At 44.7% G+C, this 41,623-nt stretch carries 43 protein-coding genes and 1 tRNA gene (1 of these 44 running past the window's edge); 15 read left to right on the top strand and 29 right to left on the bottom strand.

Annotation, left to right across the window (positions count from 1 at the left end):
• Positions 1-267: 267 nt before the first annotated feature.
• From B3O12_RS12200 to lpdA, 3 genes are read right to left on the bottom strand one after another with little or no spacing between them, the layout of a single operon-like run.
• Positions 268-1,092, bottom strand: coding sequence for an anti-sigma factor (locus B3O12_RS12200; RefSeq protein ID WP_286756475.1), 825 nt, complete (start codon positions 1,090-1,092; stop codon positions 268-270).
• Between the two features lie 2 nt (positions 1,093-1,094).
• On the bottom strand, positions 1,095-1,622 hold the full coding sequence (locus tag B3O12_RS12195; RefSeq protein ID WP_189628297.1) for an RNA polymerase sigma factor: 528 nt from the start codon (positions 1,620-1,622) through the stop codon (positions 1,095-1,097).
• Between the two features lie 33 nt (positions 1,623-1,655).
• Positions 1,656-3,050: a dihydrolipoyl dehydrogenase gene (gene lpdA / locus B3O12_RS12190; RefSeq protein WP_189628298.1), complete on the bottom strand. Its 1,395-nt coding sequence runs from the start codon at positions 3,048-3,050 to the stop codon at positions 1,656-1,658.
• 153 nt (positions 3,051-3,203) lie between these two features.
• On the opposite strand from lpdA, the gene fabG reads away from it, so the two are divergent.
• The 4 genes from fabG to B3O12_RS12170 all read left to right on the top strand — a co-directional run bounded on the left by fabG (position 3,204) and on the right by B3O12_RS12170 (position 7,487).
• Positions 3,204-3,950 carry a 3-oxoacyl-[acyl-carrier-protein] reductase gene (fabG, locus tag B3O12_RS12185; protein ID WP_286756474.1) on the top strand — a complete coding sequence of 249 codons (747 nt, stop codon included), beginning with the start codon at positions 3,204-3,206 and terminating at the stop codon, positions 3,948-3,950.
• 106 nt (positions 3,951-4,056) lie between these two features.
• Positions 4,057-6,144 (top strand): hypothetical protein, encoded by a 2,088-nt coding sequence (locus tag B3O12_RS12180; protein ID WP_286756473.1) that lies wholly within the window; start codon positions 4,057-4,059, stop codon positions 6,142-6,144.
• Positions 6,145-6,224: 80 nt separating this feature from the next.
• On the top strand, positions 6,225-7,037 hold the full coding sequence (locus B3O12_RS12175; protein WP_286747162.1) for a tetratricopeptide repeat protein: 813 nt from the start codon (positions 6,225-6,227) through the stop codon (positions 7,035-7,037).
• Positions 7,038-7,073: 36 nt separating this feature from the next.
• Positions 7,074-7,487: a DoxX family protein gene (locus B3O12_RS12170; RefSeq protein ID WP_286756471.1), complete on the top strand. Its 414-nt coding sequence runs from the start codon at positions 7,074-7,076 to the stop codon at positions 7,485-7,487.
• Here B3O12_RS12170 and B3O12_RS12165 read toward each other — a convergent pair.
• Entirely contained in the window at positions 7,438-8,175 is a 738-nt protein-coding gene (locus B3O12_RS12165) for a hypothetical protein (RefSeq protein ID WP_286756470.1), read from the bottom strand. The genes B3O12_RS12170 and B3O12_RS12165 overlap by 50 nt on opposite strands.
• 252 nt (positions 8,176-8,427) lie before the next feature.
• Between B3O12_RS12165 and B3O12_RS12160 the strand changes: the two genes are divergently transcribed.
• Positions 8,428-9,738: a hypothetical protein gene (locus B3O12_RS12160; RefSeq protein ID WP_286756469.1), complete on the top strand. Its 1,311-nt coding sequence runs from the start codon at positions 8,428-8,430 to the stop codon at positions 9,736-9,738.
• A 50-nt stretch (positions 9,739-9,788) separates the two neighbouring features.
• Here the strand turns inward: B3O12_RS12160 and B3O12_RS12155 are convergent, their stop codons facing one another.
• Positions 9,789-10,241, bottom strand: a complete 453-nt coding sequence (locus tag B3O12_RS12155) for an Lrp/AsnC family transcriptional regulator (protein WP_189628305.1) — start codon at positions 10,239-10,241, stop codon at positions 9,789-9,791.
• Between the two features lie 135 nt (positions 10,242-10,376).
• On the opposite strand from B3O12_RS12155, the gene B3O12_RS12150 reads away from it, so the two are divergent.
• The 5 genes from B3O12_RS12150 to B3O12_RS12130 all read left to right on the top strand — a co-directional run bounded on the left by B3O12_RS12150 (position 10,377) and on the right by B3O12_RS12130 (position 15,691).
• Positions 10,377-11,636, top strand: a complete 1,260-nt coding sequence (locus B3O12_RS12150; RefSeq protein WP_370299794.1) for a cystathionine gamma-synthase family protein — start codon at positions 10,377-10,379, stop codon at positions 11,634-11,636.
• Positions 11,637-11,917: 281 nt separating this feature from the next.
• Positions 11,918-12,253 (top strand): PadR family transcriptional regulator, encoded by a 336-nt coding sequence (locus B3O12_RS12145; RefSeq protein ID WP_189628307.1) that lies wholly within the window; start codon positions 11,918-11,920, stop codon positions 12,251-12,253.
• Positions 12,240-14,810 carry an ABC transporter permease gene (locus B3O12_RS12140; protein WP_286756468.1) on the top strand — a complete coding sequence of 857 codons (2,571 nt, stop codon included), beginning with the start codon at positions 12,240-12,242 and terminating at the stop codon, positions 14,808-14,810. Before B3O12_RS12145 ends, B3O12_RS12140 begins: the two co-directional genes overlap by 14 nt.
• Before the next feature lie 141 nt (positions 14,811-14,951).
• Positions 14,952-15,317, top strand: coding sequence for a hypothetical protein (locus B3O12_RS12135; protein ID WP_189628309.1), 366 nt, complete (start codon positions 14,952-14,954; stop codon positions 15,315-15,317).
• Positions 15,318-15,397: 80 nt separating this feature from the next.
• Positions 15,398-15,691: a hypothetical protein gene (locus B3O12_RS12130; protein ID WP_189628310.1), complete on the top strand. Its 294-nt coding sequence runs from the start codon at positions 15,398-15,400 to the stop codon at positions 15,689-15,691.
• Here B3O12_RS12130 and B3O12_RS12125 read toward each other — a convergent pair.
• Positions 15,670-16,524, bottom strand: a complete 855-nt coding sequence (locus B3O12_RS12125; protein WP_286756466.1) for an aminotransferase class IV — start codon at positions 16,522-16,524, stop codon at positions 15,670-15,672. The genes B3O12_RS12130 and B3O12_RS12125 overlap by 22 nt on opposite strands.
• A gap of 94 nt (positions 16,525-16,618) precedes the next feature.
• Between B3O12_RS12125 and B3O12_RS12120 the strand changes: the two genes are divergently transcribed.
• Complete coding sequence (locus B3O12_RS12120; protein WP_286756465.1) at positions 16,619-17,422, top strand: J domain-containing protein; 804 nt, start codon at positions 16,619-16,621, stop codon at positions 17,420-17,422.
• On the opposite strand, the gene thiL is transcribed toward B3O12_RS12120, so the two are convergent.
• A complete protein-coding gene (gene thiL / locus B3O12_RS12115) occupies positions 17,408-18,445 on the bottom strand; it encodes a thiamine-phosphate kinase (RefSeq protein ID WP_189628313.1) in 1,038 nt (345 codons plus the stop codon). The two genes, B3O12_RS12120 and thiL, sit on opposite strands and share 15 nt — an antisense overlap.
• A gap of 269 nt (positions 18,446-18,714) precedes the next feature.
• Complete coding sequence (gene mce / locus B3O12_RS12110) at positions 18,715-19,116, bottom strand: methylmalonyl-CoA epimerase (protein ID WP_189628314.1); 402 nt, start codon at positions 19,114-19,116, stop codon at positions 18,715-18,717.
• 128 nt (positions 19,117-19,244) lie between these two features.
• Here mce and B3O12_RS12105 point away from each other — a divergent pair, with 128 nt between their 5' ends.
• Together B3O12_RS12105 and B3O12_RS12100 are read left to right on the top strand one after the other, a co-directional pair.
• The gene (locus B3O12_RS12105; RefSeq protein WP_189628315.1) at positions 19,245-19,652 is read left to right on the top strand and encodes a hypothetical protein; all 408 of its coding nucleotides are present in this window, start codon (positions 19,245-19,247) and stop codon (positions 19,650-19,652) included.
• Between the two features lies 1 nt (position 19,653).
• Positions 19,654-19,980 carry a HesB/IscA family protein gene (locus tag B3O12_RS12100; protein ID WP_189628316.1) on the top strand — a complete coding sequence of 109 codons (327 nt, stop codon included), beginning with the start codon at positions 19,654-19,656 and terminating at the stop codon, positions 19,978-19,980.
• A gap of 387 nt (positions 19,981-20,367) precedes the next feature.
• Here the strand turns inward: B3O12_RS12100 and B3O12_RS12095 are convergent, their stop codons facing one another.
• The 10 genes from B3O12_RS12095 to B3O12_RS12050 all read right to left on the bottom strand — a co-directional run bounded on the left by B3O12_RS12095 (position 20,368) and on the right by B3O12_RS12050 (position 31,688).
• A complete protein-coding gene (locus tag B3O12_RS12095) occupies positions 20,368-22,254 on the bottom strand; it encodes an amidophosphoribosyltransferase (protein ID WP_286747139.1) in 1,887 nt (628 codons plus the stop codon).
• Between the two features lie 9 nt (positions 22,255-22,263).
• A complete protein-coding gene (locus B3O12_RS12090) occupies positions 22,264-23,784 on the bottom strand; it encodes an NADH-quinone oxidoreductase subunit N (protein WP_286756464.1) in 1,521 nt (506 codons plus the stop codon).
• Entirely contained in the window at positions 23,781-25,478 is a 1,698-nt protein-coding gene (locus B3O12_RS12085) for a complex I subunit 4 family protein (RefSeq protein ID WP_286756463.1), read from the bottom strand. Before B3O12_RS12085 ends, B3O12_RS12090 begins: the two co-directional genes overlap by 4 nt.
• 3 nt (positions 25,479-25,481) lie before the next feature.
• Positions 25,482-27,614, bottom strand: a complete 2,133-nt coding sequence (gene nuoL / locus B3O12_RS12080; RefSeq protein ID WP_286756462.1) for an NADH-quinone oxidoreductase subunit L — start codon at positions 27,612-27,614, stop codon at positions 25,482-25,484.
• The gene (gene nuoK / locus B3O12_RS12075; RefSeq protein WP_189628321.1) at positions 27,611-27,913 is read right to left on the bottom strand and encodes an NADH-quinone oxidoreductase subunit NuoK; all 303 of its coding nucleotides are present in this window, start codon (positions 27,911-27,913) and stop codon (positions 27,611-27,613) included. Before nuoK ends, nuoL begins: the two co-directional genes overlap by 4 nt.
• Positions 27,903-28,430: an NADH-quinone oxidoreductase subunit J gene (locus tag B3O12_RS12070; protein ID WP_286756461.1), complete on the bottom strand. Its 528-nt coding sequence runs from the start codon at positions 28,428-28,430 to the stop codon at positions 27,903-27,905. Before B3O12_RS12070 ends, nuoK begins: the two co-directional genes overlap by 11 nt.
• Before the next feature lies 1 nt (position 28,431).
• Complete coding sequence (locus B3O12_RS12065) at positions 28,432-29,331, bottom strand: 4Fe-4S dicluster domain-containing protein (RefSeq protein ID WP_286756460.1); 900 nt, start codon at positions 29,329-29,331, stop codon at positions 28,432-28,434.
• Positions 29,328-30,425 carry a complex I subunit 1/NuoH family protein gene (locus B3O12_RS12060; RefSeq protein ID WP_189628324.1) on the bottom strand — a complete coding sequence of 366 codons (1,098 nt, stop codon included), beginning with the start codon at positions 30,423-30,425 and terminating at the stop codon, positions 29,328-29,330. The genes B3O12_RS12065 and B3O12_RS12060 overlap by 4 nt, the downstream gene beginning before the upstream one ends.
• Before the next feature lie 193 nt (positions 30,426-30,618).
• Complete coding sequence (murI, locus tag B3O12_RS12055; protein ID WP_286747127.1) at positions 30,619-31,419, bottom strand: glutamate racemase; 801 nt, start codon at positions 31,417-31,419, stop codon at positions 30,619-30,621.
• A gap of 196 nt (positions 31,420-31,615) precedes the next feature.
• A tRNA-Lys gene (locus tag B3O12_RS12050) sits at positions 31,616-31,688 on the bottom strand.
• Between the two features lie 73 nt (positions 31,689-31,761).
• Between B3O12_RS12050 and B3O12_RS12045 the strand changes: the two genes are divergently transcribed.
• Positions 31,762-32,499 carry an SH3 domain-containing protein gene (locus B3O12_RS12045; protein WP_286756459.1) on the top strand — a complete coding sequence of 246 codons (738 nt, stop codon included), beginning with the start codon at positions 31,762-31,764 and terminating at the stop codon, positions 32,497-32,499.
• 6 nt (positions 32,500-32,505) lie between these two features.
• Here B3O12_RS12045 and B3O12_RS12040 read toward each other — a convergent pair whose 3' ends face one another.
• The 11 genes from B3O12_RS12040 to B3O12_RS11990 all read right to left on the bottom strand — a co-directional run bounded on the left by B3O12_RS12040 (position 32,506) and on the right by B3O12_RS11990 (position 41,213).
• Positions 32,506-33,723: an NADH-quinone oxidoreductase subunit D gene (locus tag B3O12_RS12040; RefSeq protein ID WP_286756458.1), complete on the bottom strand. Its 1,218-nt coding sequence runs from the start codon at positions 33,721-33,723 to the stop codon at positions 32,506-32,508.
• Positions 33,723-34,205: an NADH-quinone oxidoreductase subunit C gene (locus tag B3O12_RS12035; protein ID WP_286756457.1), complete on the bottom strand. Its 483-nt coding sequence runs from the start codon at positions 34,203-34,205 to the stop codon at positions 33,723-33,725. The genes B3O12_RS12040 and B3O12_RS12035 overlap by 1 nt, the downstream gene beginning before the upstream one ends.
• The gene (gene nuoB / locus B3O12_RS12030; protein ID WP_189628329.1) at positions 34,195-34,716 is read right to left on the bottom strand and encodes an NADH-quinone oxidoreductase subunit NuoB; all 522 of its coding nucleotides are present in this window, start codon (positions 34,714-34,716) and stop codon (positions 34,195-34,197) included. Before nuoB ends, B3O12_RS12035 begins: the two co-directional genes overlap by 11 nt.
• Before the next feature lies 1 nt (position 34,717).
• Positions 34,718-35,182, bottom strand: coding sequence for an NADH-quinone oxidoreductase subunit A (locus tag B3O12_RS12025; RefSeq protein WP_286756455.1), 465 nt, complete (start codon positions 35,180-35,182; stop codon positions 34,718-34,720).
• A 2-nt stretch (positions 35,183-35,184) separates the two neighbouring features.
• The gene (locus tag B3O12_RS12020) at positions 35,185-35,817 is read right to left on the bottom strand and encodes an LON peptidase substrate-binding domain-containing protein (RefSeq protein WP_286756453.1); all 633 of its coding nucleotides are present in this window, start codon (positions 35,815-35,817) and stop codon (positions 35,185-35,187) included.
• A gap of 45 nt (positions 35,818-35,862) precedes the next feature.
• Positions 35,863-37,089, bottom strand: coding sequence for an NADP-dependent isocitrate dehydrogenase (gene icd, locus B3O12_RS12015; RefSeq protein WP_286756452.1), 1,227 nt, complete (start codon positions 37,087-37,089; stop codon positions 35,863-35,865).
• A 72-nt stretch (positions 37,090-37,161) separates the two neighbouring features.
• Complete coding sequence (gene panB, locus B3O12_RS12010; RefSeq protein WP_189628333.1) at positions 37,162-37,980, bottom strand: 3-methyl-2-oxobutanoate hydroxymethyltransferase; 819 nt, start codon at positions 37,978-37,980, stop codon at positions 37,162-37,164.
• 66 nt (positions 37,981-38,046) lie between these two features.
• The gene (locus B3O12_RS12005) at positions 38,047-38,868 is read right to left on the bottom strand and encodes a mechanosensitive ion channel family protein (protein ID WP_286747115.1); all 822 of its coding nucleotides are present in this window, start codon (positions 38,866-38,868) and stop codon (positions 38,047-38,049) included.
• A 26-nt stretch (positions 38,869-38,894) separates the two neighbouring features.
• On the bottom strand, positions 38,895-39,398 hold the full coding sequence (locus B3O12_RS12000) for a phosphoribosyltransferase family protein (RefSeq protein ID WP_189628335.1): 504 nt from the start codon (positions 39,396-39,398) through the stop codon (positions 38,895-38,897).
• A 5-nt stretch (positions 39,399-39,403) separates the two neighbouring features.
• Positions 39,404-39,874: an Lrp/AsnC family transcriptional regulator gene (locus B3O12_RS11995; RefSeq protein ID WP_370298768.1), complete on the bottom strand. Its 471-nt coding sequence runs from the start codon at positions 39,872-39,874 to the stop codon at positions 39,404-39,406.
• A gap of 94 nt (positions 39,875-39,968) precedes the next feature.
• On the bottom strand, positions 39,969-41,213 hold the full coding sequence (locus B3O12_RS11990) for a tetratricopeptide repeat protein (RefSeq protein ID WP_286756451.1): 1,245 nt from the start codon (positions 41,211-41,213) through the stop codon (positions 39,969-39,971).
• Between the two features lie 65 nt (positions 41,214-41,278).
• Between B3O12_RS11990 and B3O12_RS11985 the strand changes: the two genes are divergently transcribed.
• Positions 41,279-41,623: the 5' portion of a hypothetical protein gene (locus B3O12_RS11985; protein WP_286747110.1), read on the top strand. It continues 300 nt past the right edge of the window; 345 of the gene's 645 nt are visible here — the first part of the coding sequence; it begins with the start codon at positions 41,279-41,281; the stop codon falls past the right edge of the window.

The raw sequence follows: 41,623 nt of genomic DNA, 5'->3' as shown, positions 1-41,623 counted from the left end.
CGGCATGACGTTCTTTTCGTACATCGAACTCAGGTTTTTTTAATAACATCTCTACCTATTTAGCCTGCATGCTCAATCCGCTACAAACTGCAGTTGAAGTAAGCCATTTGGTGAAGACTCCAATGTATGTGGTAAGGTACTGCATGAGGAAACTCTGTCTCGTTCCTCTTTAGCTCTAAACGACTCCCACGGGTTGACGAATCACTTTTTCTGGAAGATGGATAAAACAGGAAAAGCTTTAAAATGGGTGGAGATGGCTAAAGCTACCTAAGACTTCTTTACATTGCCCAATACCTGCATGGTTTCCAACGAAGGACTTTCGCTCCCTCCCTTGGGCTCTACCGTTACGGCAAAAGCAGCCGATTGAGCAATGCGCTTCATTTTCACCAAGCCCTCAGCATTCCAATCGAACACCCCGGCATCTACCGGCTGACCGTCTACTATAGCCCAGAGTTGATACTGCTTGTCGGCAGCCAACTCTTGCAGGTTGACTATATTCAGATAGAGCTCTTCAGTGGTTTCGTTCCAGTATACATCGGCATAAGCCTCTTTGGCATTGTCAGTGCCTGCCATACCAATTCTTCTGAAGTTGGGATTGCTCAAAATTCCGAAATCTGTCTCCAGCTGATCGAGCTTTTGATTGACCTGATTGTACTGTTCGGCCATCTGCGAGTTACTGGCCAGTAATTGTGCATAGGCCTGGCTGCTCGACTTCCACTTGCTGCGGTAGTCGATGGCCAGATAACCGCTTACCAAAGCCAACACAAGCGAAGCTGCTACTGCATACTTCCAGCCCTGGGAGGCTGGTAAGGAAACTACTTTTGGAGTATCCTGCCGGGTTGTCGGTTGTTCTGCAGAAGGCGCAGTCTGCTCATCGATTTTATCGAGAATAGCCTTTTTCATTTCAGGTTTGGGAGCCACCTGAGTAGCCATAGCCATATCTTCAAAAGCCTTCTCAATAGCATTGAGCTCGGCTTTCACTTCCGGATACTTGGCCATAACAGCCTCCACTTCTCTCATTTCCTCTGCAGAGAGCTCGTTGAGCGCATAGGCCTCAAGTATTCCTGACGATATGTATTCTTCTATATTCACGGCTAAGCCAGCTTTTTTCTCATATGTTTTAGGGCAGAGCGCAGCCTGGATTTAACAGTACCTAAAGGTATGTCATATTCTTCAGCAATTTCTGTGTGAGTGAACCCTTCGAAATATACCTTCTCCAGAATGAACTTCTGTTCTTCTACCAAGTCGTTTAATAAGGCACGCACCCCTATTCCATCGGTGTGCATTTCGGTGCTGTTGCGGCTGTCGACTCTATATACGTAGTCATCCATTGAGTCGGTTTTAGACGACCTGGAAATTTCTTTCGACCGCAGTTTATCGATAGCGGCATTCCGGGTAAGGTTCATCATCCAGGTAAAGAACCTGCCTCTGGAAGCATCGTACTGATCGATTTTATTCCAAATTTTCATGAAGACATCCTGAAGAACTTCTTCAGAGATGTCATCATCTTTTATAATTCTTGAAGCCACCCCCAAAAGTGCTGCGCTGTACTTATCATAAAGATAAGCCATGGCATTTTTGTCCCGATCCTTCAGCCGAAGCACCAGTTCACTTTCTTCCATATGTTGGGGAGTGGCTTTGATTTACTTCATGAATTAAAGGTGAATTACTTCGTCATAAGCTGCTGCGGTGGCTTCCATAACAGCCTCAGACATGGTTGGGTGAGGGTGTACCGATTTAATGATCTCATGACCTGTAGTTTCCAGCTTTCTGGCAGCTACCACTTCGGCAATCATTTCGGTTACGTTGGCGCCAATCATGTGGGCACCCAGCCACTCACCGTATTTGGCATCGAAAATCACTTTTACAAAACCATCGGGCACTCCTCCTGCCTTGGCCTTACCTGAAGCAGAGAATGGGAATTTGCCCACTTTCACTTCATAACCGGCTTCCTTAGCTGCTTTTTCAGTATAGCCTACAGAGGCAATTTCGGGCTGGCAATATGTACAACCCGGAATGTTGTTGTAATCCAAAGGTTCTACGTGTTGACCGGCAATTTTTTCGACACAAATAATTCCTTCGGCCGAAGCTACGTGTGCCAGAGCTGGCCCATGCACTACATCGCCAATGGCATATACTCCGGGAATGTTGGTTTTGTAATAGTCGTCTACCAGAATTTTACCTTTATCGGTAGCCACACCTACATCTTCCAGACCAATGCCTTCAATATTTGTGCTTATACCTACGGCTGAAAGTACCACATCGCACTCAAGAGTCTCGTCACCTTTCTTGGTTTTCACCGAAACTTTGCAAGTTTTTCCTTTGGTATCTACGGCCGTTACTTCGGCATTGGTCATGATCTTCATGCCTGCCTTTTTATAGGTTCTTTCGAGTTGTTTCGATACTTCTTCATCTTCTACCGGAACAATTCGATCCATATACTCAACAATGGTTACTTCAGTGCCAATGGAGTTATAGAAGTAGGCAAACTCTACCCCAATAGCTCCTGAACCAACTACCACCATAGATTTTGGCTGTTTTTCTAAAGACATAGCCTGACGGTAGCCAATAATTTTCTTGCCATCGATTGGCATGTGGGGCAATTCTCTTGCACGGCCTCCGGTGGCTACAATTATATGCTCGGCAGAGTAGTCAGTCTTAGACCCGTCTTCGGCTGTTACTTCTACTTTCTTTCCGGCTTTGAGCTTTCCGAAACCTACTATATGATCAATTTTATTTTTCTTGAAAAGGAAGTTGATCCCTTTGCTCATACCATTGGCAACATCACGACTTCTTTGCACCATGGCTCCAAAATCGGCAGAGGCTTTATCTACCTTAATTCCGTAGTCGCTGGCATGCTGAATATATTCGAATACCTGAGCACTTTTGAGCAGTGCTTTTGTGGGAATACAGCCCCAGTTCAAACAAATTCCGCCCAGTTCTGCTTTTTCTACCACACCTACTTTCATGCCGAGTTGTGAGGCTCTGATTGCTGCCACATAACCGCCCGGTCCACTTCCAATAACTATTAAGTCGTACTTTGTTGCCATAATTTTACTTTACCTGTTTTTGGGAAGGGCAAAGTTAATCCAAATCCAGTCACATCAAAACCAGGAAATTGGAGGAGTAAAGGCTTTTGGCTTTATTTGAAACTCTAAACTGACAAGAACATTTTTTGAAAAAAAATTGATAACAAATACACTATGGGTTTATTAACTGGAAAAACGGCTCTGGTAACCGGAGCATCGAAAGGCATTGGGAAAGCCATTGCTACAAAATTTGCTCAGGAAGGCGCCAATGTGGCTTTTACCTACTTATCTAGCGTAGAAAAAGGACAGGCACTTGAACAAGAGCTTGCTGCTTTTGGCACCAAGATTAAGGGCTTCCGATCGAATGCCGCGGAGTTTGCTGCTGCAGAGCAACTGGTGAATGATATTGTAGCTGAATTTGGCAGCCTCGATGTAATTGTGAACAATGCGGGAATTACCAGAGATAACCTGTTGATGCGAATGACCGAAGAGATGTGGGACGAGGTAATGAACGTGAACCTAAAATCTTGCTTCAATACGGTTAAAGCAGCTACCCGAACACTAATGAAACAAAGGGGTGGTTCTATTATTAATATCACTTCTGTGGTGGGCATAAAGGGCAATGCCGGACAGGCTAACTATGCGGCTTCCAAAGCAGGAATTATAGGTTTTACCAAATCGGTTGCACTTGAGCTCGGTTCCAGAGGAGTACGCTCCAATGCTGTGGCCCCGGGTTTCATAGAAACAGAAATGACTGACGCACTTGACGAAAAAACTGTTCAGGGCTGGAGAGATGCCATTCCTCTTAAGCGAGGTGGTAGTCCGGAAGATGTGGCTAATGCTTGTCTATACCTGGCTTCTGATCTATCGGCATATGTAACCGGCCAGACATTGGTGGTTGACGGAGGTATGCTCACCTAAGCACCGCTTATCAAATCATTGCAATTTTCATCATCGGTTGATGACCAAATTTCGCTCGAATGCGTTATTATGGCATCAACCGATTTTCATTCCATACTAAAAGCCATTGCGTAGTCTTCTGCTATTTCTGAGTAAAGTCACCTTACAGACAGACGCTTCTCCATGGTTCATTCCGCTTTGTCTGATAGCGGGGTTTAGCTATGGCTTTATCCTTTATTCCAAAAAAAGCCCCTGGAGCAGGAGTATTAACTACGCACTCTTGATTCTTAGAGCGGCTGCCGTGGCTTTAATCTGCTTTTTTCTTCTGGGGCCCCTGCTCAATCAGGTAACCTATCTGGAAGAAATGCCAATTGTAGTTGTGGCCATCGATGATTCTGCCTCCATAAAAGACGCTTATGATTCGACCGATTTTACAAGCATAAGAAACCAGATAGAATCTTTGTTTAACACCCTAAACCAAAGTGACTATGATGTTCGGCTTAGGGGCTTAAACGGCTACTTAGGTGGCATAGAAGAGCTTTCCTTTTCGGCAGAATCCACCAACCTGCATGGAGTACTGCAAGGAATAAGACAAGACTTTGAACAACAGAACCTTACGGCCACAGTATTGGTAAGTGATGGTATACACAACTATGGCAGTTCTCCTCAGTTTCTTACCCTCAATTACCCTGTGTTTAGCCTGGCCCTTGGCGATACCATTCCTGAGCAGGATTTGAGCATCAAGCGACTCAACTATAACAAAATAGCCTACCAGGGCAACCGCTTCCCCTTAGAGGTGGATCTATACAACAATGGCTATGTGGGTGAGGAGGTTTTTGTTGATGTGTTGCGCAATGAGCAGGTGGTAGAAAGTAAATCGGTAACTATAAGAGGCGATCGGGAGATTAATACTGTTTCATTTTTACTAGATGCCGAAACATTGGGCATTGAAAGCTACAGGGTTTCTGTACGCCCCAAGGCAAATGAAAGCTCAGTGAGTAACAATTCTCGCACAGCATTTATTGAAGTGGTTGACAGTGAACAACGCATTTTAATTGCGGCTGCCGCACCGCACCCCGATATCAAAGCACTGCGAGCGGTTATAGAAAGCAAAGAGGGGGTTGAGGTTGATATTTTTATTGAGGGAATAGCACAAGAAACTCCCGAAGGGCCGTACGACCTGATTGTTTTACACCAACTGCCCCAAATAACTGATATGCCCAATTGGTTGAGTGCCTGGATAAGCCAAACCAATACCTTTTATATTACCGGAGTTGAAGACCTTAACACGGTGAATGCACTCAATCCGGTATTGGCCTATAACAACTTCGGTCAGTCAGACGCTGTATCGCCTAACTTTAACCCCAATTTTGAACTTTTTAACATAAACCAGGAACTGCTCTACCGTGCCGGTAACTATCCACCTGTGAGAGCTCCATATGGCAATTTTGAAATAAAAGCCAATGCAAGTGTTTATCTCTACCAGAAAGTTGGCAGTGCGCAAACCAGCCGCCCATTGCTTACTGTGCTCAATGGAGACGATACCAAGTCGGCCGTTTTTTCGGGGGCGGGCTTTTGGAAGTGGCGTCTTCAGGAAAACGGTCAGTTCGAAGAGAGTAAGTTGTTTGATGAATTGTTTGGAAAGTTGATTCAGTTTTTAGCCACTAAGGACGATAAACGCAACTTTCGCATTAACACCACCCAAGAGAGCTACTTCAACACGGAAGTGATTGAGTTCAATACAGAAGTATATAATCAGCTGTATGAAAAGGTGTATGACTACAGCATAGACCTGCAACTAACCAATGCGGCAGGCGAAACGGAAGAGTATAATTTTGTGAACTCCCCAACCGAAAATTTTAAAATAAGAGGGCTGGAGCCGGGCGTATATCGCTATACGGCCAACACCAGTCTGGCCGGCAAGCGAGAAACAGCCGAGGGCACTTTTTCCGTGCAGGCCCTGCAGTTGGAAGATATAGACCTAACGGCCAATCATCAGCTACTAAGGAATATTGCCAAAAATTCGGGAGGCCGGTTTTATCTGCTGGCGAACTACGAAGATGCCCTGCGGCAGATCGATGAACTCGATGCGCGGCCAATATCGAGGGCTAACGAAAAGCTCAACCCAATCATTAACAACCCGTGGTGGCTATACCTGCTGCTTGCCCTATTTTCGCTGGAATGGTTTACCCGTAAATATCACGGCAGCTATTAAGTCCCACCGCCCACACCTGCCAATGTCAATTTTTTCTTGATTTTTTTATTGAAAAAACTAATGTTTTAGTTTATTTGTATATGCGCACTAAATCATTAGTTACTTACCTAACTCTTTTGTTGATCACCCTCTCCTGCGATATGTCGGCTACGAGAGAAGAAGCAGATGAGTACCTTCAACAAGGAATGTACGAAGCAGCCGTTGCAACTTATGATCGGGTGATAAGGCTTGAGCCGGAAGATGCTTTTTCGATCTTTAACCGTGCCACTGCCAAAGAAAAATTAGGCCTGTACGATGAAGCCTATGACGATTACACACTTCTGGTGAATCGTCAGAAAAACACCCGCCTGAGTATGCTTGGCCGTTCCAGATGCCTGTTTGAAATGGAGAAATATGAGTATGTAGTATTCGATATGAACACCTTGCTTAAAGGAGATCCGAACAATATGGAGGCCCTGGAGTTGAGAGGGCGCTCGTATGTAAAGTTGGGTAAAAACCGTAGCGCCATTGCCGATTTAACCAGGGTAATTGATGAGGATCCACAAAACGTACAGGCCATTATTAGCCGGGGAGCTGCCTATGCCCGAGGTTCTGCAGGCAGTGCTGCCATTGTAGATTTTGACCGTGCCATTCGGCTGGACCCAACCTTGCCCATACCCTATTTTAATAAAGCCATGGTATTTTTTGTCTATGAAAATTACGAAGCTGCCATAGAAACTTTTAATAAAGCCATTGAACTTAACCCAAAATATGCCGAGGCCTACACACGAAGAGGTATGGCCAAATATCAGTCGAAAAAGTATGGTTTGACAGGAGCCTGTGAAGACTTTAAGATGGGCGATGAGCTAAAAGACCCGCTGGCTACCGAATATATAAATGAGTATTGCAAATAATGTCCGGATGGGCTATTCTCGAAAAAAAAGCGAGATATGCTCAAAAGACTACTCAGAACCGGCAAACACTCTGCCTCAATAAACATTGGTCTACTCCTCTTTAGAGTGGGTGCTTCGGCCATGATGATTACCCACGGATGGGGTAAGTTTGAACGTGTAATTAATGGAGATTTTCGCTTTGGAGACCCGCTAGGCATAGGCGTGGAGGCTTCTTTAATTTTGGCCGCCTTTGCCGAATTTGTATGCTCCGTTTTGGTGATACTCGGCCTAACTACACGGCTAGCGACAATTCCGCTAATCGTTACCATGCTGGTGGCCTGGCAAGTGGCTCATGCCGATGACCCGTTTAGCTCTCAGGAGAAAGCGGTCTTTTACCTACTTTCCTTTCTAACCATTCTCATTACAGGCCCCGGGAAGTACTCTCTGGATCAGAAGATTTTTGGGAAATAGCCAGTTCTTCGTCAATCAGGGCCAGGGTTTCACGAATATCTTCGAGCACCTGCTCAAAGCTGTATTTGGTACTGGCCTTGTAAGATGCCCCAAACTGTATCAGATGTTTGAACTTATCGGCCTGCACTGCCCGAAGAAACTCTCTTTGAGTGCTTGCTGCTGCACGCCCGTACTGAAAGCCTAAGACAAAGGGAAACTGTTCTTCTACATACGAAATCATCTTTAGCCTCACATGCTCAGAGTCTATGTCAGTCCAGGTATTTACCAACTCAAAACCATTTTCATATAAGCCGATAATCTTAGTGGTTAGGGAGTCGTTGCCGATGATTCGTGTAGAACCCACACTCTTCATTTCCTGATAGGTAATGTCGTTACTGCTGAACGGTACGTAGTTGAGCAAAGAAACCACCCATACCACCGTGGAGTCGGAATATTCTGCAGGGGTATTAACGAGCAGCTTTTGAGCATTTTTCAGCTGACCTTCCAACTGCTTAATGCCTTGGTGCAGAATGGTACTATCTACTACCAAATTGGCCTTAAAGCTCTTAAGCAAGTCTTTTTGTTGCCGTTGCTCCTGCTTGTTTACTCTAAATTCATTGAGTGCAAACGAGACCGTTATGCCAATTATTAGTATAAGTAGTTCGGCCAAAAAATAACGAAACTTCTTAAAGCTGCTTTCCTTTTTCATGGGTGGTTGTGGTTAACTAAAGCTAACAAACATATTGGAAACTTGCTTTTTTTGTGTTTCGGTCAATTAGAGGATTAGGTATTTTTATTTTCACCTTTTGGTAACTTAGTTAAGTCTTCTGTGGTAGACTTTCATGCCTGACCCACATTGGTGTCTTCGCCATTGGCTATTTGCGGCTAGCGGCAGGTACAATGGGGCTACGTTCAGATGATCTAAGTAGGCAAATCCATTACCTTTTTTAACGAATAGCTTATGTACCTTCCTCAGGCCTGGTCTCCCATCCAAAAAGTAAGCTTTAGGTTTACTTTTATCTTCTTTTTGCTCTTTATTCTGCCCTTTCCCTTTTCTGCTATACTGGGCTTTTTCAATGAGTTTACACTCGCACAGGCCTTTTCAGACTTCTGGACCTGGTGTGCCGAACAGGTGGCTACCTCCTTGCTAGGCATGGAAGGCCTACCCGATGGCAGCCCCGGCAGCGGAGACAGAACCGAAAACTGGATTCAATACGGCCTTTTTCTATTATTGGCTATTGTGGGCACCCTTGTATGGAGCCTTGCCGATAGGAACAGAAAGAACTACTACCGTCTTTGGAGGGTGTTTGTAATGGTGGTGGTCTATTATTTAGTCTATTTTATGGCCATTTACGGATTCATTAAGGTGTTTTATCTGCAAATGCCCGAATTGAGAATTGACAGATTGCTGCGCACCTATGGTCAGTCATCTCCCATGGGGCTTTTATGGACCTTCATGGGGGCCTCCAAAACCTACTCGGTATATGCAGGGCTGAGCGAGGTTATAGCCGGCACCTTACTAATCTTTAGACGCACCCGAACCTTGGGCGGACTGGTAACCTTTGGCGTAATGTTCAATGTGTTTATGCTCAACATGGCCTATGATGTGCCGGTAAAGCTTTTTTCTGCCCAGCTAATGCTCATGGGGCTTTATATCGCTCTTATAGATTATAAAGCCATTTTGGGCGTATTCATTTGGCAAAAGCCTCAAGCTGTTACACCCTGGCCTCCTTTCTTTAAGTCGGCTCAGAAACAATTGGGGCTACTCATTGTTCAGGTGCTCTTTATTGGCTACATCTATTATGAGCGAATTGAAGCGGGGATTTCCGGGAGGTCGCAATACGGAGAACTCAGGCCTAAATCGGCCCTATACGGACTTTACGATGTAATTACCTTTGTTAAGAATGGCGACACCATACCTCCACTTCTTACCGATGATGAGCGTTGGCAGCGAATGATCTTTGAAAGCCCGCAGAATACCATGGTAATGTATATGGACGACAGAACCCGCTTCTACAGCTCGGCCATAGACACTACCACCCAAACCATTACCATTTCTATTGGAGCCGACTCGCTGCGCAAAGACTATCCGCTGCGCTATGAAAAGCTCAACGATGGCTTGCAGATACGCGGTGTTCTGGAGCAAGACAGCTTGTTTTTACAGCTTAAAACCTACGATCTCTCACGGTTCTATTTAACCAACCGTGGGTTCAACTGGGTCAATGAGGTGCCCTGGCATCGCTATGACCCTACACCAAAAAGCAATTGGTAGCCAAGGGCCAATGCCTCACCATGCTCGCTTTGTCAGGGTTCTAATTAAGATTAGAGTGGAAGCTTATTCGATTTTTTCACCTCAGACATAACAAAAGAACTCTGAACATTGCCTATGTTATCGAGTTCGGCCAGTTTTTGTGAAACAAAACTTCTGTAGGCTTCCATGTTATGTACCGCCACTTTAAGCAGATAATCGAAACGCCCACCAATATGGTAACACTCTATAACCTCTTCCAGAGCCATCACATCCTTTTCAAACTGCTCAATGAATTCCTTTTGATGATCTTTGAGCGAAACACTACAGAAAACCTCAAGCCCTAGTCCCACTTTCCGACTGTTCAAAATGGCCGAGTAATGAGAAATAAAACCTTCTCTTTCCAATTTTTTGATTCGCTCATGAACAGGAGTAATGGTGAGCCCCAAGCGTGCAGCCAGCTCCTTGTTGGTAAGCTTGGCGTTAAGTTGCAACGCCTTTAATATTTCCCTATCGATAGCATCCATAAAGATTTTTTTTCTTTTGAGGCACCTATTCCAAGCCTCATCAAGTAAATATTTCTTAAATGGAAATATAAATAAGATATATTTTCTGATCAATTGACATCAAAAAGATTTTTGATCTATTTTCTATTTCAAACTATGGAAATGGAACAACCCGAACTACGCATGAGGCCCGAGAGCCTCATGATGTCTTATGGCTATAAGCCGGCCCTTTCTGAAGGAGCCATTAAATGCCCGATTTTTCAAACCAGTACTTTTGTTTTTAAGAATGCCGAAGAAGGCAAGTCGTTTTTCGAAGTAGCCTATGGCCTTCGAGAGAAAGGAGAGTCGGAGGAACTGGGACTTATTTATAGCCGACTGAACAATCCGGACCTGGAAATTTTAGAGAACCGGCTCACGCTGTGGGATAAAGCAGAAGATTGTGCCGTTTTTGAAAGTGGCATGTCGGCCATTACCACTGTACTGCTGGGCTTCCTGAGCCCTGGCGATGCCTTACTCTACAGCAAACCTGTTTATGGTGGAACCAGCCATTTTATAGAAGAAATATTAACCCGTTTTGGCATAGAAATCATCGGCTTCGATGCACACCAGCAAGAAGAAGAGATAATGAAAGCCATAAGCGACAGGGGACTGGCCTCCAAACTCAAGATGATCTTTGTGGAAACTCCGGCCAACCCCACCAATGCGCTGATCGACCTGGCCATGTGTAAACGAATTTCCAACGCTCTGGCCTCTGAAGATAACCAGCCTTTGATTGCTGTTGACAATACTTACATGGGGCCGCTTTGGCAACACCCGCTGCAACACGGAGCAGATTTTGTTCTCTACTCGGCCACCAAGTACATAGGCGGCCACAGCGATGTAATAGCAGGAGCTTGCCTGGGCTCTAAAGCTTTAATTGCTGAAGTAAAAGCCATGCGGACTTTTCTGGGTAATATGGCCGGACCATGGACAGGGTGGCTACTAATGCGAAGCCTTGAAACACTCAAAGCCCGAATGGACCTGCAACAACAAAATGCCATAGAGGTAGCCGAATTTCTGACGAAACACCCTAAGGTAGAGAGGGTTTATTACCTCGGTTCTATAGAAGACAAGAACCAAAAGCGAATTTTCGAGCAACAGTGCGAAGGAACTGGCGCTATGGTCTCTTTCGATATTAAAGGAGGAGAGAAAGAGGCATTCCGCTTTCTCAACAACCTTAAGCTTATGAAATTGGCCGTAAGTCTTGGCAGCACAGAATCACTGGCAGAGCATCCTGCCTCAATGACTCATGCCGGAGTACCCATTGAAGACAGAATAAAATCGAACATTACCGATGCGCTGGTAAGGCTTTCCATTGGAGTTGAAAATATCGAAGACCTCAAATGGGATATTGACCAGGCATTGGCGGCTGTCTAAAATACTAGTCTGATCCAGAGGGTGTCTTATGGGTTTCTAAGCTTATGCATCTGTGCCTACCAATTGGTTAAAGGCCCAGGCGGTTAATAAGCTGATCCTGGAGGCACCCTCCACTTTCTTCTTATGCCACTCTCGCTAAAAAAGAATCAAGAGTCGATAAGCTTTACCCTGCGTATCCATCGGTTCACTACATAAATTTCCCTCTTCATTCAAACTATTTTGATTTTTTAAACATCTGTTAATTATATTCGTCAGATATATTTTAAACAAATGTTAACAATATGAGCGATTACTCTTTGGGTACCCTGGAAGAAACCATTCTCATTATTCTGCTCATGCAGGAGGAGAGCCACGGTGTAGAGATTGCCAAAGTATATGAAGAACACATGAAACAAGCCATCTCTTTACCGGCCATTCACATGGTGCTTAAGCGCATGGAAAAAAAAGGACTGGTTAAATCAAGCTTTGGCGAACCCACCCCGGAACGGGGAGGAAAACGCAAAAAGCTCTACCGAGCCACGCCCACCGGCTACAAAGTAGCTCACGAAATTCAGGAAAGAAGAACACAAATGTGGTCTCAGGTTCCCAAAGCCTCTTTCAATTATGGCATTGCCTAAACCTCCACAGTGGGCCGTTAGGCTGTTGCAGCGCATTTGCCCAACCGAGGTGCTCGAAGAGGTAGAAGGCGACCTGCATGAGGCTTTTGTGTGGCGCCATGAAACGCGGGGGTCTGCCTACGCCAAAAGAAAATACATCTGGGAAGTCTTCAAAAGCTTCCACCAAGTAAAAATTAAGGTCAAAACTCAACATTCAGGAATCATGCTACTTCACAATTACTTCAAAACGGGGCTTCGTTTTTTATGGAAAACCAGAGGCTACTCTACACTCAACATTCTAGGGCTGGCCATAGGCATAGCCATCAGCTGGCTGGCTTTTGTCTTTGTAACAGACGAATACTCCTTTGATGGGTTTTATGAAAAAGCAGACCGGACATATCGCATTAAGGCTTCCATGGGTTTTGGCGACAAGCCCAGCGTTTTTGCAGGCTCTTCCTATCTTATGGGTGAAGAGTTGCCTCGACAGATAGCAGGAATTGAACTTTCGAGCAGGTACAAAAGCGGCTTCTTTCTGGGTAAAATCGACAGGGAGTTCATTAACCAGGTAACACACTATGCCGATGGTGACTTCTTTGACATATTTGATGTAAACTTCTTAATTGGCGGAGCAGGCACCTTCAATGACCCTTCGACAGTGGTTATATCCGAAAGCACCGCCCTGCGCTACGGCATTCCTGCCGACCTGAGTTCGGATGAAATTACCTTAGTGTTAGACAACGAGGAAGCACGCTTTAAGGTGATTGGTATATACCGCGACTTTCCTGGCAACACCTCTATACGGCCCGAAATACTGATGCCTTTCAGCCTGTGGGCACAGGCCAATCAAAGACGCACAACCATTTGGTTCGACATTAATATGAATTGTTTTTTCACTCTGGCTGAAGGGGTTTCGGTGAATGAAGTAGAACAACAAATGACCGATATTCTATTGCAGAACGATGAGTTCGAAGCTGACGTGGCTCTGGGGCTTCAGCCACTTACGGACATTCACTTGAACCCGGAACTTCGTACGGGCAATGGCATAAATGCGCGAGGAGATAATCAGATGATACTTATAACGGCCATTATAGGAGCATTTTGCCTGCTAATTGCTTGTGTAAACTACGCCAACTTTGCAGTGGGCAATTACCTTGTTCGGCTCAAAGAAGTAGCCTTGCGCAAAGTTTTTGGTGCTGAGAAAACCGGTATATTCAAACAGTTTGTAGTCGAAGCCTTTACTTCGTCATTCCTGGCCTTGTTTCTTTCGGTGGGCATTATCTATATAATTATGCCGGCCTTTGCCACATATGCCAACAAAAGCTACGAGTTGTCAGTCATTTTCTCCCAAAAATTTCTTCTTGGCGGAGTAGGCATAATGTTGCTCAGCACCGTGCTAGCCGGTTTATATCCAGCCTTACTCCTTTCTCGCTTCAAAACGGTGGCCGGGCTCAAGGGCAAAGCCAGGTTGGGCGGCAGAAATCTGCTTTCTAAAATGCTGGTTACCCTACAGTTTTGCATTGCTGTTTTCTTATTGGCCAGTATGCTCACACTAAACAAGCAGCTTAACTTTTTATTGAACTATGACATTGGCTACAACGGAGAAAACCTGGTACGCATTTTCAGGCCTATTGAGGAGGAGTCTCTGAAAAACACATTTAAGAATCGCTTACTTGGCCTCTCAGGTATACAAAATGTGTCCATAGCCTCCGGCTTCAATGGCACCGACTATCGAACCGATGAGGGTGAGCAGGTTATTGTACGCCATGCCAGGGTTGACACAGACTACCTGGAAACCATGGGCATGGAATTATTGCAAGGCAGAAATTTTGACCCCGGTATAGCCACAGACTTCACCAAGGCCTGCATTGTAAATGAGGCCTTTGTAAAAGCGCGTGGCATGGAAAATGCCGTAGGTACTACCATAAATTTCAGCTATGGCGATTTTAGTAAGCCCACGATTATCGGGGTAGTAAAGAACTTTAATTTCGAATCGCTGCACACTCCCGTTCAACCACTGATACTGTATATGGGCGGCTACCTCACTACTTACGATACGCACGTGAAAGTTGACGCTATGAACCAGGCACTAATGGAGCAGATAGAGGCCATACACAACGAAATGTTTGCTCCTTATCCACTCAACTACACCCTTGTGGAAGATGACATTGCCAATCAGTATGAGCTGGAAACTAACATTCAGAAAGTATCTAGAGGGGGCAGCATTATTGCCATAGTGCTTTCATGCATGGGGCTCATGGGCTTTGTTGGCACTCAGATCAGGCAGCGCCTCAAAGAGGTAAGTATCCGAAAAGTAGTAGGCGCCCGAGCTCGCCAAATATTCGGGCTTTATCTTGGGAAATACCTTCTTCTTTTAATTCTGGGAGTAGTTACGGGCATAAGCGTGGCCTATTGGATTATGCAGGGTTGGTTAAACAATTACCCCGAACATGTTAGTTTCGGAATGGGCATTATGGTTTTCTCCGTATCCAGTGTCTTAGTGGTTGCCATACTCACCATCTACTCACAACTGTTCAAGGCCATGCGGCTCAATCCGGTAAAATACCTGAAAGAAGAATAGGACGAGCGGTGGCACGCAGCGGAGTTTAAACGTATCTGGGCAGCCTTACTCATGACATGGAATATACGCCTTGTCCCCTCACATTTATACTTGTTGGGCTTAAGGTTTCTCTACTTCCTCACTTAGCCTTAACTTTGCGCTATGCAGAACGATCCGGAATTGAATGGCAAATACCTGGGCACCATTACCAAAGACTTTGTGGTGGTGGCCGATACCTTGAAAGAAGCTGCCTATCAGGTGAAAAAAAGAGGCTTTTCGGAGTATCCCATATTTCCGATTTCTAAAGTAGACATTGCCATTGGGCAAAAACTTATTGGCAAAGAAGACCTGGCCATTAACTGGAATTACTACATCACCTATATCGATGAGTTTGTGCAACGCAAGCTTATAGAAGATGCGGAGGCTTTCAAAAAAGCATATAAAAACCCCGATGAGTTTTGTTGTCTTTTTGTGGTGGAGCCCGACTTTACCAACTTTCTTTTTGTGCCTTACCCGGAAGATGACTGATTGAGCAGACACCAGTAAATTTTACCAAACTTAACCTTGCAAATAGCGTTGTCTTAGTATATTGTATCAACGTTATTGCAATGATTCAGCTATTTCACGAGAAAAAAGAAACTGTCCGTAGCCTGCTTAACAAGCTGGTAGAGATAGGGAATAATGTGACCTGGCGAATCAACAACACCTACAGCAATGGCATAGACCAGACTATTCTGGAGATTCAAATCTTTGAAAATAAAATTCAGACAGGGCGTATAGCCTTTCAGCTTGAAGATGGCCATGTGATTAACTATAGATACAAGGAGATGGAAAAACGCATTCCTGTGCAAATAGTAGACATGTTGCTGGATGTAATTGGCTATGAAATGCAGGCTGCCTGATTGCCGGCCAGGTGATCTTCTATATAGGCATTGAAGGCCTCTAACGCAGCTTTGCTCACAAGACCCGGTGAACCCGTACCAATCTGATGATCTCCAAGTTTCACAACCGGTAGAATTTTCTTTGTGGTGCTGGTAATGAATACCTCATCGGCACTTAACAATTCTTTTAGTTTTAAGGGGGCTATTTCTACGGGCCACCTATTTTTAAGAGCTTCGATGGCATGCATTCTGGTAATTCCGCTAAGCACTCCTTCCTGATTGGTTTTGATCACCCCGTCTTTTACCATAAACACATTGCAGCGTGACACTTCCGAAACATACTCTCCCTTGTAATACAACACATCAATATGCCCTTGCTTCTTCCACTCTGGTTGAAGCGCAACAGCGTTGGCATAGTACAAACTCTTAATATGCGGAAAGTCTCGCTCGTATTGGCAAAGCATAAGGCTTACTCCCTGTGCATAAACCGAGGCGTCTAAATCGGCAAAAGGCATATTTAAAATGAGTACCTCCGTAGGTCCCGGTGTAAACCCATCGGTGGAAGGCCCACCGCTCAAGACTATTTTAACCGAAGAATAGGCCATGCCATTTTTCACCAACAGTTGCTTAACGGTCTCGTGGAACTGTTCTTTACTCAAAGGCACCTCGAGGCCTAATCCTGCTGCCGATCGATACAGCCTTTCCAGGTGATCCTCTATAAATATGGGCGAAGAGCCTTTGGCCTTAAAAAATTCAAAAACCCCAAACCCTCTTAAGAAGCCCACATTATCGACCGAAATATGGATGTCTTCTTTATGTAAAAATTCACCGTTGAAATAATGTATTGGCTTCATAAACAAGATTTAATAATTTGAATCGGAATAGCTTCTTAAAGGCCTGAAAGTAAAAAGAAATAGCTCTCCCTAATAGCATTCCAATCAAAATGATATGAGTAAAGATTACTATGAGATATTGGGAATAGGACGGTCGGCCACACAAGAAGATATCAAAAGAGCTTATCGGCAAAAGGCCAAGCACTTCCACCCCGACCTTAATAATTCGGCCAATGCTCAGGCTCGTTTTCAGGAGCTCACTGAAGCACACTCCATTCTCAGTAATGAGGACACTCGCAGGCGATACGACAATGGAGATTTGAACGAGCCGGAAATAACCTTTACCTGGGCTGAGGTACAGGAAATGCTCAGGAGACAGGAAGAAGAGCGGGCCACCAGCTGGGTACAAGACTTGGGCTACTCCGGGCGAAATCGCTACAGCCCAACAGACTACAAGGCCAATGCCCGAACAGCTGCCATCATTAACAGGATTATGATGTTGTTTGCCTTCAGCTTCATCCTGGATTTTTTCATCTTTACCGATGCAGGCTCTGCCCAGGTCATCAATCTGTTTGAACTTGTGAATGTGGAGTACCAAAGCCCAGGTGGCTCACCCGATGCTCCTACCAAACGTATTACAATAAAGGTCTCTGACCCTTCTTTAGCCCCTGCTTTAGGGCAAACGGTTGATTTGCGGAAAAGCCTTTTTTATGGAGTACACAGCTTTAAAACCCCGCAGTCGTCAACATATATTAAATCCATTAACCCACCTCCTGCTATTTACCTGTTCGCACTTTTGGTATTTATTGCCGGGGCACTGGGTAGTTCTCGATGGTTTACCCCTGAGGCCAAGTTCAACGCAGCAATAGTCAGTACTTTCTTTGGCTTAATTGTACTAACCCTCCTACTTCTCAGCTAGATGGTTCCACCCCTGGGCCTTAATGGGTACACGGTTACCATTCTTAGTTACCAGCAAATTACCTTTATCTAAGGCTTGTGCATGGCCAATAAAATGTATGTCAGGATGTTTTTCCAGCTTCTTATGATCTTCTTGTTTTATGGTAAAGAGTAGTTCGTAATCTTCTCCCCCATTCAGCACTGCTGTAATGGGATCGAGGTTAAACTCTACTGCAGTATCATAGGTCTGCTTATCGATTGGCAACTGATCTTCATACAGCGCAAAAGCTACCTGAGAGTGTTTCGAAAGATGGAATACCTCTGACGCCAGCCCGTCAGAAATATCGATCATACTGGTAGGCACTACCCCGGCTTCTTTCAGCTCGTGCACAATGTCCATTCGGGCAACCGGCTTCAATTGACGCTGTACTATATACTGGTATTTATCCAACTGTGGCTGCATTTGCGGGTTGGCCAGGTAGGTTTGTTTTTCTCTTTCCAACACCTGAAGCCCGATATAGGCCGCCCCTAAATCGCCAGTAGCGCAAAGTATATCGTTTTGCCCAGCGCCTTTGCGATAAACCACCTCATTTTTGGCCACTCGCCCCAGTACAGAAATAGAGATAATAAGCCCACTGGTTGATGCGGTGGTGTCTCCTCCTACTATATCTACTTTAAAATCTTTGGCTGCAGCTTTAATACCAGCATACAAAGCCTCTATGGCTTCTAGTGAAAAGCGATTGCTCAAGGCCAGAGACACTGTTATTTGTTCGGGAGTTCCATTCATGGCCGCTATGTCTGAAACATTAACCGCCACCGCCTTATAGCCTAAATGCTGAATGGGTGCATAGGAAAGATCGAAGTGTATACCTTCTACCAGCATATCGGTAGAAAGCAGACTATACTCTTCGCCACGATCCATCACAGCCGCATCGTCTCCAATGCCAAGCACCGAACTTGAATGTTGTCTTTCAATCCCCTCAGCAATTCGGTCGATAAGACCAAACTCTCCCAAATCCGATAGTTCTGTACGCTTTTCTGCCATAGTTTTCTATTCTGGGGCAAAGATACAATTTCAGTTTAGGAGTTTTATGTTTCAGGTTCAAAGTTGGAAATCTGCTCATTTTAAGGGCACAATCCTAAGGCCAGTATTTGGATAGTTCTTATGGAACGGATGGGCCAATCCTTGGGCCAACGCTGCCTGAAAAGTCTTTATAGCTTATGGCAGCCAAGGCACAAAAGTTTTACCTCCCCCAATCTAAAAAAGATGTCCCATGAACTATGAATCATAAACAATGAACTTTGACCTATGAACTACCCAGCATCCTGGCACAGCTCAATCAACACTCCGTTGGTAGTTTTTGGGTGTAGAAAACACACCAGTTTATTGTCTGCTCCGCGCTTGGGTTCCTCATTAAGAAGCGTAAACCCCTCAGCCTCCAATCGCTTCATTTCGGCCCTTATATCTTCCACATCGAAAGCTATATGATGAATACCCTCTCCCTTCTTTTCAATAAAACGGGCTATGGGGCTGTCTGGGCGCGTAGCTTCCAGTAGTTCAATCTTATTTGGACCAACCTGGAAAAAGCTCGTATTGACCCCTTCAGAGGCTACTTCCTCAATCTTATAATGGGCTCGACCAAAGAGCTTCTCAAACAACACATTCGATTCTTCTATGCTCTTTACAGCAATGCCAATGTGTTCTATTTTTCTCATTTCGTAGTTTTTAATCAATTGATTTTCATTGGTTATCTTTGCGGCTGCATGTGAACTTAATCGACCCATGGTTGGTTAAGTTAATCGCTTGAATATAGCGATGAAGCAGCACAATAGACAATAAAAAAATGACTACAGGAACGGATATACACGTAGAAAGCGTAAAGCTTCAAAAAAAGATAGAAAGCCACCTGAGCATAACCGGCAGTGAGCTGAGTTTTGAATTTCAGACGGTTGAGGGTAAGGTAAAACTAGACCTTATTACCATTAACCCCAGGCACAATCAGTCCTTCCTGTTTCACTCTGAAGTTGGAATCGACAAGCTCGATGCACTGAAAAAGATGTATGACTATGTACAGTCTTACAAAGACAAGTATCAGTCGTACACCGTACAGTGGATCGCCAAAGGCGACAATGAGCTACACACTTCTTACTTTAGAGCCAGCAATATGTACGATGCCCTAGACAAACTGTATTATGGCAGAGACATCAATACCATAACCGTTTTTAGTGTAGTTTTAAATCCAGTAGCGTAAGATGATAAAAGTAACCGACATAGCGAGAGAGAAGATTATTGAGCTACGTAAGAAAGAGGGCAAAACCGACAATCATAACATTCGGGTAGCTGTACAAGGAGGAGGATGTTCCGGCCTAATGTATGACCTGGAGTTTGATGCCGAAATCCGTGAAAAGGACGAGGTCTTCGAAGATAAAGGAGTGAAAATTCTGGTAGACAGAAAAAGCTTGCTTTACTTGTTGGGGACAACGTTAGACTTCTCTGACGGATTGAACGGCAAAGGTTTTCAATTCATTAACCCGAACGCTTCCAGAACCTGTGGTTGTGGAGAGAGCTTCTCGGTTTAAGAAGTTAGCATCACCCTGAACCTGTCTGCCGACAGGCAGGCTTGATTCAGAGTCCTATCACTTATATATGCTGAAGTATGTTCAGCTTCACGAAAAAAAATGAATAATGAAGCCACTCATTGAGTGGCTTTTGCTTTTTATGGACATCCAAACCACTCGGAGCGGTCTGACGACTAGGAGTCTCTACCGGCCTTAAGTGCCAATTTGAGGGATTCCCGATCGGAGCCGGGAGTGACAACCAGCTTTTGAAACAGTCTCTAATTTTTTTATGCCAAGTAGGAGATTCTTCAGTCGTGCCGCCTTCAGAATGACGGCCCTAACAGTCAAAACACTAGTATTAGGGTTCAGTAGTCTCTGTGCTAGGTACTTTGTACCCAATACTCAGTACTAATAAGCTCTTACCTCCTTACCCTCCATAAAGTTAACGAAGGCCTTATTTACCACCCGCATACCTCCAGGAGTTGGATAGTTTCCGGTAAAATACCAATCACCCAAATTGTTTGGGCAAGCCTTGTGCAAGTTATCTACCGTTTGATACACTACCTCCAACTCAGCCTTTAAGCCCTCCGGCCTAATGATCTCTGTAATCTTGGCTGAAATCTGCTCATCTGTAAACTGATTGTACAAAGTTTGCACATAGTTTAACTGCTCTTTAGATTCCATATTGGCCAGAATCTGATGGTAGGCATCTTCTAGCAGGTCTTCTTTATAGTGTTCTTTTATGAGCTGAAGCATGGCTCGGAAAGCCACAAACTCCTTAATCTTGCTCATATCAATGCCGTAACAATCGGGATAACGGATTTGTGGTGCCGAAGAAACCACCACAATTTTCTTGGGTTCCAGCTTGTCGAGCATGCGAAGAATACTCTTCTCAAGAGTAGTACCCCTTACAATGGAGTCATCTATAACCACCACCGTATCAATGCCTTTTCTAATCACCTCATAGGTTGTATCATAGACATTGGCCACCATGTCGTCACGGCTTGCATCGTCTGCAATAAAGGTTCTTAGTTTTGCATCTTTGATCACAAGCTTTTCTACCCTGGGCCTAAAACTGAGCATTTGCTCAATATCGTCTAGCGTAGGTTTCTTATCTACAATTACCTCCTTTTGCTTTTGCATGAGGTAATCATCCAACCCTTGCATCATTCCCAAAAACGAGACTTCTGCTGAGTTAGGAATGTATGAAAACACAGTGTTTCTGAGGTCGAAGTTGATTGCCTTCAATATCTGAGGTACCAAAAGGCGCCCCAGTTGTTTTCTTTCCTGATAAATTTCGGGGTCGTTTCCTCTGGAAAAGTAAATCCTCTCGAACGAACAGGCCTTAAGCTCTTGCTGCTTCATAATAGGCACTTCATCCCACTCACCACTTTTGTGAATAATAAGAGCATGCCCGGGCTGTACATCGGTTATCTCATTGTATTTCACGTTGAAAGCGGCCTTGATGGCCTGCTTCTCTGAGGCCACCACTATTACCTCATCGTCTATATACTTATAGGCCGGGCGAATTCCGTTTGGATCGCGCACCACAAAAGAAGCGCCATGCCCCAGCAGCCCCACCATTGCATAACCACCGTCAAAATCTTTGAATGAACGTTTGAGCACACGCTGCAGGTCCATTTCATTTTCAATAATATCGGTAATCTCGTGGTTCTCCTTTTTCTTCTTATACTTATCGAAAATACGCTGGTTCTCTTCGTCAATAAAGTGACCGATCTTTTCCATTACCGTTACGGTATCGGTCTTTTCTTTGGGGTGCTGCCCTAGTCTAAGTAAAATATCGAAGAGTTCGTCAACATTGGTCATGTTGAAGTTTCCGGCCATTACCAGGTTTCGGCTACGCCAGTTGTTCTGCCGCAAAAACGGATGACAGCTCTCTATACTGTTAGTTCCGTGGGTACCATACCTAAGGTGTCCAAGCCACACCTCTCCGGTAAAACCCATGTTGTTTTTAAGCCATTGTGCACTTTTGGGGTTATACCCCTCCTTCTTCTTGGCTTTGGCAAACTTCTTGGCAATTTTGGTAAAGATCTCTTCAACCGGTTCTGAGTTAATGGTTCTGTAACGGCTGATGTATCGTTGGCCGGGTGCAACACCCATTTTAATATTGGCCACCCCTACACCATCCTGGCCACGGTTCGACTGCTTTTTCATCATAATGTAAAGCTTGTTTACCGCGTAGGTTGCCGAACCATACTTATCAATATAGTATTGAAGGGGTTTTCTCAGACGAATGTGGGCTATACCACACTCATGTTTAATGGGCTCTAGCATGTCAACTTCTCAAAGCACAAAATTAATACTATTCAATAGGTCAACAAACCAATCGGACCTAAAGAATAGTAACAACACCGACAACACCAGTAAAGTGCCGGGTATTAATGCTCTAATGGTGTAGGCTCCAGGAGCTACATTGCCCTCTCCTTCTTTAAAAAAGAGCAGGTAGGGAATCTTAATGTAATAGAAAAGTGAAACAACGGTATTGAGAAGCCCCACAAGGAGTACCCAAAGCAAAATAGTGCTCTCTGAGCGACCAAACTCATCATAAACAGCACTAAACAAATAGAGCTTGGCATTGAACCCTACTGTGGGCGGCAGTCCGGTGAGGGCAACCATTACAATAAGCAGCAAAACAGAAACGTATGGTATCTTCTTGCCCATCCCTTTAAGCTGCTCGTACGATGTACTCCCTACTTTATTTTCTACCATTTGAATAAGGTAAAACGCTGCCAAATTCATGAGTAAATAGGCCAGTGCATAAAACACGGTAGCTTCCAGACCGGTACGATTCATAATTGACACTCCGGCCAGTAAAAAAGCAGCATGAGCAATAGAAGAGTAGGCCAGCATTCGTTTAGCGTTGTCTTGCCAAAGTGCGGAAAAGTTACCCACAACCATTCCTCCTATAGAAAGTATTCCCAGCCAGGTTTGCCAGTCGAAGTGGGTTGCACTTGTAGCCGCCACCAGCCTAAGCAATACCAAAAGAGCAGCCAATTTGGGCACTACGGAAAACACAGCAACCGTTGGAAGCGGTGTGGCCCTATACACATCGGGAGCCCACACATGCAGGGGAAAGGCGCCAAGCTTAAAGAGCAAACCACACAGCACCATAAATACAGCAATATTGAGTGGTACCACCGCAGCATAATCAAGACCTATTTTGAAGGAGTCGGAGTTAAGATCGATTGATCCGGTTAGCCCATAAAGCCAACTCATTCCGTACAGCATTACCGCAGAAGCCGCAGCACCATAGAGCAGGTATTTAATGGCCGCTTCCGATTTCTTTTTACCCTTGCCCAAGCCTGTCAATAAATAACTACAGATAGACACCAACTCTACGGCCACATAAATCATCAGCAGGTTGGAGCTCATAACCAGAAGAAACGCCCCAAGAAGCACTCCCAGCAAACACACCAATACTTCGCTGGAATCGAAATAATGCAGACTATCTTTTCGGGAAGTAACAGCCATTAAAAGAGCTACTAAAAGACTGAGCAAGAAGCCGATCTTAAATAAATTAGCTCCGGCAGAATGAGTCACAAGACCTTCGAATAAAGGCAGGGCATTTGCCTCGGGCAAGAAGCTCAATACCTGAAAAACTAGCAAAAAACTAAGCGCAGAAAACAGTATGGCAGCTAGTCCAACAGACTTATTCTTCTGAAAAAGGAGATCATAAACCACCAGCAAAATAATGGTAATTACAATGCCTATTTCGGGCAACATAAAATGAAGCCCTTCTTTTAAGCGCTGAAGTTGCTCAGCAAGTCCTCCCGGGTTTTGCATGCTGGCCACCAGAACAATCATTTAGACCACTCGGTTAGGTGTCCGACAAAAGATTCCACTCCGGTATTGATTAAGTTTAGCAACAAGCCGGGGTATATACCAAAGGCAATGATGAGAACCACCAGCGGAACTAATACCATGTATTCGCGAATGGTCAGGTCTTTAAGCGCAGGCAGCCAATTCTTTTCCTTTACCCAAAACTTACCAAGAAACATCTTCTGGAAGGTCCATAGGTAGTATCCGGCAGCCAAAACCAGTCCCAAAGTAGAAACTATGGCCATCCATGCAGGGATTGCACCGATTACTGCAGAAGACTTAAACGCCCCTATAAACACAAACAACTCCGCTATAAACCCACTAAAGCCCGGCAAACCCAGCGAAGCGAAAAAGGCAATTCCTACAAACACGGTGTAATAAGGCATTTGATGAGCCAAACCTCCGTAATGTTCAATGGTACGGTTATGTGTTCTATCGTAGAGTACCCCGGCAATTAGAAAGAGCATAGAAGAAATGAGTCCATGCGAAAACATCTGATAAATGGCTCCGCTAATTCCCTCGCTGGTCATTGCCGCTAAACCTAAAAGCACAAAACCCATATGAGAAACGGAACTATAAGCTATAAGCTTCTTTAAATCTTTTTGGGCCAAAGCATTCATAGCTCCATAAATAATGGAGAACATACCCAGAAAACCAATGAGCCAGGCGTAATGATAGGCTGCATCAGGAAACATGGCAAAGGCCGTTCTGATCAGGCCATATCCACCCACCTTTAGGAGTACTCCGGCCAGCACCACCGAAATGGGCGTGGGAGCTTCCACGTGAGCATCGGGCAACCAGGTATGAAACGGGAAAGAAGGCAGCTTAATGGCGAACCCAATAAAGATTGCAAGAAAGGCCATCCAGCGGATAGGCTCACCAAACAAAGTACTTAACCCACTGCGCTCCAGCAATGAACCCGGAATGTAATTGGCCGGGTTGGCCATATAAAGCATATTGAAAGATTTGACCAATTGTCCCTCTTCAATTCGTCCCTCAGCCACCAGAGCCTGAACCTCTTCAATGCTTAGCTCTGTGCCGTTAAGGCTCGCCAGCTCGGCCGTTTTCACAGGGTCATACACTGAGTTGTACAGCCCAATCATTACAATGAGTATTAGGATAGATCCTACAAGGGTATAAATGAAAAACTTAATGGCCGCATATTCTCTTCTGGGACCACCCCACAGCCCCACCAAAAAATACATGGGCAAGAGCATAAACTCAAAAAAGAGATAGAACAAAAAGAAGTCTAAAGCCACAAAGCACCCCAACACAGAAGTACTTAGAAGCAAATAAAGCCCAAAATATGCCTTTTGTTTTTCCTTTATCTTCCAGCAGGCTATAGCTCCAATAAACAATACAATAGAGGCCAGCAAAAGCATGGAAATATTCAGGCCGTCTGCCGCCAGCAAATAGTCTACTGAAAAAGTACCGAGCGACCCCAGACTAAGCCTAAACCACTCCACCTTCTCGACCAATTGCAGATTGGCTTCTCCCGATATTTGAGGCACAAGCCCCCCATCGAACATATGCACGGCATATAAGGTAAGTAAGAGTGATAAGCCTGTGGAACCAATAGCCAGCACTTTATACAAATGCTGATAGGCCTTTGGTGTAAGAAGCACTACCAGAGCGCCAACCAGAGGAATAAATACGATATATGATAGTATGTGCTCCATGGGCTAAAGTACTAGCAGCAAAATTAAGGTTAACAAAAATATAAAGGTCACGAGTATTTGCGCCTGAATGTTACCCGATTGGATACTTCGGGTTAATTGCCCAACTTTTCCAATAGAATGAGCTGTAAGATTAACCAGACCATCGACAAACACACGATCGAACCAGCGGGTAAGGTAGGCTATTACCACTTGTAACCTGGCCAACAGATTAACCGCTTCGTCTACAATCCACCTATCGAACCAGGCCACCCCTCTGGCTTTGGCCAAAATACCTTTTAGAATAATCTTCTCGTAGAGGGCGTTGAGATACCAATGATAGAACGACACTTGCCCAAATACACCCACAGGCTCTCTTTTCTCAATAAATGACTTTTGTAGCTTTCCTCCCGGCCTATACACCCAATAAGCCAGCACTAAACCGGCCAAAGCAAGACCAATGGAAACCGCATTGACCAAACCATGTAAAACCTCAAAGGTTTCATGAGGAATATCCAGCAGGCTTTGTGCAGCATACGCGACCGGAACCACATACATTGGAGTAGGCAAAGCCTGCATAAGCCAGGAATTCTCAGGGTTTAAGGTAAACCCAAATGGAATGGAAAGCGATAGCAGGGCAAAAATAACAGCCGGCACAGTAAGCCACCCGTTGCCTTCATGCAGTTCATTTTCCAACTGATTTCTACCCAGTATGCCTGCCAGCCTGAACTCTCCGAAAAACACCAGAAGTATCATTCTAAAGGTATAGAAAGCGGTAAAAACCACTGTCATAAAGGCCAGTACTTCCGGAATGTAAAAGCCTCCGCCTTTCTCATCGGCCCACACTGCCAGGTCGAGCAATATGGCGTCTTTAGACAAAAAACCCGAAAAGCCGGGAAGCCCTACCAACGCCAAGGAGCAAAGCAGGAAGGCAAAAAATGTGACGGGCATTTTTCTACGTAAGCCTCCCATCACACGCATATCCTGGGGGTCAAACTTTTGTCCACCCTTTTCTAGATGGTGCAACTGATGAATAATAATACCGGCACTGAGAAATAGGCCGGCCTTAAAAAAAGCGTGAGTGATTAGGTGGAATATACCGGCACTAAAGGCTCCAACCCCCATGGCTAACACCATGTATCCCAATTGAGAAATAGTACTATAGGCCAACACCTTCTTTATATCGAACTGAGAAAGAGCGGCTATAGCCGCCATAAAAGTAGTTACCGCCCCCACAATAGCCACGACTTCCAGAGCTTGGGCATCCAGCAACACAAAAATTCTGGCCAGCATAAATACTCCGGCTGCTACCATGGTGGCCGCATGAATCAATGCCGAAACAGGGGTTGGTCCCTCCATGGCATCCGGCAACCACACTTGTAGGGGAAATTGAGCCGATTTACCCACTGCTCCACAAAAGAGGGCTATGCCTGCCGCACTCAACCAGCGCCCATCAAGGCTGGCCATTACTTCCTGACCCGCTTTTTTGAACGCTACCACCCAATTGCCGTCTTCAATTTCAGAAATGGCCATTAAACTCTTTACTGCGTCCAAATCCAGGGTCTGAAATTGGGTGTACAAAATCATAAGCCCCGTAATAAAGCCCAGATCGCCAATTCGGTTTAGGATAAAGGCCTTATTGGCCGCTAGGGATGCCGACTTTTTTTCGAACCAAAACCCAATGAGCAAAAAGGATGAAAGCCCCACCAGCTCCCAAAAAATGAACATAAAGAGCAGGTTGTGAAAAAGCACTATGCCCATCATGGAAAACGTGAACAACCCCAAATAGGCAAAATACCGCGGTTTAGAGGGGTCTTCCCTCATGTATTCTATAGAAAACAGGTGCACCAGCAAGGCCACAAAATTGACTATGACAGACATAGCCAAAGCCAACCGGTCTAAAAAGAAGGAATAGGTAAAATCATTGCCTGCTAAACTAAACCATGAACCCCGAATACTGACCGGCTCATCCCATAGTGACAGAGCAAGAAAACCTGCTACTACAAGGTTTAGCCCAATTAGAAAGCTCGAACCATAGGGTGCCTGTTGTTTTAAGAAGGCAGAAATCAGACCTGAAAGCAAAGGCAAAGTCAGCAGAGCCACAACCCATAGGGTGTATTCCGACTGTTCTGGTGCTATGAGGTGGTCTAACTCAATCATCCCTTCATTGATTTTACTCGATCCAGATCGGAGGTCTTGAAGTACTTATATACCTTAACCACAATGGCCAAAGCCACGGCAGCCTCTGCAGCGGCCACAGTAATCACAAACAGACTAAATACCTGCCCTTGAAGAGCCTGCGGGTCGAAGCGGCTAAATGTAACCAGATTCAGGTTGGCTGCATTAAGCATTAACTCAATACCAATGAGCACCATTATGGTGTTTTTCTTGGTGAGTACCACAAACAATCCTGAGCAGAACATAAGCGCTCCCAATACCAGCATTGTGTTAAGCAGCATCGGTTCCCTCCTTTCTGGCATTTCCTGCCACACGAACCGCCCCTATCAGAGCTAACAAAAGCAATATTCCAATCACCTCAAAAGCCAATACATAGTCTGTCATCAGGCTCAGCCCAAAAGAAGACAGTTCTACCTGTTGGGTGTGTTCCTGGTCTACCCACGGTAGCTGGCTAAAGGAACCCTTATGAATAGTTTGTATCAGCAGGCCCAACAGACCTGAGGCCGTTAAAAAACCAAGCAATAGCTGATACCTGCCCGTTTGTACCCGCTGGCCTTTGAGCCTTTGGGTAAACATTACACCAAACACCAATAGAATGAGAATACCTCCTACATAAACCAATATTTGCGTAATGGCTATAAATTCTGCTCCCAAAAAGACAAACAAACCAGCTACTCCTATAAAAGTGAGTATAAGGGCGAATGCCGCATATAATATATTTTTGGTAATGGCCACAAAAAGAACCGAGCAACCTGTGAGCGCAGCAAAGAAGTAAAAAAGTATAGTTTCCAACTCCATATTACTCCTCCTCGTTTTTGTCTCTTTTGGGTTGAACTCTTGGCTTCAATACCGGCCTTGCCGCTTTTTTAGGAGCCTCATCGTTGGCCTGCTGTTCGTCCTCTTCTCCTGAAGGACGCCTGGGCTGCACCTTTGGTCTAAATACAGGTTTTGGCTTAGCTTTTGACTCTTCAGAACTGCCAGTCTCTTTGGGTTCTTCCGTTTTCTTTTGAGGTATTTGCGGTTTTACTGCCACTTTGGGCTTAGCCCCCTGCACTCTTGGCTTAAAGGCAGGCTTTGCACCTCCTATTTTCGGCTTGGCCGGAGTTTCCACTTTGGGCACAGCCTCTTTACTCAAGGCTTTAGCCGCCTCCTTTTGTTTATTAAACTCTTCAAGCTCCTTCTTTTTCTGCAGTATCTCCATGGGAGTCATGGTGGCAAATGGCACGTTATGCTCAGCAAAATCGAAAGCGCTAAAATCATACTCATCGGTCATGGTAAGGCATTCGGTAGGGCACACGGTAGTACACAACCCACAGAAACAGCATTTGGCCATGTCTATATTAAACTTAGCCGCATAAATACGTTTTGGGGTTCCGTCCGATGTTTTGCCGATTTCCTCAACCGATCTGAGAGGTTCAATTTCAATGCAATTAACCGGGCATACTTTGGCACACTTATCACAGACTATGCAGTCATCGATCTCGTTGTGCAATTTGTATCTCCCATGATCCGGCACAGGGAGCTTCTCTTTAGGATACTGCGTGGTGAAAATGGCATTTTGCTTCTCAAAATAGTTCTCGGCCAGAGGAACTATGGCTGTACGCTGGTTACGGGCATCTTTCATATGCCGGGCAGTAACCTTAAGCCCTTCTTTGAGGGTTTTAGTAGCCGTTTTTATGTTTCTCCAATAACCTTTCATAGCATGAGCAGCCTCCAAACTGCACATAACAATACCAAAAGTATAGATGCGGGAGTTAAATACTTCCAACTCAGGCTCATGAGCTGATCCAAACGTAATCGTGGGTAAGTCCAGCGTATCCACATTTGAACCGCCACTAAAAACAAAGCTTTGGAAATCATCCAAAAAGCTCCCCAAAGATGCCCCGGCCAGGTGCCCGGAATCCCGCTCGTCCACTCGGCAAGTCGTACGCCCCCTATATTGGGGAAAGGACTATTCCAGCCCCCCAAAAACAGAATGCTCGCCAAAAATGCCACCAGAAGCATCATTCCATATTCGGCCAGCATAATCATAGACCAACGAAAGCCCGAATACTCTACATGAAAGCCCGCCACCAGTTCCGATTCGGCCTCAGGAATATCGAAAGGAGCCCTGTTACTTTCTGCCAAAGAGGCAATAAAGAATATTACAAAGCCAATGAGAAGAAGTGGAGAACGCATAATGTTCCAGGTTAAAACTCCTCCAATATGAGTAGTTTCTATACCCAAAGCTTTTATGCCAAACAGGTAGTTGGCCGCCTCGGCCTTTTGATGCCCCCACCAAATGCCCTGCTGGTAAGTAATTTCCTGTAAGTTGAGTGTTTGGGCAATAAGCACCACACAAACCACCATGAGTCCAAGGGGTATTTCGTATGAAATTATTTGTGCCACAGAACGCATTGCCCCCCAAAGCGCATACTTACTATTGCTCCCCCAGCCGGCCATGAGTATCCCCACAACATCAAGCGACACAATAGCCAACAAATAGAAAATACCAATTTGGGCCGAAGAGCCTGAAAAACCGGAGGTAAGTGGCAAAACCGCGAATCCGGCAAATACTGCAGTGAAAATAATGACTGGAGCCGGCTTAAACAGTTTTCTGTCGGCCTTTAGAGGAACAATATCTTCTTTTTGAATAAGCTTTAGTAAGTCGGCCACTGTTTGAAGCAGGCCATAGTAGCCTGTTTCCATTGGCCCATACCGATCTTGAATAAAAGCAGATATCTTGCGTTCAGCATAGACGGCAAATACGGTATAAACCAGTAAAAAATTAAGGAAGAATAGAAATGCGTACACGCTGAACGAAGTCCTTGGTTAATGCAAATTAAACACTTAATTCTTAGATCGGATAATCAATAGCCTACCATTTTAATAGACTACTAACACCTGCTTGTAAAATTAGTTCATGGAATCTGTAAAGAACACTTTATAATCGCTTTTTTGAGCTTATAAAAGTCCTCCTTACCCAAGCCTATTCAAGGGTTACAACTTACTCCCAAAGGATATGTTTTTCCAGAGGCACCTTTCTGCCAAAGAACAGTTCGGCCGCTTTTTCAAAAGAGGGGGTAATGTCTGACACCAGAAACTCATGCTCTCCCTGCCGCTGAGCAGAAGCCAGCCCATGCTCGGCCAGGTAGTGAGCCAGGGCTTTAGCCACAATCATAGAAGAATCAATTACCTCTATACGCCCTTCATAAAACTTATCGATCTGACTTTTAATAAGTGGGTAGTGTGTACACCCTAAAATCAGCGTATCAATATTTTCCAGAAGCGGGTCGGCCAAATACTGCTCAATGATGGCCTCAGAAATGTTATTGTTATGAAACCCTTCTTCAATCATAGGCACGAGCAGAGGAGTTGGCAAAGCGCAAAACTGTATGGAAGGATCTTTAACCTTTAGTTGATACTCATATACACCTGACCCCACTGTTTGCTTAGTGCCAATGAGCCCTACTTTTCGACCGGCATATTTGTGGGCCACATAGGCTACCACCGGATCAATCACATTGAGCACCTTGGCTTTGGAACCCACATACGCCTTCACCAGCTCATAAGCTGCTGCCGAAGCTGAATTGCAGGCTATAAGTATGAGCTTGCAGTGTTTTTGCAAAAGCACATCGCAAATTTTTACGGAATAGGCCTGAATGGTAGCGGCCGACTTATCGCCATAGGGCAAATGAGCGGAGTCTCCGAAATAAACCATGCGTTCGTTGGGGAGGTGCCTATACACGGCATTGGCCACGGTAAGGCCTCCTAGTCCGCTATCAAATATTCCGATGGGTCGATTCATTCTTGCTAAACTTGAAAAGTAGGTACTCAAAGAAAGCGTTAAATATTGTAAACGGTAAAACTAAAGCTAAAATGCTTTCTAACTTCGTGAACCATGAGACCCCGTTTCAAAAGGTGGGTGAAAATGAAAACCAAGGCAATAAAATCAACGCTTTTGAACATAAAAAAAGCCTCAGAAAATCTGAGGCTTTTGAGGGTGATCTGGCTGGGGCTCGAACCCAGGACCCTCTCCTTAAAAGGGAGATGCTCTACCAACTGAGCTACCAGATCAAGAAGTTTTTCATTGGGCAATTAAGGTCGTTTTCCTTAATTGCGGTTGCAAAGGTAAGACCTTAAAAACAAAATGCAAAAGAGAGGATTCAATTTTCTGAATTTAATATTTCTAGCTTTATTTTTAGCTCCACAACTATCTAATAGTCAAGACTTTAAAAAAGAGCTAGAGAAGGCAGATTCATTATTCAGCGTAAGAAAGTACACACAATCGCTAAGTATTTACGAGAAAATCTATCAAGAGCAAAATGAAGCATCGCCTGCCATGTTGCTCAAAATGGCCTATAGCAATGAAGCCATGGGCAACATTGCCAAAGCCCTGCTTTACCTGCACGACTATTTGCGGATTACCGGAGACGAAGAAGTGCTGGACAAGATGAAACAACTGGCCAGTGTTAACGGACTGGAAGGCTACAACATGAGCCAGTTTGAAAAAGCCAAAAAAGCAGTCGAGGATTATAAACTAGAGGTGCTGGGTGTACTCTTTGCCCTGGCGGTGTTGATCGTTGCCATGATCTATAGAAAAATCCAAAAGCACGGAGCGAAATCGCCCAGCCTGGCAGCCAGTTTGCTAATTGTTCTGGCCCTTATTTTTTATGTGGTGAACCTTAACCAAGCCAAAACCAGAGGGCTGGTAATGCAAAATAAAGCCTATCTCATGACCGGCCCTTCAGCTGCAGCCGAGTTAGTGGAAATCATCGATCAGGGGCACAGGGTAGAAATCATTGGCAAGAAAGACATCTGGTACGAAATTAAATGGAGAGGACAACGGGCCTACATTAGAGAAAACAACCTTAAAAAGTTGCTTTAACTCAAGCTATCGATCTACCTCTCCCAGCACAATATCTATTGAACCAATTACGGCAATGAGGTCGGCAATTTGCCCTCCTTTGGCCAACTCATTAATGATGGAAAGGTTCACAAAACTGGCCCCTCGTGCTTTGCAGCGCAAAGGGATATCAGACCTCCCATCGGCCCGGAAATAAAAGCCCGTCTCCCCTTTCGGGTTCTCTGCCCGAACGTACATATCTTGTGCCTTGGGGCGAATCTTTTTCGGCACCATAGCTCGTGGGTCAAAATCCCGATCTCTCTTGTGCTCCTTGGTAAGTTTTTCCAGAGCCTGTTCTATAATACCAATAGACTCATAGCACTCTTGCACCCTCACCCAGGTTCTGTCCCAGCAGTCTCCCAACTGCCCCATTTGGCCTTTACCCACAGGAACATCAAAATCAATTTCGGGATACACAGAGTAAGCATCTACTTTACGTAAGTCGAACCGAAGACCGGAACCCCTCAACATCGGTCCTGTAATGCCATAGTTGATGGCCAAATCTAAGGGTAGTACTCCAACATTGGCCGTACGATTTACAAAGATGGTATTGTCAATCACCACTTGCTCCAGCTCTTTTAGTTTGGGCTTGAGGTAGTTTACAAACTCGAGGCAACGCTCTTCAAAACCTACCGGCAAATCATAAAAAAGCCCTCCAATCCAAATGTAGTTGTACAGCATACGAGCACCCGAGGCCCATTCCAGCAACCTGAGAATATGCTCCCTGTCGCGCATCATCCAGAAGAAAGCGGTTACAGCTCCCAGATCCATGCCATAGCTGCCTAAAGCAACAAAGTGCGAAGCCAGTCTGTTAAGTTCGGCAACTACCACCCGAACATATTCTACTCTGGCCGGAATATCCTTTTCAATCCCCAACATTCGCTCAACTCCCATGGCAAAGGCATGCTCTGAATTCATCGCAGCCAGATAGTCCATGCGGTCTACAAATGGTATGGTTTGGTTGTAGGGCAGATTTTCCGCATGCTTTTCAAAACAGCGATGCAAATAACCAATATGCGGAACAACCTCTACAATCTCTTCTCCGGAGGTAATTACTTCAAGGCGAAGCACACCATGAGTAGAGGGGTGTTGCGGACCAATGTTCACAATCATTTCGTCTCGCTTCAGGTCTTCCGGCCTGAACTTCTGAGGCTCTGATTGCCTGAGATTCTTATTGTCGAATATGTATTGTACTTGATTAGCCACTAGTATTCTACTTTCATACCCCGGTAATAAGTTTGTTCCTTATAATCTTTGCGCAGTGGGTAACCTTCCCAATCGGCAGGCATTAGAATTCGCCTCAAATCCGGGTGATTGTTGAAATGAATTCCAAACATGTCGAAAACTTCCCGCTCTTGCCAGTCGGCCGTTTTCCACAAGTCTACCAGCGAATCAATAGTCGGTTTGTATCTATTCAATACCACCTTCACCATAAGATGAATATTGTTAGGGATTGAGTAGAGATTGTAAATCACCTCCATAGTTCCGGTTTCGGGGCCATTATCGAGGCCCGTAATACAGGAAAGCATATCAAAGTAAAGCTGGTTATGGGTATGCAAAAAATCCATCACCTCTACCAGATCTTCGGCAGACACCGCTAAACCTTGAGGTGTAGCGTTTTCAATCAGCTCGAATGCCTTTCCCGGAAAGCTTTTTTCAAGGAGTATTTTTATTTCTTCAGCCTTCATGCGTACCAAGTATTTTTTCTACGGCTTTCGGGGCAACAATAGTCTCACTTCTTATTTTGTCCTGAAGTTTAATAAGTCCTCCAATCAATGCTTCGGGCCTAGGCGGACATCCGGGCACATAAACGTCAACAGGGATAATGCGGTCGACCCCTTTTACCACGTGATAGCCATGCTCCCAATAAGGGCCTCCACAATTAGAGCAGGATCCCATGGAAATGACATAACGAGGCTCAGCCATTTGCTCGTAGAGCCTGCGTACTCTATCGGCCATTTTGAATGTAACTGTGCCGGCCACTATCATTACATCGGACTGCCTGGGGCTTGCTCTGGGTATTACACCAAAACGGTCCAGATCGTATGGAGTGCTCTGCGCGCTCATAAACTCTATGGCACAACAGGCGGTACCAAACCCCATTGGCCACATAGAAGATAACCTGGCCCAATTGATAAGGTCATCTAACTTGGAGATAATTACCCCTCCGTGCGTAATCTTTTGGTCGAGTAATCCCATATTACAAATACTTCTTATAGGCTTCTGCCGGAATTTTTGACTTAAAGGAGGCTGCCTTCTGTGGTGGGCGCACCCAATCGAGATAGCCCTTTCGCCAGGCATAGGCCAAACCCAGTGCCAAAACTCCAATAAAAATGAACATCTCTGTCATGGCAAACCAGGCCCATTGCCAGTCGGTTCCACGCACAAGGGCTTCATCGCCAAAAACCAGCGCCCAGGGAAACAGGTAAATAATTTCTACCTCAAACAGAATAAAGATGAGCGCAACAATATAGAATCTCAGGTTGAATTGCCCCCAGGCAGAACCTACGGTATCTTCGCCTGACTCATAGGTGGTGAGTTTCTCAAAATTCGGACGGTTGGGCCGAATGAGCCGAGAGGCCAGAAGTCCAACTACAGCAAAGAGAAGTGCTCCTAATATGAAGATGAGCAAAACACCAAATTCAGAAAGATTGCTTTCTATCATGTTTAAAAATTCAGTGGGTCATGATGCTGAAAATGCCCATTCATTCGAATTCGTTCCTTAGCCCGCTCCATTTCTTTGACCAACGGAAGCGCACGGGTTAAATGGTTAATCATATAAGTCTGTCTTTGTGACTCTCTCACCATTTGCAGCATATCATACTCCTGCTCTAAAGATAAACCTAATTTATGAGCCAATTCAAACGAATCGGTGACCAAATCTACATCTAGTTTATCTTCCATTTTCAATACCTGCACTAATTCTTTGGCCAATGTTTTTAGCTCGTTCCACTGCTCAGTGCTCGGGTCGTTAATGTTTTCTAAGCTTTCTACCTCTCCTCCGGCATAAAGCTTGTCGCCCAGTTTGTCATTAAAGGATAAAACCTGCACTGCGCTAATACAACGGGTAATAATATCCATTTCGCCTGTGGTGTAGCGCTTCACCAAACTCACTATCTCCATTTCGCTACCAAAGTCTAATACCCTATTCTGAAAAACCGGAATGACAAAGGTGCTGCCGTTGTCCAGACACTCCTGGATTAACTGTTTGTAGCGTGGTTCGAAAATATGAAGGTTGACCTGTTCGCCAGGAAAGGCCACCAACTGAAGCGGAAAGAAGGGAACAACGCGTTTTGCCATCGGAAAAAGCACTTTACTAAAAAAGCCCCTTTAAGGGGCTTTTGTTTACATGTTCTTTACAATTTCTTCTCCAAATTCGGAGCATTTGAGAAGGGTGGCTCCCTCCATTAATCGTTCGAAATCGTAAGTGACGCGTTTAGACGCTATGGCTTTTTCCAAACCGGAGTATATTAGGTCTGCAGCTTCCTGCCATCCAAAATACTCAAGCATCATGGCTCCTGAAAGAATTACAGAACCCGGATTTACCTTATCCTGACCGGCATATTTTGGAGCTGTACCATGAGTTGCCTCAAAAATGGCGTTGCCCGTAGCATAGTTAATGTTGGCTCCCGGAGCAATACCAATGCCTCCTACCATGGCGGCAAGAGCATCAGAAATATAGTCTCCGTTGAGGTTGAGTGTGGCAATCACCGAGTATTCGGCAGGTCTCAACAATATTTGCTGCAAGAAGGCATCGGCAATCACATCTTTAATAATCACCTGATGACCATCCTTCTCAATAATTTGCCATGGGCCACCTTCATAGTCTTGCGCACCATACTGATCTTTAGCGAGGGCATAACCCCAAGACTTAAAAGCTCCTTCAGTAAACTTCATAATGTTGCCTTTGTGCACCAAAGTCACTGAATCTCTCTTTTGAGCAAAAGCATAATCAATAGCCGCTTTCACCAGTCTGTGGGTTCCTTCTTCAGAAACCGGTTTAATGCCGTATCCGGCCGTATTGGGGAATCTTACTTTTTTGAATCGGGCCGGGAAATTTTCCTTCAGAAGGGCTGCAAACTTATGGGCATCGTCTGAGCCTTTTTCGAACTCAATACCGGCATAAATATCTTCTGTATTCTCTCTGAAAATCACCATGTCGCATAAGCCGGGCTCTTTTACCGGTGAGGGTGTACCTTCAAACCAGCGTACCGGACGAACACAGGCATACAAATCGAGCTCTTGTCTTAGAGCAACGTTTAAAGACCTGATCCCTCCACCAACGGGAGTAGTCAAAGGCCCTTTAATTCCTACCAAATATTCTCTAAATGCATCTAATGTAGCCTCAGGCATCCATTCACCTGTTTCATTAAAGGCTTTTTCTCCTGCCAAAACCTCTTTCCACTGAATGGCCTTTGCGCCATTGTAGGCTTTAGCCACTGCACTGTCGATCACGTTTTTGGCGGCAGGCCAAATGTCTACACCAGTTCCATCGCCTTCAATAAAAGGAACAACGGGTTGATCGGGAACATTTAGCACACCATTGCTAATGGTTATTTTTTGTTCACTCATGGTTAAGTTTTTGAATTTTCTTCACTAAAAAATATGGATGCGCAATGTAATAAAATCTACTTTTTTGATAGACTAATAGCTTTCCTTTTCATTGGGGAAGTCGCCCGACTTTACATCTTTGATGTAATGACCTACCGCATTGGTAATTACCGTCCCCAAATCGGCATATTGCCTTAAAAATCGAGGCTTAAACTCGGCATTAATGCCGAGCATATCGTGCATTACCAATACCTGACCATCGCAATCAGGCCCGGCTCCTATACCAATGGTTGGTATGTTAATTTCTTGCGAAACTTTTCTGGCCAGCTCGGCCGGTATTTTTTCCAGCACTATGGCATAGCAGCCACACTCTTCCAGCAGTTTGGCATCGGCAATGAGCTTTTCGGCTTCCTCTTCTTCCTTGGCCCTTACCGCATAGGTACCAAACTTGTATATGGACTGTGGAGTGAGTCCCAGATGACCCATTACGGGAACCCCGGCACTAAGTACGCGTACTATGGACTCTTTTATTTCGGCACCGCCCTCCATTTTTACAGAGTGGGCTCCGGACTCTTTCATTATACGAATAGCAGACCTCAGCGCTTCGGAGGAGTTTCCCTGGTATGAACCAAACGGAATATCTACTACCACAAATGCTCGGCTAACCGCTCTTATTACTGAACTGGCATGGTAAATCATTTGATCCAGAGTAATGGGGAGTGTGGTTTCGTGGCCGGCCATTACATTTGAGGCAGAGTCGCCCACCAGTATTATATCCACCCCGGCAGCATCTATAAGTTTAGCCATTGAAAAATCGTAAGCCGTGAGCATGGATATTTTCTCTCCGCGCTCTTTCATGGCCTGCAACTGATGTGTGGTTACCTTCTTTATTTCTGATTTATGGATGGACATGTCAGGTAAAATTAAAGGGGTAAATATAAGCATTTACCCCTTGGTGATACGTTTTGAATGGACTATCTACTTTTCGTTGTAGATGTGTACATCTCGCTGAGGATATGGAATAGAGATTCCTTGTTTGTCGAATTCTTTCTTCACTTTTTCGATCATATCCCAGTTAAGGTTCCAGTATTCTGAGCTATCTACCCAGGCCCGAACCGTAATATCTACACTGCTGTCGCCAAGATTGCCCACTCTCACAAAAGGAGCGGGGTCTTTATGCACTCGTTCATCGGCTTGCAAGAAGTCTAAAATGATTTGCTTGGCCTTATCGAAATCATCGTCATAACCAATACCAAAAACCTTATCCCATCTTCTTTTGGGCTCCAAAGTAAAATTGGTAATGTTGGCTCCGGCCACCGCTCCGTTGGGCAAGAAAATGGTTTTGTTATCGGGGGTTTTTAACACGGTATTAAAAATGGTTACTGAGTTTACTGTGCCCGACTGACCATTTACTTCTACAAAATCTCCCGCCTTGAAGGGTTTAATGGTAAGGATTAGAATTCCTCCTGCAAAATTCGAAAGTGACCCTTGAAGTGCCAAACCTATGGCCAAACCTGCAGCTCCAAATACTGCAATAAAACCGGAAGTTTCTATACCTACCTGTTTTACAAAAGCCAGAATAAGGGCCGCCCACAAGGCTACTTTTACTACGCCTTTTAGCGTAGGAATAAGTGTGGGATCTACCCCTTTTTTGGTGAGTGTTTTGCCAAAGGTTTTTACCAGTTTTTTAATAACCCACGACCCAATAATCAGGGTAATTAGTGCTCCTAATACCTTGAGGCCGTAGATTAAGACTGCTTCATTAATACTATTCCAAAGTTCCTGTAAAGAGGTTTCCATAATTCATTTTTAGTTAAGAAATGGGTTTAATACAAGTAAGCTGAATAGTCCTCGTCTGTCAATTGCACGTGGATATGCTCTTCGATGGTTGTGCCAAGTTCAAACCCTTTGTAGTCTACTGCAATAGGAAACCTTTTGTGGCTTCGGTTCACTAAAACGGCTGTCTGGATTTTTCTCACTTTCATTTTCAAAAAAGGATCCAGAGCATAAATCATGGTTCGGCCGGAGTTAAGCACATCATCTACCACAATAAGGGTAAAATTGGGCACATCGGGCTCTTTGGAGAAGCTCACCGTAGGCTGGCTTTGAGCCTCTTTGTCTATATCGATTCTAATAAGCTCGACAGGAATCTCTGAAATGGCTCTCACCTCACGGGCCAGCATTTCAGAAATTTTTACTCCGTTGTTATCAATACCGGCCAGGAAGATTTTCGAGGCATCGTAGTTTTGCTCGTAAATCTCGTAAGCCATTCTTCGTATGATCTGCTCTATTTGAGCTTTCTCCAGAATGCGTTTCTCAGTTGTTTGCATAAGGTCTATTCAGGGATTGGCATCACCTTACTATCCTTAAAGGTAGAGAGGATCACCATCGACTGCAAATTATCAACCACTGAGATATCGCTCACTTTTTCTAGCATAAGCTGCTGATAGGAGGCAATATCTTTGGCAATAATTTTCAAAACGAAATCGCCAGACCCGGTCACGTGGTGGCACTCTATTACCTCGTTAATCTTATTTATGGCCTCCAGAAATATCTCTATATTCTGCTTGTTGTGGCCTTTAAGGGTAACGTATACAAAAGTGCTCACTCCCATACCAATCTTATCTGTATCGAGCTTGGCATGGTAACTTTTAATAATTCCGGAGTTTTCCAGTTTTTTCACCCGCTCCAATGTAGGTGCAGGAGAAAGACCAATTTCTTTAGAGAGCTGCGCGTTAGTAATCTTCGCGTTCGACTGAAGAATATCAAGAATCTTCCGGTCGATTTTATCAAGTTTGAGGTTCACAATACTTAAGATTAACTACAAAATATAATTCGGCACAAATGTACAAAGATCAAAGAATATTTTACCAAAGAATCTAAAGAAAGCTTAAGCCGAATTATTTCCGTTTTCTTATTTCTTTTTTCAGTTCCCTGGCTTGTTCATTGACACCGTCTCTACGTTTGGAGTTGTCCCGAATGATATCTATTCTTTCGAGGGCCTCCTCAAAACGACCGGCCTGTGTAGCATACTGTGCCAGATACAGTTGAGCGTAGAGATAGTAGCCCGACTCTTCCTCATCGACCAACTGCTCTGTAAAGCGTATTGCTTGCCTCAGGTACTTCTCTGCCTCTTGGTGCCTTCCCCTTTTTCGGTGAATGTGCCCCAGAAAAAAGCTGGCGTATCTTCCGCTTACTTCTTCATAACCAACCTGCCCCTTGTCTATTCTGTTTAGAATTTCTTCAGATTCTTGCTGAGCCTGGGTGTCCTGCCCCAAAGTGTATAACATTCGGGCATAAAATCTGTGAAAGTAGGGGTTGTCAGGATACTTTTTATGAACCATTTCGGCCAGTCGAAGCGCATCAAACGTTTCGTTGGTTTCAAAAGCCTTGATGCGCATCAGGAAATAAGTAGCTTCTATTCGGGTATAAAAAGCGTTTCGGGAAACCTCATTGAGCTGCCGAAGCCCCAATTCTTTATCGCCTTTGGGAAAGAACACCAGCATGGGTCGGAGCATCGGATAAGTTTCGCGAATCCAAATGGAGTAGTAGTTAAAAAGGGCATCTCCGAACAGAATTTCCGGGCTAAAACTTTCATTGCCCTGGGTTATCTCCAGGTACTTGAGGGCGTTCTTTCCGGCCCCGGCTGCTCTGAACCAATTTTTCTTCTCTGAATGGTAGCGCCCTACAAAGCCATGAGCACCAGCTAAAAAGAAAGCAGCTTCTATGTTGTTTTCATCGGCCTTAAACATGGCCTCAGCTTTAACAATGGCCGTATCCATATAAGCCAAAAACTCATCTCCCAGTGGGCTTTCTTTGTCCAGATTGGGCATCATTTGCCACCAGGTGCTAATGCCAAACAGAAAGTATGGCAATGGGTGATCAGGGTAGTTGTACTTCATCCAGTTGAACTCAACTTCTGCTTCCCTGAATTTAAAATTGTACATGTTATCTACCGCATCTGTAATTTGCAGCTGCAGTGCCATGTTCAACAAAAGGTATTGAGTACTATCGGCCTTTGCCTGAGTGGCTTCTGCCCTGGGTAAGGCTACAAAACAAAACAGCAGGAGCCCTAAAATTTTGGTGTTCAGAAATTTCATAAGTGCAGTTGAAGCAAAATTACTGCCGCTTAGTCCAATAGCCATGCATTGATACAATTTAATTCTAAGCTTCGTCCTTAAATCGTAGTTTTACTCAAAATAGTTTCCCCATGCCCAGAGAATTCAGCAATCTTGAGCTTCAGGCCCGAAGTTGGTTTGGCTTTAACAAGCCATTGTTTTTTATACTTCTCTGTGTTGTATACCTACTGCTTTTTTATGTTCAGCAAAACTTTATTGTAGACGAAATTGCGGCTTTCAAGTTTCTGGAGGGACCTCAGGCCCTCATATTTAAAATAATCGCAAGCCTTAACATGCTGTCCATCCCTGTGGTTTATGCAATCAAGTTTACCATTGTGGGCTTTGTGCTATGGGTTGGATGCTTTATGTGGGGCTATAATGTAAACTTTTACAAATGCTGGAACATTGCCATGATTGCCGAGCTGGTCTTTTTTGTA

The organism is Roseivirga sp. UBA838, assembly GCF_002296035.1.
Lineage (GTDB): Bacteria > Bacteroidota > Bacteroidia > Cytophagales > Cyclobacteriaceae > Roseivirga > Roseivirga thermotolerans.
Note: the sequence above shows the minus strand (reverse complement) of the source record. Positions and strands in the feature narration are given on the sequence as shown.

Coding starts and splice junctions, on each gene's coding strand:
- B3O12_RS12195 (WP_189628297.1), bottom strand. CDS start 1,622: ATGGAAGAAAGTGAACTGGTGCTTCGGCTGAAGGATCGGGACAAAAAT.
- lpdA (WP_189628298.1), bottom strand. CDS start 3,050: ATGGCAACAAAGTACGACTTAATAGTTATTGGAAGTGGACCGGGCGGT.
- fabG (WP_286756474.1), top strand. CDS start 3,204: ATGGGTTTATTAACTGGAAAAACGGCTCTGGTAACCGGAGCATCGAAA.
- B3O12_RS12175 (WP_286747162.1), top strand. CDS start 6,225: ATGCGCACTAAATCATTAGTTACTTACCTAACTCTTTTGTTGATCACC.
- B3O12_RS12170 (WP_286756471.1), top strand. CDS start 7,074: ATGCTCAAAAGACTACTCAGAACCGGCAAACACTCTGCCTCAATAAAC.
- B3O12_RS12165 (WP_286756470.1), bottom strand. CDS start 8,175: ATGAAAAAGGAAAGCAGCTTTAAGAAGTTTCGTTATTTTTTGGCCGAA.
- B3O12_RS12160 (WP_286756469.1), top strand. CDS start 8,428: ATGTACCTTCCTCAGGCCTGGTCTCCCATCCAAAAAGTAAGCTTTAGG.
- B3O12_RS12155 (WP_189628305.1), bottom strand. CDS start 10,241: ATGGATGCTATCGATAGGGAAATATTAAAGGCGTTGCAACTTAACGCC.
- B3O12_RS12150 (WP_370299794.1), top strand. CDS start 10,377: ATGGAAATGGAACAACCCGAACTACGCATGAGGCCCGAGAGCCTCATG.
- B3O12_RS12145 (WP_189628307.1), top strand. CDS start 11,918: ATGAGCGATTACTCTTTGGGTACCCTGGAAGAAACCATTCTCATTATT.
- B3O12_RS12140 (WP_286756468.1), top strand. CDS start 12,240: ATGGCATTGCCTAAACCTCCACAGTGGGCCGTTAGGCTGTTGCAGCGC.
- B3O12_RS12135 (WP_189628309.1), top strand. CDS start 14,952: ATGCAGAACGATCCGGAATTGAATGGCAAATACCTGGGCACCATTACC.
- B3O12_RS12130 (WP_189628310.1), top strand. CDS start 15,398: ATGATTCAGCTATTTCACGAGAAAAAAGAAACTGTCCGTAGCCTGCTT.
- B3O12_RS12125 (WP_286756466.1), bottom strand. CDS start 16,524: ATGAAGCCAATACATTATTTCAACGGTGAATTTTTACATAAAGAAGAC.
- B3O12_RS12120 (WP_286756465.1), top strand. CDS start 16,619: ATGAGTAAAGATTACTATGAGATATTGGGAATAGGACGGTCGGCCACA.
- thiL (WP_189628313.1), bottom strand. CDS start 18,445: ATGGCAGAAAAGCGTACAGAACTATCGGATTTGGGAGAGTTTGGTCTT.
- mce (WP_189628314.1), bottom strand. CDS start 19,116: ATGAGAAAAATAGAACACATTGGCATTGCTGTAAAGAGCATAGAAGAA.
- B3O12_RS12105 (WP_189628315.1), top strand. CDS start 19,245: ATGACTACAGGAACGGATATACACGTAGAAAGCGTAAAGCTTCAAAAA.
- B3O12_RS12100 (WP_189628316.1), top strand. CDS start 19,654: ATGATAAAAGTAACCGACATAGCGAGAGAGAAGATTATTGAGCTACGT.
- B3O12_RS12095 (WP_286747139.1), bottom strand. CDS start 22,254: ATGCTAGAGCCCATTAAACATGAGTGTGGTATAGCCCACATTCGTCTG.
- B3O12_RS12090 (WP_286756464.1), bottom strand. CDS start 23,784: ATGATTGTTCTGGTGGCCAGCATGCAAAACCCGGGAGGACTTGCTGAG.
- B3O12_RS12085 (WP_286756463.1), bottom strand. CDS start 25,478: ATGGAGCACATACTATCATATATCGTATTTATTCCTCTGGTTGGCGCT.
- nuoL (WP_286756462.1), bottom strand. CDS start 27,614: ATGATTGAGTTAGACCACCTCATAGCACCAGAACAGTCGGAATACACC.
- nuoK (WP_189628321.1), bottom strand. CDS start 27,913: ATGCTGCTTAACACAATGCTGGTATTGGGAGCGCTTATGTTCTGCTCA.
- B3O12_RS12070 (WP_286756461.1), bottom strand. CDS start 28,430: ATGGAGTTGGAAACTATACTTTTTTACTTCTTTGCTGCGCTCACAGGT.
- B3O12_RS12065 (WP_286756460.1), bottom strand. CDS start 29,331: ATGAAAGGTTATTGGAGAAACATAAAAACGGCTACTAAAACCCTCAAA.
- murI (WP_286747127.1), bottom strand. CDS start 31,419: ATGAATCGACCCATCGGAATATTTGATAGCGGACTAGGAGGCCTTACC.
- B3O12_RS12045 (WP_286756459.1), top strand. CDS start 31,762: ATGCAAAAGAGAGGATTCAATTTTCTGAATTTAATATTTCTAGCTTTA.
- B3O12_RS12035 (WP_286756457.1), bottom strand. CDS start 34,205: ATGAAGGCTGAAGAAATAAAAATACTCCTTGAAAAAAGCTTTCCGGGA.
- nuoB (WP_189628329.1), bottom strand. CDS start 34,716: ATGGGATTACTCGACCAAAAGATTACGCACGGAGGGGTAATTATCTCC.
- B3O12_RS12025 (WP_286756455.1), bottom strand. CDS start 35,182: ATGATAGAAAGCAATCTTTCTGAATTTGGTGTTTTGCTCATCTTCATA.
- B3O12_RS12020 (WP_286756453.1), bottom strand. CDS start 35,817: ATGGCAAAACGCGTTGTTCCCTTCTTTCCGCTTCAGTTGGTGGCCTTT.
- icd (WP_286756452.1), bottom strand. CDS start 37,089: ATGAGTGAACAAAAAATAACCATTAGCAATGGTGTGCTAAATGTTCCC.
- panB (WP_189628333.1), bottom strand. CDS start 37,980: ATGTCCATCCATAAATCAGAAATAAAGAAGGTAACCACACATCAGTTG.
- B3O12_RS12005 (WP_286747115.1), bottom strand. CDS start 38,868: ATGGAAACCTCTTTACAGGAACTTTGGAATAGTATTAATGAAGCAGTC.
- B3O12_RS12000 (WP_189628335.1), bottom strand. CDS start 39,398: ATGCAAACAACTGAGAAACGCATTCTGGAGAAAGCTCAAATAGAGCAG.
- B3O12_RS11990 (WP_286756451.1), bottom strand. CDS start 41,213: ATGGCTATTGGACTAAGCGGCAGTAATTTTGCTTCAACTGCACTTATG.